Source organism: Rhodospirillum centenum SW (assembly GCF_000016185.1).
In the GTDB taxonomy this organism is placed as follows: domain Bacteria; phylum Pseudomonadota; class Alphaproteobacteria; order Azospirillales; family Azospirillaceae; genus Rhodocista; species Rhodocista centena.
Window position 1 is genome coordinate 2248913 of the sequence record NC_011420.2, and the last position, 55849, is coordinate 2304761.

The window sequence follows — 55849 nt, forward strand, 5'->3', positions numbered from 1 at the left end:
CTCGGCACCCGCACCGTGACCGCCACGGTGGACACCATCCGGCACGGCATCGACGTGAACAGCGGCACCCTGCGCCCGGCCGCCACGCTGGAGCTGAACGGCATCGGCCTGTGCGAGCTGTCGCTCGACCAGCCGGTCGCCTTCGACCCCTATACGCGCAACCGCACCACCGGCGGCTTCATCCTGATCGACCGCTTCAGCAACGACACGGTGGGGGTGGGCCTGCTGCGCGCGCCGCTGGGCCGGACGGCGCATGTCCGCTGGCAGGCGCACGACGTCACCCGCGAGGGCCGCGCCGCGCTGAAGGGCCAGCGGCCCTGCGTGCTCTGGTTCACCGGCCTGTCGGGCGCGGGCAAGTCCACCATCGCCAATCTGGTGGAGAAGAAGCTGCATGCCGACGGCCGCCACACCTTCCTGCTGGACGGCGACAATCTGCGCCACGGCCTGACCCGCGACCTGGGCTTCGGCGCCGCCGACCGGACGGAGAACATCCGCCGCGTGGCGGAGGTGGCGAAGCTGATGGCCGATGCGGGCCTGATCGTGCTGGTCTCGCTGATCTCCCCCTTCCGGGCCGACCGGCGGATGGCGCGGGACCTGCTGCCGCCGGGCGGCTTCCTGGAGGTGTTCGTGGATACGCCGCTGGAGGTGGCGGAAGGCCGCGACGTGAAGGGCCTGTACCGCCGCGCACGCCGCGGCGAGATCGCGCAGTTCACCGGCATCGACAGCCCCTACGAAGCGCCCGAGACCCCCGACATCCGGATCGACACGCTGGCCCTGTCGCCCGAGGAGGCGGCGCTGGAGATCGTCCGCCGGCTGGACCGCCTGGGCGTGACGGGCGAGGACCCGCTGACCGACGGTGCTGCCATCTGACGTCCAGGTCGCCCGCTGGCCAGGCCGCCCGCTGGACGGACGGGCAGCGTAGCTGTTCCCGTTGCGCCGCTGACCGGAACCCTCTTACAGTTGTCCGCAAAACCGGCCCGACCAATCGGGCCCTGGGGGAACCGCCGGTATCGCGCGCCGGTGCAGGAGAACTGTCTGAATGAACTTCGATCCGGCGAGCCTGACCGACAGCCGAATTCACCAGGCCTTCACGTATTGGGACTCGCTCCGGAATGGCCGGGAAATTCCGGCAAGAGCGGATATTGATCCCTCTGAAATAATCAGAATACTGCCCTTCGTGCTGCTTGTGGACGTTTGCTACGACCCGATGGATTTCCGCATCCGGCTTGCCGGGACCGACATCGTTGAACGGTTCGGACAGGAGATCACAGGTTGCAGACTTCAGGATATCGACCTCGACGGCAAGCACGAACAGGTCTTCCGCGAATACTGCCTGACGGTGGAGCAGCGCCAGCCGCTGCTGTTCACGGAGGAATTCCGCCGCCATGACGGCAAGTACATGAACTATGTGAGGTTGCTCTGCCCCCTGTCGCGGAACGGCGACCGGATCGACATGCTGTTCGGGGTCCAGGTGCCGCAGCCGGGCCTCCCGGATACGCGGACGCCGGCCGCCCCCTGAGCCCGGCGGCGGCGCGGTCCGCGCCGGGCAGCCCGGACCCGGCTGCGCCGGCGATGCTGCACATGCACGACGGGCTGCAAAGGCCCGATAAAACGTGTAAGCATGGGGTTCTGGAATGGCCGTCCCCTGGTGACGGCGCACTACGTGGTCCAAGATGGCCGTTCTCGACGTCAGGCCGATCCTCTATGTGATCGGTTACCTTCTCATCGTCCTTGCCGGCGCCATGCTGGTTCCCATGTCGGCGGACCTCGCCGCGGGCAGCCCCGACTGGCAGGTCTTCGCCGTCTCGGGCGCGCTGACCCTGTTCTTCGCGGTCCTGCTGGTGCTGACCAACCGCACCCACGGGATCAGCCTGAACCTGCGGCAGACCTTCGTCCTGACCAGTCTGGCCTGGATCATCGTCTGCCTGTTCTCCTCGCTGCCCTTCATGCTGTCGTCGCTGCGGCTGGGCTTCGCCGATGCCTTCTTCGAGGCCATGTCGGGCCTGACGACGACGGGATCGACGGTGATCACGGGGCTGGGCGACCTGCCGCCGGGGATCCTGCTGTGGCGGGCGCTGCTGCAATGGCTGGGCGGCATCGGCATCGTCGGCATGGGCATCGTCATCCTGCCGTTCCTGCGCGTCGGCGGCATGCAGCTCTTCCGCTCCGAATCCTCGGACAAGTCGGACAAGGTGGTGCCGCGGGCCAGCGATCTGGCGCTCGCCTTCTGCTGGATCTATCTGGCCCTCACCTGCATCTGCACCGCCGCCCTGATGGTCTCGGGGATGGATGCCTTCGATTCCATCTGCCACGCCATGGCCGCGCTCTCGACCGGGGGCTTCTCGACCGAGGATGCCAGCGTCGGCTACTGGCGCGAACCGGCGATCCACTGGACGCTGATCGTTTTCATGATCCTGGGGTCCCTGCCCTTCGTCCGCTATGTCAGCCTTGTCCGCGGCGATGCCCGTCCGCTGCTGCGGGACACGCAGGTGCGCGCCTTCCTGGGGCTGCTGGCGGTCTCCTCGCTGGGCCTCGCCCTCTATCTCGGGATCGTCCAGCACATGCCGGCCGAGGAGGCGCTGCGTCAGGCCACCTTCAACGTCGTCTCGGTGGTGACGACGACGGGGTTCGCCTCGGCGGACTACACGCTCTGGGGCTCGCCGGCGGTGGCGCTGTTCTTCGTGCTGCTGTTCACCGGCGGCTGCACCGGATCGACGGCGGGCGGCGTGAAGATCATGCGCTTCGAGATCCTGTGGCTGACCCTGTGGGCCCAGATGACCCGCCTGATCAGCCCGAACCGGGTGATCCCGCTCTCCTACAACGGCAAGCCGGTGGACAGCGACATCATCCTGTCGGTGATGAGCTTCATCTCCATCTACATCGGCACGATGTTCGTGTTCACCCAGCTCCTGGCGGCCACCGGGCTGGACCTTGTCACCTCGGTCACGGGCGTGGCCCAGGCGCTGGGCAATATCGGCCCCGGCCTGGGCACCATCATCGGCCCGGCGGGCAACTTCAAGCCGCTGGAGGACGAGGCCAAGTGGATCCTGTCGCTCGCCATGCTGATGGGCCGGCTGGAGCTGTTCACCCTGCTGGTGATGCTGAGCCCGTCCTTCTGGCGCACCTGATTCCGGCCCGACCGGCCCGCGGTCGGGGGCAAGCGGCCCCATCGGCCTGTGCCAAAAAGGGTCTTGAACTGGTCCTCCCGACCGCGCAGGTTCGAGCCTCCGCGCCGGGGGCCCCGACCCTGGTCATCTGTCCCGGGCGCATCCGATACACTATGTAATGGGCAGGGAATCCTGATGAGGAAAGCGCTCGTGAACGGCATCAGCGTGGTCGCCCTGATGGCGGCCTTCGGCGGGGCGGGGGCGATGGTCCTGGCGGCGGCACCGGCCGCGGCGGCGACCCAGACCAAGGGAACCGAGAAGGCCGGGACGAACCCCTTCTTCACCGAGTGGAAGACGCCGTTCGGCATCCCGCCGTTCGACAAGATCAAGCCGGAGCACTTCACCCCCGCCTTCGAGCGCGGGATGGAGCAGCACAAGGCCGAGATCAAGGCGATCGCCGAGAACCCGGAGAAGCCGACCTTCGCCAACACCTTCGAGGCGATGGAGCGCAGCGGCGTTCTGCTGACCGATGTCGCCAACGTCTTCTTCAACCTGTCCTCGTCGAACACGAACGACGAACTGGAGAAGATCCAGCTTGAGCTGGCGCCGGTGCTGGCGAAGCACAACAGCGAAATCTCGCTGAACCCGAAGCTGTTCGCCCGCATCGACGCGATCTACCAGAAGCGCGACTCCCTGAACCTGACGGCGGAGCAGAAGCGGCTGGTGGAGCGCATCCACCTGAACTTCGTGCGCGCCGGCGCCCAGCTTCCGGAGGAGAAGAAGCAGCGTCTGGCCGCGATCACCCAGAAGCTGGCCACCCTCTCCACCCAGTTCAGCCAGAACGTGCTGGCCGACGAGAAGTCGTTCAAGCTGGAACTGGACGGCGAGCGCGACCTTGCCGGCCTGCCGGAGTTCGTGCGTCAGGCCGCAGCCCAGGCGGCGGCCGACCGGGGCATGCCGGGCAAGTACGTCGTCACCCTGTCGCGCTCCTCGATCGAGCCGTTCCTCACCTTCTCCGACCGCCGCGACCTGCGCGAGAAGGCCTTCAAGGCCTGGATCTCCCGCGGCGACAACGGCGACGAGCATGACAACAAGGGCCTGATCAAGGAGATCGTCCAGCTCCGCATCGAGCGGGCGAACCTGATGGGCTATCCCACCTTCGCGGACTACAAGCTGGCCGATACCATGGCGAAGACGCCGGCCGCCGCGGAGGAGCTGCTGCTGAAGGTGTGGGAGCCGGCCAAGGCCCGCGCCGCGCAGGAGCGCGACATGCTGCAGGAGATGGCCCGCCAGGAAGGCCAGAACATCGAGATCCAGCCCTGGGACTGGCGCTACTACGCCGAGAAGGTCCGCAAGGCCAAGTTCGACCTGGACGAGTCGGAAGTGAAGCCGTACTTCCAGCTCGACAAGATGGTCGAGGCGATGTTCTACACCGCCAACCAGCTCTTCGGCGTGACCTTCACCGAGCTGAAGGACGTCCCGCTCTACAGCCCGGATGTCCGCGCCTACGAGGTGAAGGACAAGAACGGCAAGCATGTCGCCGTCTTCCTGTCCGACAATTTCGCGCGCCCGTCCAAGCGCAGCGGCGCCTGGATGTCCAGCTACCGCGACCAGGAGAAGCTGCGCGGCGACATCCGTCCGATCGTCGTCAACAACAACAACTTCAACAAGGGTGCACCCGGCGCGCCGGTGCTGCTGTCCTTCGACGACGCCAACACGCTGTTCCACGAGTTCGGCCACGGCCTGCACGGCATGCTGTCCGACGTGACCTACCCGTACCTCTCGGGCACCAGCGTGTTGCGCGATTTCGTGGAGTTCCCCAGCCAGGTGCTTGAGCACTGGGTGGAGCAGCCGGAAATCCTGCAGAAGTTCGCCGTCCACTACCAGACCGGCAAGCCGATCCCGAAGGAACTGCTGGACAAGATCCTGGCCGCGCGCAACTTCAACCAGGGATTCGCCACGGTCGAATACCTGGCCTCGGCGCTGGTGGACCTGGAGTTCCATGCCCTGAAGGACGCCAAGGACCTGGATGTTTCCAGGTTCGAGGCCGACACGCTGAAGAAGCTCGGCATGCCGAAGGAGATCGTGATGCGGCACCGCTCGCCGGCCTTCAGCCACGTCTTCTCCGGCGATGGCTACTCGGCCGGCTACTACAGCTACATGTGGGCCGAGGTGCTGGACGCGGACGGCTTCGACGCCTTCAAGGAGAAGGGCAACATCTTCGACCCCGAACTGTCGAAGAAGCTGTACGACAACGTCTTCAGCGCCGGCGGCACCAAGGAGCCGATGGACGCCTACATCAACTTCCGCGGCCGGGAGCCGAAGGTGGACGCGCTGCTGCGCAACCGCGGCCTGACCCCGCCGGAGCCGAATGCCGGCGTGAACTGAGGCACAAGCCCGGCCCCGTCCCGCGGGGCCGGTCTTCCCGGGCGAAGGCGCGGTCGGCAACGGCCGCGCCTTTCGTCTGTCTGCGGCCCTTTCTGCCGGTCTCCCGCTGCCCGTCCCGGGCACGCCCCGCCCGCCCGCGCAACCATCCTTCAGGAGAGGGGCGCTGGGTTGTTGAAGATGACGCACACGGTGTTAAAGTGCGCCCGCGCGGGGGTCCCCCGCGCGCGGCCGACCTTGCGGGCCCGTCCCGGGCGGCGCTGGGAAGGCCGGATCGTCCCACTCCACAGAAGCCGGCGATCCCGCATGAACATCCATGAGTATCAGGCCAAAAGCCTGCTGAAGAAGTATGGCGTCGCGGTGCCCCGGGGCGGCGTCGCCTACACGCTCGAAGAGGCCCGCGCGGTGGCCAAGGAGCTTGGCGGTCCGGTCTGGGTGGTGAAGTCCCAGATCCATGCCGGCGGACGCGGAGCGGGACGCTTCAAGGATGATCCGAACGGCAAGGGCGGCGTCCGCGTCGTCAAGTCGATCGACGACGTCGTCGCCAGCACCGACGCCATGCTGGGCAAGGTGCTGGTGACCAAGCAGACCGGCCCGGAGGGCAAGGAGGTCAAGCGCATCTACGTGGAGGAAGGGGCCGACATCAAGCGCGAGCTGTACCTCTCCATGCTGCTGGACCGCGCCACCTCCCGCATCACCATCGTCGCCTCCACCGAGGGCGGCATGGAGATCGAGGAGGTCGCCCACACCAGCCCCGAGAAGATCGTCAAGGTCGCCATCGACCCGGTGCAGGGCCTGCAGGGCTACCACGCCCGCAAGGTCGCCTTCGCCCTGGGTCTTGAGGGCAAGCAGGTCGGCGCCTGCACGAAGTTCCTGCTGGGCATGTACAAGGCCTTCACCGACCTGGACATGAGCCTGGTCGAGGTGAACCCGCTGGTCGTCACCGGCAGCGGCGAGGTGCTGGCCCTGGATGCCAAGGTCAACTTCGACGACAACGCGCTCTACCGCCATCACGAGATCGAGGAGCTGCGCGACGAGTCCGAGGAGGAGGCGTCGGAGACCGAGGCCACCCGCCACGGCCTGAACTACGTCAAGCTGGACGGCAACATCGGCTGCATGGTGAACGGCGCCGGCCTCGCCATGGCGACGATGGACATCATCAAGCTCTATGGCGGCGAGCCGGCCAACTTCCTGGATGTCGGCGGCGGCGCCACCAAGGAGCGCGTCACCACCGCCTTCAAGCTGATCCTCTCCGACCCGCATGTCGAGGGCATCCTGGTCAACATCTTCGGCGGCATCATGCGCTGCGACGTGATCGCGGACGGCGTGGTGGCGGCGGCCCGCGAGGTGTCCTTGCACGTCCCGCTGGTCGTCCGGCTGGAGGGCACCAACGTCGATCTGGGCAAGAAGATCCTGGCCGAGAGCGGTCTGCCGATCCTGTCCGCCGACAATCTGGCCGACGCCGCCGAGAAGATCGTCAAGGCCGTGAAGGAGGCCGCGTAACCATGGCCGTTCTCGTCAACAAGGACACCAAGGTCATCTGCCAGGGCTTCACCGGCGCGCAGGGGACCTTCCATTCCGAGCAGGCCATCGCCTACGGCACCCGCATGGTCGGCGGCGTGACCCCCGGCAAGGGCGGCACCACGCACCTGGACCTGCCGGTGTTCGACACGGTGGCCGACGCCGTGGCGAAGACCGGCGCCAACGCCAGCGTCATCTACGTGCCGCCGCCGTTCGCGGCCGACGCCATCCTGGAGGCGATCGACGCCGGCATCCCGCTGGTCGTCTGCATCACCGAGGGCATCCCGGTCCTGGACATGGTCAAGGTCAAGCGCGCGCTGCAGGACAGCGGCACCCGCCTGATCGGTCCGAACTGCCCGGGCGTCATCACCCCGGACGAGTGCAAGATCGGCATCATGCCGGGCCACATCCACCGCCGCGGCAAGATCGGCATCGTCAGCCGCTCCGGCACGCTGACCTATGAGGCGGTGGCGCAGACCACGGCGGCCGGGCTGGGGCAGAGCACCTGCATCGGCATCGGCGGCGATCCGGTCAACGGCACCAGCTTCGTCGATGCGCTCCAGATGTTCGCCGAGGACCCGGAGACCCAAGGCATCATCATGATCGGTGAGATCGGGGGCGATGCCGAGGTCAAGGGCGCCGAGTTCATCAAGGAAAGCGGCCTGAAGAAGCCGGTCGTCGGCTTCATCGCCGGCCGCACCGCCCCGCCGGGCCGCCGCATGGGCCATGCCGGCGCGGTGATCTCCGGCGGCAACGACACGGCCGACTTCAAGGTCGATGCCCTGCGCGCCGCCGGCGTGCATGTCGCCGACAGCCCGGCCAGCCTGGGCAGCACCATGCTGAAGGCCATGGGCTGAGACCTGCGGGCTGAAGCCTGCGGGCTGACGGCGAGAGCCTGAAGCCGGACAGGGACGGTCCCGACCCGAAGGCCGCCGGAGCGATCCGGCGGCCTTCTGCTTTCCGGGCGCCGCGATCTGCCTGCCCTGCGATCTGCCTGCGCCGCGACGCCGCGCACCCGTTCTGCAATTAAAAACGATTTGCAGAGACGCCGGAGGCTGTGGCATGCAGCGGGTGCCGTTCCCCGCCGGCCCCCTGCCCGTCGCCTCCCGCCGTCCTGCATGCGCCATCCGCCCATCGCCAAGATCGACCCCCGCCCGCACCCCGTGGCGGCCGACCCGCGGGCCGGGCGGGCCGGCTTCTGGAAGCGGCAGGCCCGCACCTGGCACTGGATCTCCGGCGCGATCTGCCTGCTGGGCATGCTGGGATTCGCCGTCACCGGCATCACCCTGAACCACGCCGCCGACATCCCGGCCGAGCCCGTCGTCAGCGAACGGCAGGCGCAGCTTCCGGAGCCGCTGCTGGCCGAACTGGCGGCCGGGCCGGAGAAGGGCCGCAGCGACGCCCTGCCCCCCGCGGTCGCGGCCTTCGTTGAGGAGGCGCTGGACATCGGCCTGTCCGGCCGCCCCGCGGAGTGGAGCCCGGACGAGGTCTATGTCGGCCTGCCGCGGCCGGGCGGGGACGCCTGGCTGTCCATCGAGCGCGAGAGCGGCGCCGTCGTCTACGAGCTGACCACCCGCGGCGCCATCGCCTATCTGAACGACCTGCACAAGGGCCGCCACACCGGCAAGGCCTGGTCCTGGTTCCTCGACATCTTCTCGGCGGCCTGCATCGTCTTCTGCCTGACCGGGCTGTGGCTGTTGCAGATCCACGCCGGCAAGCGCCCCTCCACCTGGCCGCTGGCCGTGGCCGGCCTCGCGCTGCCGGTGCTTCTTCTCGTCTTCTTCGTCCATGCGTGAGGACCCGATGCGTGCCCTTCTGATGATCGCCGGACTCGGCCTGCTGGGCGGCCCCGCCCTGGCCGACGAGATGGTGGTGGAGGTCGAGCTTCCCCAGCTCAAGGTGGCCGAGTACCACCGCCCCTATGTCGCCGTCTGGGTCGCCCGGCCCGACCAGTCCGTCGCCGCCACGCTGGAGGTCTGGTACGCCCAGGAGGACGGCCCCGAGGGCGAGGGCGAGAGCTGGCTGAAGGACCTGCGCCAGTGGTGGCGCCGCATCGGCCGCACGCTGGAGATGCCGGTGGACGGCGTCTCCGGGCCGACCCGCGCCCCCGGCGCCCATGTCCTGACCTATGCCGGCGACGCCGGCCCGCTGAAGGCGCTGCCGCCGGGCGAGTATGTCCTGCAGGTGGAAGCGGCGCGCGAGGTCGGCGGCCGCGAGCTGGTCAGCATCCCCTTCACCTGGCCCGGCACGGCCAAGGCCGAAGCCAGGGGCGAGACCGAGCTGGGCGGCATCCGCCTGACCCTGGTGCAGGCACCCTGAGCGGGCACGGCGGCCCGCGCTCCCACGACCGACGCTGAACAAGAAAAGGGGTTTGGAACAATGACGCGCACCGCGACACGGGCGACGCTGCTGGCGGCCCTGCTTCTGGCCACCGCGACCGGCACCGCCCAGGCCCATCGCATGTGGCTGGAGCCCTCCACCTTCACCCTGTCCGGCACCGACCAGTGGATCACGGTGGACGGGGCGATCTCCAACGACCTGTTCGTGCCCAACCATGTGCCGCTGCCCTTGAACGGGCTGTCCGTCACCGGGCCGGACGGTGCCCCCGTGGCGCTGGAGAACGCCCACCGGGGCAAGCTGCGCTCCGTCTTCGACCTGAAGCTGGAGAAGGACGGCACCTACCGCATCGCCGAGGAGGGAGCCGTCTTCATCGCGCTCTGGAAGGAGGACGGCGAGCAGAAGCGCCGCCGCGGCACCCTGGAGGAACTGCGCAAGGCCGGGCTGGAGTCCAAGCCGGAGGCGAAGTTCATCCAGTCCATGCGGCGGGTGGAGACCTTCGTCACCCTGGGCGCGCCGAACGACACCGCCCTGAAGCCGACGGGCAGAGGGCTGGAACTGCTGCCCGTCACCCACCCCAACGACATCGTCGCCGGGGAGAAGGCCACCCTGAAGCTGCTGCTGAACGGCGAACCGGCGGCGGGCCTCAAGGTCACCATCGTGAAGGCCGGCGACCAGTACCGCGACAAGCCCGCCACGCAGGAGCTGGAGACGGGGGCCGACGGCGCCGTCGCCTTCACCGTGGCGGAGCCCGGCCGCTACTGGCTGAACGCCCAGTCGCGCGGCCGGACGACGGTCGAGGGGCTGGAGATGGACCGCATGATGTCCTACGTGGCGACCGTCGAGGCCGCCGCCCCGTGATGACAGGGGGCCGCGCCGTGACCGGGGGCCGCGCCGTGGCCGGGGACCTCCTGGCGACCGAGGCCCGCCCCCTGATCCCGGTGGCGCTGGCGCGCGGGGAAGCCCGCCGCCCGCCGCCGGACAGCATCCGGCTGGCGCTGGCCGGCCGGACCATGGGGACGGACTGGTCGCTGCGCTGCCACGCCCCGGCCGGAACCGACCCGGCGGGGGTGGAGGCGGCGGTGCAGGCGGTCTTCGCCGGCACCATCGCGGAGATGAGCACCTGGGAGCCGTCCTCCTTCATCTGCCGCTTCAACGGGGCACCGGCCGGCACGACGCTGGAGATGCCGGCCGGGTTCCGGCAGGTGCTGGCGGCGGCCCTGGAGGTGGCGGCGGCAACGGACGGCGCCTTCGATCCCTGTCTGGCCGCGGAGGTCAACCGCCGCGGCTTCACCCCGGCGCCCTGGGTTCCGCCCGGCGCTCCCGGACCACAACCGCCCCCGCACGCACCGGGCGGCTGGCGGGCGCTGGCCGCCGTGACCGGAACGGGGGGTGGAGCCGGGGCCGGAGCCGAGCGCATCACCCAGCCGGGCGGACTCTGGCTCGACCTGTCCGCGATCGCCAAGGGCCATGCCGTGGACGGCATGGGCCACGCCCTGCGCGCGCTGGGCATCGAGTGCTTCCTGGTGGAGATCGGCGGCGAGTTCGTCGGCGCCGGGATCAAGCCCGACCTGACCCCCTGGTGGGTCGCCCTGGAGAACCCCGACGGCACGCCCGGCGGCTGGCGGGTTGCCCTGTGCGGCTGCGCGCTCGCCAGTTCGGGCGACTATCGCCGCCGCCATGTGCGGGACGGCCGTCCGGTCAGCCACATCGTCCGCCGGCCGGGGGCGGCCGACCGCTACGGCGACCTTGCCAGTGTCAGCGTCGTGGCGGCGGACTGCATGCGCGCCGACGCCTGGGCGACGGCGCTGTTCGCCGCCGGCGACGCGGACGGGCTGGCGCTGGCCGACACCCACGGCATCGCCGCCCTGTTCCAGTACCGCGACGCCCCGCCCCGCTGGTCCGCGGCCCTTGGGGTCATGCTGGAGTAAGGCGCCGCGCCTACACCTCCACGAGGTTGTCCACTTCCTTGAAGGCCTGGAGCAGGCGCACCGCCCGGTGCGGGGCGCCTGTCCAGTGCGCCGGATCGAAATCGTCCTGGAGGAAAGAGCTGAAGCCGGCCCGGTCCGACTCCGGGATGCGGTCCACATGGGCGAAACCCATGCTCCAGCCGGCGAAGGCCCGTCCCTCCGGCCGGAACTTGATCAGGGTCGTCACGTCGGTATGGCGCGGGTCCAGGCAGATACGGGAATAGAGCCCGTGGACCGCATGGTTCGGGCCTTCCAGGGCCTGCATGAAGCGGCCATGACGAAACAGCAGCAGTCCCGTGATGCCGACCCGGCTGTTGGCGGCGCGCGCCTGGCGCAGCAGCGACAACAGCTCGGCATCGCCCATCGGGACCACCGCCCGACTGACATAGACAAGGCAGAGCAGCGCGTCGTCGGTCATGGAATACGTCCCCGGGAACCAAGGGACCCACAGTAGCCAAACATCCGCCGCACGCCAACAGCCGCTCCGCACGGGGCGTCGCAGCGATGCCACGGCCAAAGAAAAGCCCCGCGCGGAAGCGCGGGGCCAAGGGGGCGACCGGCGGGGCAGTGCGCCGGCGCCAAGGGCGGAACGGGGAACGGGGAACGGATCAGAAGATCTGGACCAGACAGGCGATCTGCACCACCGCGACGGCCAGCACGGGAAGCACCTCCACGCCCGGCACCCACTCGCCGATCCGGGCCAGCAGGCCCGCGGGGCGCTCGCCCGCCACCGGCAGCGTCTGCACGGCCCGCAGCGGAGCGGCCATCCGCGCCGGCCGGGTCGCCGCCGTGGTCCGGCGCCGGGTGAGCCGGCTGCGCAGCGTGCGGGCGCGGGTGGCGACGGGCGTCGGGGTCGGGATGGCGGCGGCGAAGGCGGTGATGGTGGCCATGGTCTCTTCCTCCAGGGTTGGGCGTCTTCCTTGCCCAGGGAGAATTGCAACCGCTGTGCCAAGGCCCGGAAGGCCCGGATTCCGTCGGCTTCCGGGCATCGCCCCGCGGGAGCGCCTGCCGGTGTGGCGAAAGAGTGGCAAGGACGGCGAACGGGTGGCGGTTTCCACCCTTGACCCTCAAGAAGAAGGCCCGGAACGGCGTTCCGGGCCTCAGCGCACGACCGCCGGCGGCCCCGGCGGCGGGGAGATCAACCCTCCAACCCGACCAGGGCGCGGGCGAACTGGCGGGCGTCGAACGGGCGCAGGTCGTAGACCCCCTCGCCCACGCCGATGGCATGCACCGGCAGGCCGAACTTCTCGGCCAGCGCCACCAGCACGCCGCCGCGGGCGCTGCCGTCCAGCTTGGTCAGGACCAGGCCGTTGATGGCGACCATCTCCTTGAACACCTCCACCTGGCTGTGGGCGTTCTGGCCGGTGGTGGCGTCCAGCGTCAGCAGCGTCGTGTGCGGCGCCTCGGGGTCCAGCTTCTTGATGACGCGGACGATCTTGCGCAGTTCCTCCATCAGGCCGGTCTTGTTCTGGAGCCGGCCCGCGGTGTCGATCAGCAGCACGTCGGCACCGGCGGCGCGGGCCTTCTCCAGCGCCTCGAAGGCAAGGCCGGCCGCGTCGGCGCCGGTATCCTTGGCGACCACCGGACAGCCGGTGCGCTCGCCCCAGACCTTGAGCTGGCTGACGGCCGCGGCGCGGAAGGTATCGCCCGCCGCCATCCAGACGGTCTTGCCCTCTTCGCGCAACTGGCGGGCCAGCTTGCCGATGGTGGTCGTCTTGCCGGTGCCGTTGACGCCGACCAGCAGGATGACATGCGGCCGCCGTTCGGGCTCGATCACCAGCGGCCGGGCCACGGGCTCGACCAGCTTCTGCACCTCGCCCGCCAGATACTCGCGCACCTCCTGCGGCGAGACCTCCTTGCCGAAGCGCGTCCGGGCCAGCCCCGCCGTCATCCGGGCCGCCGTGGTCGGGCCCAGGTCGGCCCGGATCAGCAGCTCCTCCAGCTCCTCCAGCGCCTCGTCATCCAGCTTGCGCTTGGTGAAGATGCCGGAGATGCCCTCGGTCAGCCGGGAGGTGGACTTGGACAGGCCGTCCTTCAGCCGGGCGAACCAGCCCTTGCGCTCGGGCCGGTCGTCCATGCCGGGCTCGACGGCCGCGGCGGCAGGGGCCACGGCAGCAGGGGCGACAGCCGCAGGAGCCGCGTCGTCGCCGTCGGCGGCGTCCGACGCAGCGGCGGGCTCCCCGGCGGCGGGGAGGGTCTCCTGCTCCGCCTCGGGCGGCAGCGCAGCGTCCGCGTCGGGAACCGGCGCGGTCTCCTCCGGCATCGGCTGCGCCTGGGGCAGCGGCTGCGCCTGGGGCTCCGGCGTCGTCTGCGCCTCGGGCTTCTTCTTCTTGAACCAGTCGAACATCAGTCCTCGACCACAGCGGTGAGCATGGTGCCGTCAACACCGGTCAGGCGGCAGCGGATCAGGCTGCCGGGCGCGTGCGTCCCGTCCAGCCGGACCTCGGCGAAGCCGGGGGTGCGCCCCAGCCCCGCCCGTTCCACCAGCACCCCGGCGGTGCGCCCGACCTGGGCGGCCAGATAGCGGTCCACCGCCACCTGCCCCGCAGCGCGCAGCCGGGCGGCGCGCTCCTTGCGGACGGGGACGGGGACCTGGGGCATCTTCGCGGCGGGCGTTCCGGGCCGGGCGCTGTAGGGGAAGACGTGCAGCCAGGTGAGGCCGCACTCTTCCACGATGCGCAGGCTGTTCTCGAACATCGCGTCGGTCTCCGTCGGGAAACCGGCGATGATATCGGCGCCGAACACGATGTCGGGGCGCAGGCCGCGGGCCTTCTCGCAGAAGCGGATGGCGTCGTCGCGCGTGTGGCGCCGCTTCATCCGCTTCAGCACCATGTCGTCGCCGGCCTGGAGCGACAGGTGCAGGTGCGGCATCAGCCGCTCCTCCTCCGCCACCAGCCGCCAGAGATCGTCGTCCATCTCCACCGCGTCCAGGGAGGAGAGCCGCAGGCGCGGCAGTTCCGGCACAGCCGCCAGCAGCCGGCGCACCATCTGCCCCAGCGCGGGGGTGCCCGGCAGGTCGGCGCCGTAGCTGGTGATGTCCACCCCGGTCAGCACCACCTCGCGGTAGCCGGACTCGAGCAGGGTGCGGACCTGGGCCACCACCTCCCCCATCGGGACGGAGCGGGAATTGCCGCGGCCGAAGGGGATGATGCAGAAGGTGCAGCGGTGGTCGCAGCCGTTCTGGACCTGCACGAAGGCGCGCGCCCGCCCCTCCATCCCCTGGATCAGGTGGGAGGCGGTCTCGCGCACGCTCATGATGTCGTTGACGCGGACGCGCTCGCTGGCGCCGACGCCGAACTCCGTCCAGGCGCTCTCGGTCAGCTTGGCGTCGTTGCCCAGCACATGGTCCACCTCGCCCATGGCGGCGAAACCATCCGGGTTGACCTGGGCGGCGCAGCCGGTGACGACGATCTTCGCCCCCGGCCGGTCGCGGCGCAGCCGGCGGATCGCCTGGCGTGCCTGCCGCTCGGCCTCCGCCGTGACGGCGCAGGTGTTGACGATCACAACGTCGTCCAGCCCGGCCGTGCGGGCGTGGGCGCGCATCACCTCGGATTCGTAGCTGTTCAGCCGGCAGCCGAAGGTGACGACGGTCAGCCCGTCGCCGCCGCTGACGGCGGGCGCGGCATCCTCGCCGGCATGGCCGTGGTCATGGTCATGGCCGTGGCCGTGGCCGTGGCCGTGCTCATGGTCGTGACCGCAGTCCTTGTGCGGAACCCCGCTCATGCCGGCACCGTCTCGGGAAGCGGGGTCTCTGAGGGCAGGGACCCGGGCAGCAGCGTCTCCGACAGCTCGCCGGTGAAGGCGGTGGCGACCGGGCCGGTCATCAGCACATGGCCGTCGCCGTGCCATTCGATCCAGAGCCGGCCGCCGTCCAGCTCGATCCAGGCGGCCCGGCCGGTCAGGCCGCGGCGGGCGGCGGCGACCAGGGTGGCGCAGGAGCCGCTGCCGCAGGCGCGGGTGATGCCGGCGCCGCGCTCCCACACCCGCATGCGGATATGGTCGGGGGCCAGCACCTGCGCCACCTCGATGTTGCAGCGCTGCGGGAACAGGGAGTGATGCTCCAGCACGGGACCCAGGGTCGCCAGATCCACGGCCTCGGCATCGTCCACGAAGAAGACGGCGTGCGGGTTGCCCATGCCGACGCAGCAGGCGTCCTGCAACGGGCCGGCGCCCGCGGGGACGCGCAGCGTGTCGTGCGCCGCGGCGAGCGGGATCTGCGTCCAGTCCAGCCGGGCCGGCCCCATGTCCACCGTGACCGAGCCGTCGGCGCGCAGGCGGCAGCGCAGAAGGCCCGTCGCCGTCTCGACCGTCACCTCGGCCCGGCCGGACCCGTCGGCCACCAGCGAGGCGACGCAGCGGGTGGCGTTGCCACAGGCCCCGCTCTCGCTGCCGTCAGGGTTCAGGATGCGCATGAACAGGTCGGCCGCGGGATGCCGCGGCGGCTCCAGCAGGACGATCTGGTCGCAGCCGACGCCCGTGTGCCGGTCGGCAATGGCACGGGCCGCCGCCGTCGTCAGCGGCAGCGGGTCGCGGCGGGCGTCGAGCACGACGAAGTCGTTGCCCAGCCCGTGCATCTTCAGGAAGCGGCGCACCATGGCATCAGGTCCGGAAAGTCAGGCCCCTTATATGGTCAAGCGCCCCGGCGCGTAAACCAGCGGCGCGGGAGGAGCGGGAATGCGCCGCGGCCATTCTGTAGGCGCGGCTGTTGGGACAAGGACGTGACGGAACGCACAGCGCCGGTGGTCGGGAAAGAATGTGCTCGCACGGCACCCCTGCGGCATGCGCACCCTGCGACATGAAATGACATGGACCTGTGCTAGATGATCTGCCGTGGGCGGCCCGCCGGGCCGGCCCGGCGGATCGACAAGGACTCCGGCAAGCACCGGAAACGACCGGGAGAGGGACGATGACGGCCTGCACTGCGATGGCCCGCGCCGAAAGCATGCCCCGTACCGCGAACATGGACTCCGCCCGCCGGGAGCGGCCGGGCGCCGCCGCGACCGTGTGGGACGCGCTGCGGCGGGAGGCTGCCTGTCTGGTGGGGGCCGAGCCCTCCATGGCGCGGCCGCTGGACCGCTCGGTGCTGCGCCACGCGGACATGGCGGGGGCACTGGCCGCACTGCTCTCCGGCAAGCTGGCCGGGGAGATGGAGGTGGCGACCCTGGCCGACCTGATCGACCGGGCGCTGGCGGACGACCCCGACATCGTGGAGGCGGCGGCCGAGGACCTGGTCGCCGTGCGCGACCGCGACCCGGCCGCGGCGGGGCTTGCGCACCCCTTCCTGCACTTCAAGGGCTATCAGGCGCTGCAGGCGCACCGGGTGGCGCGGCACTACTGGCATGCCGGCCGCAGGCTGGTCGCCTTCCATATCCAGTCCGTCGTGTCCGAACGGTTCGGGGTGGACATCCATCCCAACGCCCGCATCGGCCGACGCGTGCTGATCGACCACGGCACGGGCGTCGTGATCGGGGAGACGGCGGTGGTGGGGGACGATGTCTCCATCCTCCAGGGCGTCACCCTGGGCGGCACCGGCAAGGAGGCCGGGGACCGGCATCCGAAGGTGCGCAACGGCGTGCTGATCGGTGCCGGGGCGAAGATCCTGGGCAACATCCAGGTCGGCATGTGCGCGCGCATCGGCGCCGGCAGCGTCGTGCTGCATCCGGTCCCGGCCTTCGCCACGGTGGCAGGCGTGCCGGCCCGCCTGGTCGGGCGCCGGTCGGACGAGGTGCCGGCCCGGACCATGGACCATTCGCTGCCGGAGTCGGTGTTCGTGGAGCAGGGCGCCGGGATCTGACGCCGCCCCTCCGCCCTGCCCTGCCTGACCTCCCGGCCCGGTTCAGCGGTGCCGGAACACCAGCCACTTGCTGGCGACGAAGTTGAAGGTCATGCCGGCCAGCGAACCGGCCGCCACGGCGGCGTAGGGCAGCAGCGGCAGCAGCGGCGACAGGGCGGCGGGCAGCAGGAACGGCCCCCCCGCCACGACCGCCGAGGAGGTGCCGTAGTTCACCGCCCCGCCCACCCCGTTGGCCGCCAGGAAGGACAGCCACTGCCAGACGGCACCGGGCTTGCCGCGGCTGCGGAAGGTGAAGACCCGGTTCATGTACCAGGTGAAGGTGGCGGCGCAGAAATAGGAGACGAGGCGGCCGACATAGAAGTTCGCCCCCGCCCCCTCCATCGCCAGGGCCAGTGCTGCCATGTCCACCGCGGCCCCGCCCACGCCGATGGCGGCGAAGGTCAGCATCTCGCGGTGAAGATGGCCGCCCCGGGCCGGCGGGACCTGTCCGGGGGCGGAACCGGCGTCGGGCCGGACCACGGCCGGACCGCTCACCGCGGCATCCCGATCCCGGCGGGATCGAAGGCGGGCGCCGGGATCTCCAGATACTTCAGCCGCTTCATCTCGCGCCGGCCGCGGGTCACCGTCTCCAGGATCAGGCCGGCGGTGAGGGACAGGAAGGACAGGAGCCCCAGGCCCGTGGCCAGCACCGCCGTGGGGAAGCGCGGCACCAGCCCGGTGGCGAAGTACTCCGTGAACAGCGGCACGGCGATGCCGACCGAGAGCATGGCCAGCAGCAGCGAGGCGATCCCGAAGAACTGCATCGGCCGCTCCTCCTTGATCAGCTTGCCGATCATCCAGAGAATGCGGAAGCCGTCGCGGAAGGTGGACAGCTTGGAGACGCTGCCGGGCGCGCGGTCCTTGTACGGCGTTTCCACCTCGCCGATCGGCATGCGCATCTCCAGCGCATGCACCACCAGCTCCGTCTCGATCTCGAAGCCGCCGGCCAGGACCGGGAAGCTCTTCACGAAGCGGCGGGAGAAGACGCGGTAGCCGGACAGCATGTCCTGGGTGCGCTTGCCGAACACCATGGTGACCAGCGTGGTCAGCAGCACGTTGCCGAAGCGGTGGCCGCGCCGGTAGGTCTCCCAGTCGGCGACGCGGGCGCCGTTCACCATGTCGAGCTGTTCGTCCACCAGCTTGCGCACCAGCTCCGGCGCCTTGCCGGCATCATAGGTGTCGTCCCCGTCCACCATCACGTAGATGTCCGCCTCCACGTCGGCGAACATGCGGCGGACGACGTTGCCCTTGCCCTGGAGCGTCTCGCAGCGGACGACGGCGCCGGCGGCGCGCGCCTGCTCGATGGTCCGGTCCTTGGAGTTGTTGTCGTAGACATAGACGACGCACCCCGGCAGGGCCGCCCGGAAGTCGCGCACCACCTTGGCGATGGACGCCTCCTCGTTGTAGCAGGGCACCAGCACGGCAATGGCCGGGGTCGCCTGCGCCAGCGGGCGCGGCGCGGGGGCAAGGTCGGTGGCGGTCACGGCATCCGGCAGGGAACCGGCCATCTGGGAGCCGGCCATCTGGGAGCCGGCCATCTGGGAGCCGGGCTGCGGGGCATCGGAAGCGGGGGCGGCGGTCGCGGGGATGGACATGGGGGTCTGGTCCGGTAGGGCGGGCTGGCGTTGCAGGCTGGCGTCGATAGATAGCATGGAATCGGGCGGAAGCACGGCCTCCGCGGGGGCCGGGCGGGCGCGCCGTCAGCCCGGCTGGGCTGCACCCGGCGCGGGGGCCGCGGGGGCCGCTGCGTCCTTGTAGACACGGCAGAGCATCATCGGTTCATCCAGGTTGGAGGTGACGGGGCGGCAGTCGTCCATGTCGGCCCGCAGGCCGTAGCGCGGCAGGATGCTGCTGGCGGTCCAGGTCTCCCAGTGCGCGACCAGCAGGTAGAAGTCGCCCTGGTGCGCGGCGATGCGCTCGGCCATGCGGCGGTTCAGCAGGATGTCGCCGTGGTCGGGGTGGATGAAATAGCTCTGGAGGCGCAGGAAGGGCACCTGCGGCGGGAACCCGTAGCTGAGGAAACTGGTCGGGGCATAGCCGGCCTGGAGCACGATGGTGTCGTCGGGGTGCGGCAGGTCCGGGGCCTGCACCTCCACGAAGCGGTCGGTCCAGGCGATGCGGCTCCAGTTGCCCGGCCGCGCCGTCACCGTCACCAGCACCAGCAGCGCCGCCGCCAGCGCGGCCCGCGCCCGTGGCGGCACCGGCCACAGCGCAACCGCCGCCACGATCAGCACCGGCGCCAGCATCTCCAGCGGCACCAGATAGCGGTAGATGCCGAACAGCTTCAGCCAGACCAGATAGCCCAGCGCTGCCGCGACCAGCAGATAGGAGGCGGCCCAGGGCACGCCCGCCCGCGCCGCGCCGCCCGCCCCGGCCCGGCCGGCCCGCGCCGCGAGCGCCCGGCCCGCCAGCAGCAGCCCGGTCAGCGGCAGCAGCACATAGGCGACGGGGATGCGCAGGTCGCGGAACAGGATCTCTCCCACCTCCTCGGGATCGGCGACCCAGAGGAAGGGAAAGGCCAGCGCCTCGGCCGCCGATTTCGGCACGAACTTGTCGTCGCGGTAGGGCTCGGCCACGCCCCAGGGCGACTGGAAGATGTCGTTGAAATAGGGGAACAGCGGGTTCCGGTACTCGGTCCAGAGATGCAGCATCCAGTGCCCGGAGAACAGCGCCATCCCCGCCAGCACGCCCAGCCCGAAGACGAAGGACAGCAGGAACCGGCGCGGGAAGCTCCGCAGCCACGGCCCCTCGGCCACGAACAGGAAGGCGAAGCAGAGCCCGACCGCGAAGGGCAGCGTCGGCTGCTTCAGCCCGACGGCGCTGCCGACCAGGAAGCCGGCCGCCGCCACCAGGGCGAAGGCGCGGGCCCCGGACGCCCCGAACAGGGTGCCGGGGCCGGCCGCGACGATCCAGGCCGAGCCCAGCACCAGCAGGCTGATGACATTGTCGTAGAAGGTGGTGCCGATCAGCCCCACCTGCCCGCCGCCCAGAAACCCGGCCAGCGCCACCAGCCCCGCGGCCAGCGCCCGCGCCCGGCCGCCGGTGGCGGGAAAGGCCGCGGCCAGCACGGTCCAGGCAAGGCCGGCCAGCGGCACCAGGTTCAGCCCCTGCACCGCCCCCATGATGAAACCGACGACCCGCGCCGGCAGCGCCTGCGCCAGCCAGAAGAAGGGCAGGTCCAGGGTGGGGTTGTAGAAGGTGGCCACCTGCGCCGGGGCGACGTCCATGTCGCCCCGCCCGGTCATGAACGCATAGGCGTTGTACCAGTGGTAGTTCCGCAGATCCCAGTTGGAGTCCTGCCCCAGCCAGAGGGACAGGGTGCCGCCCAGGAGCGGCCCCAGGACGAGGAGCAGAAGCAGGCCGCCGCGCTGGGCGGCGAGATCGGATCGGCTGGGCATGGGGCTGACGCTGCTGGGGGTCCGCACGGGTGGTATCCGCCCGGAACGTCCGGATCAAGGCCCCGGTTCGGCGGAATTCGGGCAGGCACGCGGAATCGCCGGCCGGCAGCCCGTACAGGCGGGGATCAGACCCGGCCGGGCGCCAGCCCCAGCGCCGTCACCGCCCGCACGTCGGTCAGGTCGGCGCCGGTCAGGTCGGCGCCGACGAAGCTCGCCTCCGACAGGTCGGACCCGGCCAGCTTGGCATCCTGGAGCCGGGCATCCGTCAGGGTGGCGCCGGTCAGGACCGACTGGATCATGACGCAGCGGCGCAGGTCGGCCCCGGTCAGGTCCGCCTCGTCCAGGCGGATGCGGGTCAGGTTCGCGCTCCACAGCCGGCCGCTGCTGCTCTGGATGTGGACCGGCCCGATCTCCGCCTGCCGCAGCACGGCGCCCGTGGCGGTCGCCCGTTCCAGCGTGGCGCCGCGCAGGTCCGCCCCGGTCAGGTCGGCGCCGCGCAGGTCCGCCAGCGACAGGTCGGCCATGGCGAGCGACGCCCCGGCGAGGCTGGCCTTCCCCAGGCAGGCACAGTGCAGCAGAGCGGCGGACAGGTTGCTGCCGGACAGGTCGTAGCCGGAGAGGTCCAGGCCGGAGAAGTCGGCCCGCGCGCCTTCCTTCCCGCCGCTGTCCACCCAGGCCGCGTGCGAGGCGAGCGCCCCCGCCACGTCCAGCCCGATCTCGTCGGGCGTGCGGGCCAGGATGGCATCGTCCAGGTTGGCCGACCGCCGCGTCATCTCATCCATGATGACGCCCAGCATGATGGTGTTGGTGAAGCGGGTCTGGTTCAGCTCCGCCCCGGTCAGGACCGCCCCCGACAGCTTGGCGCCGCTGAGATTGGCTTCCCGCAGGTCGGCGCCCTGGAGATCGCAGCCGGTGAGGTTGGAGTTGGACAGGTTGGCGCGCACGAACTTGGTGCCGCGCATCACCGCGTCCGTCAGGTCCGTCTGGATGACGAAGGCGTTGGACACCCGCGCCCGCGACAGGTCCGCGGCCCGGACCGTCGCCACCGACAGTTCGGAATGGACGGGGACCGCCTCGAACTCGTGCATGGCGATGTCGCCGTTCTTGCGCACATGCATGATGGTGCCGTCGCGCAGGTCGCTCTCGACCAGCACGGCCTCGCTCAGCACCGCGCCGCGCAGGCAGGCGCCGCGCATGTCCGCCCGGCGCAGGTCCGCCCGCTCCATCTGGGCGAGGCGCAGATCGGCGGCGTAGAGATTGGCGCCCGTCAGCACCGCCCCCGTGAGGCGCGTGCTGAACAGCTTCGCCCCCGACAGGTCGGCATCGCTGAGGTCGAAGCCGGAGAGGTCCAGATGCGACAGGTCCCGCAGCTTCAGGTTGGCGCGCACCCCGCCGGGCATCCGGCGCAGGAACGCCGTGTGCTTGCCGATGATGGCCTGCAACTCGGCCGGGCTGATCCGAACCCGCTCCGACCCGCCGTCCAGGCCAGCCTCAACCCCCATTGCGCCGCCCCCACGTGCCCACACGAGACGATCACGCCCCCGCGGTCCTGCACGCGCGGACCGGGACGCATACCCGACCGGGTGCCCCGGCACCCCGCCTGGACCCAGCCATACCAGGAGAGTTATAATAACCCCTTATCGATGCCCTCTGGATAAATTTTCCGCGAACGCGGCCTTGCGTCCCGGTCGGGTAGGGCCGGACGCCGCAGGGCAGCCTTTGTTGACAGGCGCCCTCGCCGGGGCTAAACAACGGTAACCGTCCAGGGGATGACCCCACGCGCCACGGCGCGCCGCCAGTCCGCGAGTTTCGCGCACTGGCGCTTTTCCGTTTGGCACTTCCGTATCCGGGCGAGCCCGGATGCAGCGGCGCCGGAAGGCAAGGCTGGAATGCAAGGCGAGGCTGGAAGGCTCCGTGGGGGAGCGCACCGTGGACGGGACGGTGCTTCGAAGGGATCGGGTGCATGTTCGAAGGATTGACCGGACGGCTTGGCGACATCTTCGACCGCCTGCGCAGGCGCGGGGCGTTGTCGGAGGAGGATGTCGGCGCCGCCCTGCGCGAGGTCCGCATCGCGCTGCTGGAGGCCGACGTGGCCCTGCCGGCGGTCAAGGCCTTCGTCGCCGGCGTCAAGGAGAAGGCGGTCGGGCAGGAGGTGCTGCGCGGCATCAACCCCGGCCACATGGTCATCAAGATCGTCCACGACCATCTGGTCGAGCTGCTGGGCGAGACGTCGGAGGAGATCAACCTCTCCGCCACCCCGCCGGTGCCGGTGCTGATGCTGGGCCTCCAGGGCTCGGGCAAGACGACGACCTCGGCCAAGATCGCCCTGCGCCTGAAGACGCGGGAGAAGAAGAAGGTCCTGCTGGCCTCGCTGGACACCCGGCGCCCGGCCGCGCAGGAACAGCTCAAGGTGCTGGCCGATCAGGTCGGTGTCGCCAGCCTGCCGATCATCCCCGGCCAGACGCCGGTGCAGATCGCCCGCCGCGCCATGGAGACGGGCCGGCTGGAAGGCTTCGACGTCGTCATGCTGGACACCGCCGGCCGGCTCGCCATCGACGACGAGCTGATGGCCGAGGTGGTGGAGATCCGCGACGCCACGAAGCCGGTGGAAAGCCTGCTGGTGGTGGACGCCATGACCGGCCAGGACGCCGTCACCGTCGCCACCAACTTCAACGAGCGGGTCGGCATCACCGGCATCGTGATGACCCGCATCGACGGCGACGCCCGCGGCGGCGCCGCGCTGTCCATGCGCTACGTCACCGGCAAGCCGATCAAGCTGCTGGGCGTGGGCGAGAAGGTGGACGCGCTGGAGTCCTTCCACCCCGACCGCATCGCCGGCCGCATCCTGGGCATGGGCGACGTCGTCAGCCTGGTCGAGAAGGCGGCCGAGACGATCGACCGCGAGGAAGCGGAGAAGCTCGCCCGCAAGATGGAGAAGGGCGGCTTCGACCTCGACGACATGCTGTCCCACCTGCACCAGATCAAGCGGATGGGCGGCATGGGCGGCATGCTGGGCCTGCTCCCCGGCCTGGGCAAGGTCAAGGAGCAGATCAAGAACGCCAACCTGGACGAGACCGTGCTGAAGCGGCAGGAGGCGATCATCCTGTCGATGACCAAGCAGGAGCGGAAGAAGCCCGACGTGCTGAACGCCTCGCGCCGCCGCCGCATCGCGCAGGGCTCCGGCACCACCGTCGCGGACGTGAACCGGCTGATCAAGCAGTACCAGGACATGTCCGAGATGATGAAGAAGATGAAGAAGCTGGGCCGCAAGGGCCTGATGCGGCAGGGCCTCTCGGCGCTGCTGCCGAAGGGCCGGCACTGATCCCATGGACTGCGCCCCCCTCCCCGCCCCGGCCGCACAGCAGGGCCCTGCGCACCGTCCCATCGGGACGGACCGGCTGGTGCTCCGCCCGCTGACGGTGGACGACGCCGAAGACCTGTTCCCGGTCTTCAGCGACGGGGAGAGCATGCGCTTCTGGTCCTGCCTGCCCCACCGCGCCCCGCGGGAGACGCGCACCATGCTGGACGGCATGCTGGCGCGCGACGACGGCAGCTCGCGCATGTGGGCGGTCACGCTGGACGGGGGCCGCTGCCTGGGCTGGACCTCGCTCTACGGCGCCGACGGCCGGCTGGTCTGGCTGGGCTATATCCTGGCGCCGGAGGCGCGCGGCCGCGGCCTCGCCACGGAGGCGGTGGCGGCGACCCTGCGCTACGCCTTCGAGGAGTGGGACATGCACCGGATCGAGGCGAACCTCGATCCCCGCAACGACCGCTCGGCCCGCCTGCTGGAACGGCTGGGTTTCTGCCGTGAAGGCGTGCGCCGGGAGGATTTCCTGATCGGCGACCGCTACCACGACACCCTGATCTACGGCCTGCTGGCCGCCGAATGGCGCCAGAGCCGGGTGCCGGCGTGAGGGAGACGACGACCATGCTCGACCATGTCTCGATCCCCGTCGCCGACCTCGGGCGCGCGATCCGGTTCTACGATCCGGTGCTCGGGGCACTCGGCTACCGGCGACAGATGGAATCCCCCCAGGGTGTGGGGTACGGCCAGGCGGGCAAGCCCTGGTTCTGGATCGGCCGGCCGTCGGACTTCGGCGGCTGCATCGGTCCGCTGACCGGCTTCCACCTGGCCTTCGCAGCCCCGGACCGCGCCGCGGTCGATGCTTTCCACGCCGCGGCCCTGGCCGCCGGCGGGCGCGACAACGGCGGGCCCGGCCTGCGGCTGCATTACCACCCGTCCTACTACGCCGCCTTTGTGTTCGACCCGGACGGACACAGGATCGAAGCGGTTTGTCATCGTCCGGAACCTGCCTCTGAAGGAAACTGAGTCCCATGTCCGTCAAGATCCGCCTGTCCCGCGGCGGCGCCAAGAAGCGCCCGTTCTACTCCATCGTCGTCGCCAACAGCCGCGCCCCGCGCGACGGCGATTTCATCGAGAAGGTCGGCACCTACAACCCGATGGTCCCGCACGACCATCCGGAGCGCGTGGTGCTCCAGGAAGACCGGATCAAGGAGTGGCTGGCCAAGGGTGCCCAGCCGACCGACCGCGTCGCCCGCTTCCTGGGCAAGGCGAACCTGATCCCGATGCCCGCCCTGCGGGAGACCCCGAAGAAGTCCGCTCCGAAGGCGAAGGCCCAGGAGCGCGCGAAGGCCGCCGGCTGATCCAGCCGACCCTTTCCGGGCCGACGGCCCGGCGGGACGTGGGACCGGGGGAGGGCGGCACGGGCCGCCCTCCCCGCCCCGCCGGCCGGGGCCGTGCCGCGCCGTGCCCAGACGGAATTCTGATCCATGACCACCCGCATCGTCGTCGCCCAGATCCTCGGCGCCCATGGCGTCCACGGCCGGGTGAAGCTGAAGAGCTTCACCGCGGACGAGACGGCCGTGTTCGGCTATGCCCCGCTGACGGACGAGTCCGGACGGCGGGAGTTCAAGCTGCGCCGCACCGGCACCGGCAAGGACCACTTCCTGGCGGAAGTGGACGGCATCACCGGCAAGGAGGCCGCCGACGCCCTGCGCGGCACCCGCCTCTACATTGAGCGTGACCGCCTGCCCGCGCCGGAGGACGAGGACGAGTTCTACCATGCCGACCTGATCGGCCTGGACACCGTGACCGCCGACGACCAGCCCTTCGGCACCATCAAGGCGATCTACGACTTCGGCGCCGGCGACATGCTGGAGATCCGGCACGTCTCCGAGAAGACGGTCTTCCTGCCCTTCACGAAGGCCTGCGTGCCCGTGATCGAGATCGCGGCCGGCCGCGTCGTGGTCGAACCGCCGGCCAACTTCTTCGCCCCGGCCGGGCCGCAGCCCGCGGAGGGCGAGGAGATGCCCGACGGCGCCCTGGAGGCGCTGGAGGGCGAAGAGGCGGGCGCAGGGACGGCGCCGCAGCCGTGACCAGCGATCCGCCGCCCCCGGCCGTCCCGATGGCGCCCTGGCGGGTGACCGTGCTGACCCTGTTCCCGGAGATGTTCCCCGGGCCGCTGGGCCACAGCCTCGCGGGGAAGGCGCTGGAAAACGGCATCTGGTCGCTGGAAACGGTGGACATCCGTGCCTTCGCGCGCGATAAGCATCGCTCCGTGGACGACACCCCGTTCGGCGGCGGCCCCGGCATGGTCATGCGGCCCGACGTCCTGGACGCGGCGCTGACCGACATCCGGGAACGGCGCCTCCGGTCGCTGTCCGGCACCCCTGTCGAGGGGGCTGCCGGGGAGCAGGGCCAGGGGGAGACGGGTCTGGAGTTACGGGGCCCGGAAGAACGGGGCCCGGAAGAACGGGGCCGGTCGATCTACCTCAGCCCACGCGGCCGTGTGCTGACCCAGGACATGGTGCGGGACCTTGCCCGCGCTCCCTGGGTGACACTGTTGTGCGGCCGCTACGAGGGGGTGGACGAGCGCGTCCTGGAGGAACATTCCCTGGAGGAGGTCTCCCTGGGGGATTTCGTGCTGTCCGGCGGCGAGCCGGCGGCGCTCTGCCTGATCGACGCCGTGGTCCGGCTGCTGCCGGGGGTCATGGGCAACGTCGAGACGGCGGGGGAAGAGAGCTTCGAGCGGGGACTCCTGGAGTACCCGCACTATACGCGGCCCGCTCTCTGGAAGGGTCGTGTGGTGCCGGAGGTTCTGCTTTCCGGTCACCATGAGAAGGTCCGGGCCTGGCGGCTGGACCAGGCGGAGAGGATCACGGCGGAGCGACGCCCCGACCTGTGGTCCAGCTACCTGGACAGCCGACCGGCCCCAAAGGTGAAACAACGCCGACACCGGAAACGGGAAGCGGCACAGCCAACCAATGTCGCCGACCACCAGGAGCGTGGCGCCGACAGCATCGAAGGATAGAGTGCGATGAACATCCTCCAGCAGCTTGAGCAGGAGCAGGTCGCCAAGCTCACCGCCGGCAAGACCATTCCGGCCTTCTCCCCGGGCGACACCGTCCGCGTGAACGTGAAGGTCGTCGAAGGCACCCGCGAGCGCGTGCAGGCCTATGAGGGCGTCGTGATCGCCCGCAAGAATGCCGGCCTGAACAGCTCCTTCACCGTCCGCAAGATCTCCTACGGCGAAGGCGTGGAGCGCGTGTTCCCGCTGTACAGCCCGCGCATCGACTCCGTCGAGCTGGTCCGCAAGGGCGATGTCCGCCGCGCCAAGCTCTATTACCTGCGCGGCCGCACCGGCAAGTCCGCCCGCATCGCCGAGCGCACCACCGGCCACGGCATCACCAAGAAGGACACCGGCAGCGAGGGCTGATCCCTCCCCGTTCCTTCCGGGACCGAGAATCGGAACGCCCGCCGGGACCCATCCCGGCGGGCGTTTCCGCATTCCGGTCCCGCTTTCCGCTTTACATCCGACATCGGATGTAATTCAATGGACCTCCCTTTCCGCCGGAGCCCGCACGCCATGGATCACGCTCTCTTCCGCTGACCGCCTTCCCGCGATCCCGGACGGAGCCTGTCCATGCCTGCCCCCGGCCCTGTGGCCGCCCGCCTCGTGGCGGAACATGTCGATTTCGCCTTCTCCCCCGACCGCCCCCTTTTCAGCGGCCTGTCCCTCAGCCTCGGTGCGGAGCGCGTCGGGCTCGTCGGCGCTAACGGGACGGGCAAGAGCACGCTGCTGCGCCTGTTGCGGGGTGAGCTGCGGCCCACGGCCGGCGGCATCGGCCGGCATGGCCGGTTACTGTACCTGGCCCAGCGGCCCGATCCCGACGCTACCGTGGCGGAGGCGCTGGGCGTCGCCGGACGGCTGGCCGCCCTGTCCCGGATCGAGGCCGGCGGAACGGACCCGGCCGACTTCGAAACGGTCGGCACGGACGGCTGGGACCTGCCGTCGCGGATGCGGGAGGCGCTGACCCGGGCCGGGGTGCCCGGCCTGGAGGCGGGGCGCCGCCTCGGCAGCCTGAGCGGCGGACAGGCGACGCGGGTGCGGCTGGCCCGGATCGGGCTGGAAGCGCCGGACCTGCTGCTCCTGGACGAACCGAGCAACGACCTGGACGCCGACGGCCGCTCGGCGCTGTACGATCTGGTGCGCGGCTGGTCGGGCGGTCTTCTGGTGGTCAGCCATGACCGGACCCTGCTGGCGCTGATGGACCGTATCCTGGAGCTGTCGTCCCTGGGGCTGCGCAGCTATGGCGGCAATCACGCCGCCTACCGGGCGGCCAAGGCGGCGGAGGTCGCGGTGGCCGAGCGGCGCCTGTCCGATGCGGAGAAGGAGGCGGGGCGGACCGCCCGCGCGGCCCAGGAGGCGCGGGAGCGCGCCGCCCGCCGCGCCCGGACCGGAAAGGCCCGGGCGGACGGTTCCCAGGCGCCGATGGAACTGGCGAAGATGCGCCGGGACGCCGATGCCAGCCACAGCCGACGCCAGCGTCTGGCCGACCGTCAGGCGGCCGACACGGCGGAGGCGCTGGACGCCGCCCGGGCGGATCTGGAGCGCCGCCGGACGCTGGCCTTGACCCTGCCCCCCACCGGCCTGCCGGCGGGCAAGCTGGTGCTGCGGCTGGAGGAGGTCCGGGCCGGCTGGAGCGGCCGGCCGGTGCTGCGGGGCGTGTCGCTGACCCTGACGGGGCCGGAGCGGGTGGCGGTGACCGGCCCCAACGGCGCCGGCAAGAGCACGCTGCTGGCCGTGGCCGCCGGCCGGCTGTCACCGCAGGGGGGAACGGTGCAGCGGGGCGTGGCGGACATCGCCCTGCTGGACCAGCGGCTCGGCGACCTGCGCAGCGGGGAGACCGTGTTGCAGGCGTTCCGCCGCCTGAACCCGGACCTGACGGAGCACGAGGCCCGGGCCGCGCTGGCCACGTTCCAGTTCCGGAACGATGCCGCCCTGGCGCTGGTGGAGGACCTTTCCGGCGGACAGCGGCTGCGGGCGGCGCTGGCCGCCGTGCTGGGCGCCCGTCATCCGCCGCGCCTCCTGCTGCTGGACGAGCCCACGAACCACCTGGACCTGGAGAGCCTGGACGCCCTGGAACAGGCCCTGCGCGGCTATGACGGTGCCTTGCTGGTCGTCAGCCACGACGCGGAGTTTCTGCGCGCCATCGGCACGACGCGGGAACTGCGTCTGCCGCCCCCTATTCCACCCGCAGATAGCGGGTCAGGTGCAGGTTGCGGAGATTGTCCTCCCAGCCCTTGACCCGCCGGCTGACCATGTTCTGGGTGGCGTGGTAGAAGATCGGGACGATCGGGATGTCGTCCAGCAGCAGGGCTTCGGCCTGCCGCATCAGGTCCTGCCGCGTCTCCGGGTCGCGCTCCCGCCCCGCCGCGTCCATCAGCCGGTCGAAGGCCGGGTTGGCGTAGCCGGACGGGTTCTGCCGGCCGATGTCGGAGCGGAACAGCTTCAGGAAGGTCACCGCATCGTCGAAATCCGCGACCCAGCCGTGCCGGGCCACGTCCTTGAAGGTGCGGTTGTTGCGGGTGTCGATGAAGACCTTCCATTCCTGGTTCGTCAGGACGACCTTCGCCCCCAGCTTCTGCTGCCACATGGCGGCGATGGCGATGGCGATCTTGCGGTGGTTCTCGGAGGTGTTGAAGAGGATCTCCACCTCCAGCGGCTTGCCGCCCTTGCCGTAGCCGGCGGCGGCGACCAGCCGCTGCGCCTCGGCATCGCGTTCGGCCTGGGTCCAGCCGGCATAGTCGGGCTGCGGCGCCGTGTAGCCCGCGGTCCGCGGCGGCACGAAGGTGAAGGCCGGTTCCTCCCCGCCCTTGGTCAGCAGGGTCGCCAGCGCCGTGCGATCCACCGCCAGCACCAGGGCCTTGCGCAGGTCGCGGTTCGAGGCCCAGGGCTGGCGGGTCAGGTTGAAGGCGTAGAAATAGTTGCCGAGATAAGGCGCGATGTGCAGCTCGTCCGCCATGTTGGCCTTCAGCCAGTCGAGCTGCGAGTCCGGCACGTCGTAGGTCAGGTCAAGCTCGCCGGCGCGGAAGCGGCGCAGCTCCGTCTCCCGGTTCTCCGTCGGGTAGAAGTAGACGGTATCGACGGCCACCGTGTCGGCGGCATGGAAATGCGGGTTGCGCACCAGCTTGACATGCCCCTGCGGCACCGCCTCGGCCAGCTTGTAGGCACCGCTGGACACCAGGATGCCGGGCCTGATGAAGTCCTCCCCGTGGCGCTCGTAGCTGGCCTTGGAGATGGCGCTGGTCGAGGTGTGCTGCAGCGAGGAGACGAACCAGGCGGCCGGTTCCTCCAGCGTGACGCGGAAGGTGCGGTCGTCCACCGCCTCCACCCCCAGCGCGGACGGCGGCATCCGGCCCAGATTGATGGCGCGGCCGTTCTTCACCGGCCAGAGGAAGTAGGCGTAGTCGGACAGGGTTTCCGGGTCCAGCAGCCGCCGCCAGGAAAAGGCGAAGTCCTCCGCCGTCACCGGGCTGCCGTCGGACCATCTGGCGTTCCGGCGCAGGATGAAGGTGTAGACCAGCCCGTCGTCGCTGACCGTCCAGCTTTCGGCCAGACCGGGGATCGGGTGCCCCTTGGCATCGACCGTCAACAGCCCCTCGAACAGGTCCATGGCGATCCAGCCGGCCGCCTCCCCGCGCAGGCGCTGCGGGTCCAGCGTCTCCGGCTCGGTGCCGTTGCCCCGGTGCAGCACCATCTCCGCCGCAGCCGGAGCGATGCTCCCGACCCCCAGCAGCGCCGCCACCGCCAGCCGTATCAGCCACATCAGGCGTCCCGCAGGCCGCATGCCGTCCCCTCCCCCTGTCCCGAACCGGTCCATCCCCCGACGCTAGGGGGCGGGGCCGCCTTTGTCCATAAGGGGGAGGGCATCCCGCCGGCACCAGGCGGCGGGACAACCCCACGCCCCGGACCGGGGCGCGGGGCCGGCCGGATCAGGCCTTGAGGTCGAGCCAGCGGGTCGGGTGGTTGTCCAGCAGGTCGTCGCCCCAGTTCAGCACCCGCTTGGCGACCATGTGCTGGGCCGCATAGGTGTAGATCGGGAAGACCGCGGCATCCTCCAGCGCGATGGACTCGGCTTGGCGCATCAGGGCGGCGCGCGTCTCCGGGTCCTGCGTCCGGTTCGCCTCCATCATCAGGCGGTCGTACTCCGGGTTGGCGTAGCCCGACGGGTTCTGCTTGCCGATGTCGGAACGCAGCAGTTCCAGGAAGGTGTTGGGATCGACGAAGTCGCCGATCCAGCCGTGGCGGGTGACGTCCTTGAACTTCTTCTCGTCGCGGCTGTCCAGGAAGACCTTCCACTCCTGGTTGTTGAGCGTGACCTTGATCCCCAGCTTCTGCTGCCACATGGAGGCGACGGCGATGGCCACCTTCCGGTGGTTCTCGGAGGTGTTGTAGAGCACCTCCAGGTCCAGCGGCTTGCCGCCCTTGCCGTAGCCCGCCTTCTGCATCAGCTCGCGCGCCTTGGCGTCGCGCTGTTCCTGCGTCCAGGCCGCATGGTCGGGCAGCGGCAGCGGATAGCCCTCCACCCCCGGCGGGGTGAAGGCATAGGCCGGCTGCTCGCCCTGCCGGGTGATCTTCTCGCAGATGCTGGCCCGGTCAATGGCGAGGTTGAGCGCCATGCGCAGATCGCGGTTCGACTTCCACGGCTCCTTCGTCATGTTGGGGGCGAAGAAGTAGGTGCCGAAATAGGGCGTCTCCCGGTATTCGTCGGGCAGGTTCGCCTTCACCCAGTCCGTCTGGGTCAGCGGCACCTCATAGGTGAAATCCAGCTCGCCCGAGCGGAAGCGGCGCAGTTCGGCGTCCAGATTCTCGGTCGGCAGGAACATGACCGTGTCGATCCGGACATTCTCCGCGTCCCAGTAGTGCGGATTCTTCACCAGCTTGACATGGCTCTGCGGCACCGCCTCGACCAGCATGTAGGCGCCGTTGGAGACAAGGTTGCCGGGCCGGATGAAGGTGTCGCCGTGCTGCTCCAGGTTCGCCTTGCTCAGCGCATAGGCGGCGTGGTGGTGCAGCATCTTGAGGAAGTAGGGCGTCGGCCCGCGCAGGGTGACCTGGAAGGTGTGGGTGTCGGGGGCCGCCAGCCCCACGCTGTCCATCGGCTTGCGCCCCAGCGAGGCGTCCTCGGCATTCAGCACCGGCCAGAGATAATAGGCGTACTTGGCCGCGGTGCGCGGATCGAGCAGGCGCTTCCAGGAGAACACCCAGTCCTCCGCCGTCACCGGCGTGCCGTCCGACCACCTGGCGTTCCGGCGCAGGTGGAAGGTGTAGACGGTGCCGTCCTCGCTCACCTCCCAGCGCTCGGCCGCGCCGGGGACGAGCCCGCCCTTGCCGTCGGGGATCAGCAGCCCGTCGAACAGGTCGAACTGGATGAAGCTCTCCGGCACGCCGGAGGATTTGTGCGGGTCCAGGGTCTCCGGCTCGGAGCCGTTGCCGCGGTACATCACCTTGCCGCCGGCGGTCTGGGCGATGGCGAAGCGGGGCACGACCCCCGTCATCAGGGCCACGCCGGAAGCGGCGGTGCCCCCGGCGATGCCCGCAAGTACCGAACGGCGGCTGAGGCTCTGATCCATCTCGACTGGTCTCCCTGTTCTTGTCGCGTGCTGACGGCGGAACCGCCGGGCGGTGCCAGGACCGCCCGGACGGCTCCTACGGCTTCATGGAAAGGTAGCGGGTGAGCTGAAAGCCCATCGTGTTCGGGGTCCAGCCCTGGACCTTCGGGCTGACGACGGTGCGGTAGCTGCCGGTGAACAGCGGGATGACCGGCAGGTCGGCCAGCAGCACGGCCTCCGCCTCGGCCATCCGGGCGGCGCGCCGCTCGGGATCGAGGATCAGGTTCGCCTCGTCCAGCAGCCGGTCGAAATCGGCGCTGGCATAGCCCGTGCGGTTCATCCGGCCGATGTCGCTGCGCATCAGCTTGAGGAAGGTGTAGGCGTCCGGATAGTCGCCGATCCAGCCGAGATGCGTCAGCCCGACATAGTTCTTGTCGGCCGCGGTCTGGAGCTGGACCTTGAATTCCTGGTTGTTCAGCCGCGTGTCCACGTTCAGCTTCTGCTTCCACATGCCGGCGACGGCGACCATCACCCGGCGGGAACTTTCGCTGGTGGCATGCAGGATCTCCAGCTCCGGCAGCGGCTTGCCGCCGGGGCCGTAGCCGGCCTCCTTCAGCAGCCGGCGAGCGCGCTCGTCACGCTGGGCCTGGGTCAGGGCGGCCGTCTCCGGCACCGGCGGGCGGTAGCCGGAGGTGCCGGCCGGCACGAAGCTGTAGCTGGCCTGCTCGCCCGCCCGGGTGATGCGCTCGACCAGCGCCTCGCGGTCGATGGCGAGGAAGAGCGCCTCGCGCAGCTTCGCGTTCGAGGCCCAGGGCTCCTTCGTCATGTTGAAGCCCAGATACCAGATGGAGAAGACGGGATAGAACTTCTCCACCTCCGGCATGTTCTGCCGCACCCAGTCCACCTGGGTGTAGGGGATCTGCATCACGGCATCCAGTTCGCCGGCGCGGAAGCGCCGCAGCTCGGTGTCCTGGCTGTCGGAGTGGTGGAAGTAGACGGTGTCGATCTTCACCTGGTCGGCGCTGTGGTAGTGCGGGTTCTTCACCACCTTCACATAGCTCTGCGGCTTGTAGTCCGCGAGCTGGTAGGCGCCGTTCGACACCAGCTTGCCCGGCTGCATGAAGGACTTGCCGTCGCGCTCCACGTTCGCCTTCTGCACCGGATGCGTGATGCGGTGCATCAGGGAAGCGAGGAAGTAGCCCGTCGGCCGTTCCAGCGTGACGCGGAAGGTGTGCGGGTCCACCGCCTCCACCCCCAGGGCGTCGCCCGGCATCTCGCCCTTGTTGATGGCCTCGGCGTTCTTCACCGGCCAGAGGAAATAGGCGTACTGCGAGGCCAGCGCCGGATCGAGCAGGCGCCGCCAGGAGAAGGCGAAGTCCTCCGCCGTCACCGGCGTGCCGTCCGACCATTTCGCGTCCCGGCGCAGGCGGAAGGTGTAGACCAGCCCGTCGGGGCTGATCTCCCAGGAGTCTGCCACGGCCGGCACGGGCTCGCCGTTGATGCCGATGGTGAACAGCCCCTCGAACAGGTCGTACATGATCCGACCCTCGGTCACCGTGGTGCCGAGCTGGGGGTCCATGGAGCTGGGCTCCGGACCGTTGCCCCGGTTCAGCACCACCTCGGCGGCGGCCGGCTGCCCCAGGGCGGCCCCAGCCAGGACCAGGGTCAGCGCCAGCCCGGCGCGGCGAAGGAAGTCACGCATGTCGTCTCCCGCGTTCGTCTATGCCCCTGCCCGCTTTTGCGGGCGTTGGCTCCTATGTGCGGACTCGGGGCGGCAGAGTCCAGACTGCGCATGTAACCATCCCGTTTCCCGGCGCCGGCCGTCACGGCCGGAGGGCGAGGAACCGGGTCGGATGCGCGTTCAGGGGGTTGTCGATCCAGCCCGTCACCCGCGGGCTGACCAGCCGGGCGTCGGCATAGGTGAAGACCGGGATCACGGGCTGGTCGGCCAGGACCAGCCGCTCCGCCTCGGCCAGCAGGGCACGGCGGCGGTCGGGGTCGCGCGCCTCCCCGGCCGCGTCCAGCAGGGCGTCGAAGGCGGGGTTGGCATAGGCCGAGGCGTTCTCCGGGCCGACGTCGGCGCGCAGGAACTCCAGGAAGACGTTGGGATCGGCATAGGCCCCGACATAGGAATTGCGGGCCAGATCGCGGTACGCCTTGGTCCGGCGCGAAGCCAGGAAGACCTTCCATTCCTGGTTCGTCAGGGTCGCCTGGATGCCCAGGCGCTGCTGCCACATCCCGGCCAGGGCCACGGCGATGCGGCGGTGGTTCTCCGCTGTGTTGAACATCAGCTCGACCGAGAGCGGGCGGCCGTCCGTCCCCTTGCCGCCGGGATAGCCGGCCTCGGCCAGCAGGCGCTGCGCCTCCGCCACCCGGCGCTGCATCGGCCAGCCGGCCCAGTCGGGCACCTGCGGGTCGTAGCCGGCCGCCCCCGGCGGCACGTAGGAGACGGACGGCACCTCCCCCGCCCGGGTGATCTTCTCCACGATGATGTCGCGGTCCACGGTCATGGCCAGGGCACGGCGCAGGCCGGGGCTGGACTTCCAGGGCTCGTGGGTCAGGTTGACGGAGTAGTAGTAGGTGCCGAACAGCGGCGTCGTCCGCAGGTCCTGCGGCAGGGTCTCCCGCGCCCAGGGCACCTGCCCCGGCGGCAGGGTGAAGGTGATGTCCAGTTCCCCCGCCCGGTAGCGCTTCAGCTCCGTCTCCTGGTTCTCCGTCGGGTAGAAGTAGACGGTGTCGATGGCGGTCGTCGCGGCGTCGCGGTGGTAGGGGTTGCGCTCCAGCCGGACATGGCCCTGGGGCACCTGCTCCACCAGCCGGTAGCCGCCGGAGGAGACGAGGTTGCCGGCGCGGAAGAACTCCCGCCCCAGCGCCTCCACCTTCGCCTTCGGCAGCGGCACCAGGAACGGGAAACTGAGCATGGAGACGAAGTAGGGCGTCCGCCGCGCCAGCCGGAACTCCACCGTCAGGGGATCGGGCGCCCGGATGCCGACCCGGTCCGGGTCGGTCAGCCGGCCTTCGTAGAAGTCCTTGGCATTCTCGATCACCCACAGATACTGGGCGTTGTGGGTGCCCGACGCGGGATCGACCAGCCGGCGGAAGGACCAGACCACGTCGTCGGCCGTGATCGGGCTGCCGTCGGACCAGCGTCCGTCGGGGCGCAGGTGGAAGGTGACCGTCCGCCCGTCCTCGGACTCCTCCCACCGTTCCGCAAGCCCGGGGCCGTAGCGTCCGTCCGGCCCGCGGGCGACCAGCCCCTCATACAGGTCATAGAACAGGTGCGCCTCGGGGAACCCGGTGGCGGCGTGGGGGTCGAGCGTCTCCGGATCGGCCCCGTTGCCCCGGTGCAGCACCCCCGCCGCCCCGGCCGGCGGCCCCCAGCAGAGGAGGGCTGCCAGGAGCGGCAGCAGCCGCAGGGTCTTCGCACACCATTCCATCCGCCGCTCCCCCCTTCAGCCCGCCGTCAGCCCGCGGCCGGGTCCCGCGCCCGTGCTACTTCGCAATGTCCAGATAGCGGGTGGGGTAATAGTCCCGCGGATTCGGGTTCCAGTTCAACACCCGGGGGGCGACGAGGCGGCGCCGGGTCAGGTGGTGGGTCATGATCATCGGCACGTCCCGGAGCGCCAGGGCCTCGGCCTGGGCCAGCAGGGCGAGGCGCTTCGCCGGGTCCGTCTCGACGTTGGAAAGGTCCACCAGCCGGTCGAACTCGGGATTCCGGTAGCCCGCATAGTTCTGCTTGGCGACGTCGCTGCGCAGCAGCTTGAGGAAGGTGACCGGGTCCAGATAGTCGCCGTTCCAGCCGAAGAACAGCATGTCCTTGTAGGCCTTGTCGTCCGCGGTGGAGGCGACGACGCGGCCTTCCTGGTTGTTCAGCACGGCCTCCACGCCCAGCTTCTGCTTCCACATGGCGGCGATGGCGATGGCGATGCGGCGGTTGTTCTCGTTCGTGGAGAACAGCAGCTCGGGCTTCGGCAGCGGCTTGCCGCCGGGGCCGTAGCCGGCCTCCGCGATCAGCTTCTTCGCCATCGCGTCACGCTCGGCGCTGCTCAAGGACGCCCAGTCCGGCACCGGGGAGGTGTAGCCCGGCACGCTGTCCGGCGGCACGAAGGTGAAGGCCGGACGGGTGCCGGCGCCGACCACCTTCTCGGCCAGGACCGTGGTGTCCGCCGCCAGCAGCAGGGCAAGCCGCAGCTTCGGCTCGGACTTCCACGGCTCCTTCGTCATGTTGATCCAGAACTGGTAGGTCGAGAACACCTCCGTCGGGCGGAACGCCTCGGGCAGGTTCTTCTGGGCGAACTCGTGCTGGGTCACCGGCAGGGTGTAGGTCGCGTCAAGCTCGCCGGCACGGAACTGCTTGAACTCGGTGTCGGCGCTCTCCGTCACCACATGGTAGACGGTGTCGATGCGGACCTGGGCGGCATCGTAGTAGTGCGGGTTCTTCGCCAGCTTGAAGTGCCCCTGCGGCACCGCCTCGACCAGCACATAGGGGCCGCTGGCGACCATCTTGCCGGGCTGGATGAAGGCGTCGCCGTACTGCTCGACATTGGCCTTCTTCACCACCGACATGGAGGAGTGGCTGAGCTGACCCGCGAAATAGCCGGTCGGCTCGATCAGGGTGATCCGCACGGTGCGCGGGTCAACCGCCTCGATCCCCAGGGACGAAGGCGGCTTCTCGCCGGCCGTGATCTCGCGGCCGTTCACGATCGGCCAGGCGAAGTAGGCGTAGGGCGACAGGGTCTTCGGATCGGCCAGCCGCTGGAAGGAGAAGACCACGTCCCCGGCCGTCACCGGGCTGCCGTCGGAGAACTTCGCATCCTCGCGCAGGGTGAAGGTATAGACCGTGCCGTCGGGGGAGATGTCCATGGCCGCCGCCAGCGCCAGCCGGGTCTGGCCCTTCGCGTCCAGGCTCAGCAGCCCCTCGAACATGTCGATGTCGATCCAGCCCTCCTGCACCAGATCGGAGCGGTGCGGATCGATCGTCCGCGGAGCGGAGCCGATGCCGCGGCGGATCGTGGTCTCGGCCAGGGCCGGGAGCGCCGCCGCGGTGAAGCCGGCGGTCAGGGTCACCGCCAGGGCAAGGCGGCGGAAGAACGGGGTCATGCGCGGTCGTCCTCCGATAGCTCGGGGCCGCCCCGTCCGGGCGGGACGGACGGCCGGATCGCGGCAACGGTAGGCGCGGCACCCGTCGGCCGCAAGCCGGTCCGCACGGAAGCGCCGCGCCCGACGATGCCGCGGCTGGCGCCGGCCCGGCCGGAGCGGGTAGAGTGCCGGCCAGTTCCGGCCCGCCGGAGACAACCGCAGCCGAGCCATGACCCGCCTGACCCTGCGCCTGGATTTCGCCCCCGGCAGCCGCCTCGGCCCCGGCAAGGTGCGGCTGCTGGAGGAGATCGGGCGGCACGGCTCCATCTCCGCCGCCGGGCGCGCACTGGGCATGTCCTACCGCCGCGCCTGGCTGCTGGTGGACGAGGTGAACCGCAGCTTCCGCGACCCGGCGGTGGCGACCCAGCTCGGCGGGCCGGGCGGCGGCGGGGCCGCCCTGACCGACTGGGGCCGCACCCTGGTCGCCCTCTACCGCGAGGTCGAGCGGGCCGCGGCCGGTGCCGCCGCCGGACCGCTGCGCACGCTGGAGGCACAGCTCGCGCCGCCGGTCGCGCCACAGGTCGCGCCAGGGGGGCCGGAGGGCGCGGCGCCTGCCGCCCCGCCGGAACCGGAAGCCTAGCACTCCAGCTCCGCCGGCAGGGCGGGGACGATGCTGCGCCGCTCCACCGCCACCGTCTTGACGATGATCCAGACCGGCAGGCCGGGAGCGAGGCCCAGCTCCGCCGCGGCCTGCCGGGTGACGCGGGCCAGCAGCGGCTCGCCGCCGGCGCGCAGGGCGACATCCACGATGGCCCCGGCCGCGGCGTCGCCGCCCGCCACCCCGCCGGCATCCTCCCCCGGCTCCCCGGACTCGCCGCCGACCGCCACCACCTCCCCCGCCAGGGTGTTGCGGGCGGAGAGCCCCTGCGGCGGGGCGGTCGCCAGGATCAGGTCGCGCGCCCGCACCCGCACCCGCAGCCGGGTGCCCGGCGCCGCCTCCAGCCGCGGCACCATCAGCGGTCCCGCGGCGGTCGCCAGCCGGGTCAGGCCCCAGTCCCCGTCATGTCCCTCCACCACCGCGCGCAGCATCGTTCCGGCTTCGAAACGACCAAGCAGCGGGAACAGGTCCGGCTGTGCCATGAGCGCCGTCACCGGCCCGGCGGCCGCGACCCGGCCGGCGTCCAGCAGCACCAGGGTGGTGGCCAGCCGCGCCACCTCCTCGATCTGGTGGCTGACCTGGACCATGGGCAGCCGCAGCTCGTCGCGCAGCCGTTCCAGATAGGGCAGGATCTCCGCCTTGCGCGCCGCGTCCAGCGAGGCCAGCGGCTCGTCCAGCAGGAGCAGCCGGGGCGCGGACAGCAGCGCCCGGCCGATCGCCACGCGCTGCCGCTCCCCGCCCGAGAGATGCCGCGGCCGCCGGTCCAGCAGGGCGCCGATGCCGAGCAGGTCCACGATCCGCTCCAACGGTTCGCGGGCGGCGTCGCGGGGCGCGAACAGGCGGCCATAGAGCAGGTTCTGGCGCACCGTGAGATGCGGGAACAGCCGCGCCTCCTGGAAGACGTAGCCGATGCGGCGGCGGTGCGGCGGCACCCGGACCCCCGCCGCCGTGTCCAGCAGCGGCACGCCGTCCAACACGATCCGGCCCCGGCGCGGCCAGGCCAGCCCGGCGATCAGGTTGACCAAGGTGGTCTTTCCGGCACCGGAACGACCGAACAGGGCTGTCACCCCCTGCCCCGCCGTGAAACACGCCTCCAGCGTGAAGTCCCCCTGCGTCAGGCTGACATCGACCTCAAGCACCGGACGCCCCTCCGCCATCAGACGCCCTCCAGCCGGCGCTGCGCCCGGCGCGACAGCCATTCCGAGGCAACCAGCGCCAGGATGGCGATGACCGCCGCGATCAGGCTGAGCCGCAGGGCGTTGGCGTCGCCGCCGGGGACCTGGGTGTAGGTGTAGATGGCGGACGGCAGGGTCTGGGTCACGCCGGGGATGTTGGAGACGAAGGTGATGGTGGCGCCGAACTCCCCCAGCGCCTTGGCGAAGCAGAGGATGGCCCCGGCCAGCACGCCGGGCAGCATCAGCGGCAGGGTCACGGTCAGGAACACCAGCGGCGGCGGCGCGCCCAGGGTGGCGGCGGCGTCCTCCAGCCGCCGGTCCACCGCCTCCAGCGACAGGCGCATGGCGCGCACCATCAGCGGAAAGCCCATGACCCCGCAGGCCAGCGCGGCGCCGGTCCAGTCGAACGCGAAGACGATGCCGAAATCGGCCAGGAAGGCGCCGACCGGCCCCTTCCGCCCGAACAGCAGCAGCAGCACGTAGCCCGTCACCACCGGGGGCAGCACCAGCGGCAGATGCACCAGCCCGTCCAGCAGCAGACGGCCGGGGAAGCGCCGCCGGGCCAGCAGCCACGCCACCAGCAGGCCCGGCGGCAGGGCCGCGAGCGTGGCCCAGACGGCCACGCGCAGGCTGATGCGGATGGCCGTCAGTTCCTCGGGCGTCAGCCAGCCGTCCATGCCGCTCCCGTTCACCCTTTAGCGTTTACCGTTCCGCGGCCGCCCCTCAGCCCTGCGGCGGGGCGAAGCCGTGGCGGCGGAAGACCTGCTGCGCCCGCTCCGAGGCAAGATACGCCACGAAGCCGCGGGCGTCCTCCGACCGCGCCCCGGCGACGACCGCCGCCGGGTACAGGATGGCCGGATGCGTGTCCGCGGGGAAGGTGCCGATCACCGCCACCTTCGGTTCGGCGCGGGCGTCGGTGGCATAGACGATCCCGGCCGGCGCCTCGCCGCGGGCCACCAGCGCGAGGGCGGCCCGCACGCTCTCCGCCTGGGCCAGCCGGTCCTTCACCCCGTCCCAGAGGCCCAGGGACTGCAACGCGGCCTTCGCATACCGCCCGGCCGGCACCGAGTCGATGTTGCCCACGGCCAGCCGGCCGCCGCCGAGCAGCCCGGCCAGATCGAAGCCCGGCGCGATGGCGGCGGGCGCCGCCGTCCCGGCCGGCGCGATCAGCACCAGACTGTTGCCCAGCAGGGTGCGCCGCGTGCCGGGGGCCAGCAGGCCGCGCTGCTCCATGTAATCCATCCAGTCGAGGTCGGCGGAGATGAAGATGTCGGCCGGCGCCCCCGATTCGATCTGCTTCGCCAGGGCGGAACTGGCGGCATAGGAGATCACCAGGGTCGGCCCGCCCTCCGCCGCCTGCATGCCCGCGATCTCGTCCAGGGCGTTCTTCAGGCTGGCGGCGGCGAAGATGCGCACCTCCCGGGCCGCGGCCGGGGCAGCCGGCAGGGCGCCGGCCAGGAGCAGGACCGCCGCCACGAGGGCGAGCAGCCGGCGACGAAACGGAACCATCGGGACCTCCGCTCGGAACGATGTATCCATGAGAATACATCGAAGCCACCCGGACGTCACCCGCCACCGCACCCTGCCGGTGCGGAAAAACCTTGTGGAACCGCAGCTTGCGGAACCGGACCCGGCGGATTCAGAGCCTGCGGAAGACCACGGTCAGGTTGTTGGCCGGCATCTCCACCACCCGGTCGGGGCGCAGGCCCGCGGCCACCGCGGCCTCGGTCACCGCCTCCAGGTCGCGCACGCCCCAGGCGGGGTCCTGCGCCCGCAGGCCGGCGTCGAAGGACTCGTTGCCGGGGGCCGTGTGGGCGCCGCCGCGGCGGTAGGGACCGTAGAGGCAGAGCGGCCCGCCGGGCGGCAGCAGCCGCGCCGCGCCGCGCATCAGCCCCAGGCAGGCGGACCAGGGGGCGATGTGGATCATGTTGATGCAGACGACCGCGTCCGCCGCGTCCACCGGCCAGGAATCGGCCGCGGCGTCGAGGTCCAGCGGCGGCCGCACCGACACGGCATCGGCGGTCCAGGCCTCGATGCTGGCGCGGTTGCCGGGATCGGGGTCGCTGGGCTGCCAGACGAGGTGCGGCAGCGCGGCCGAGAGGAAGACCGCATGCTCCCCGGTGCCGCTCGCCACCTCCAGCACGGTGCCGCGCTGCGGCAGGACGGTGCGCAGCACCTCCAGGATCGGTTCGCGGTTGCGCTGCGTGGCGGGGGCGTGGCGGCGGGGATCGGTCGTCATGGCCGGAGCATAGTGCCGCAGGGCCCCGAAGGCACGCGGGAAGCCGCCGCGGAACGCCCGGACCCGTCCCGGCGTTGCCCTCCCGGGGCGCCGGGGGGGCGCCCGCGACCGCCCACCCGTCAGGCGCAGACAGGGGGCGTACCGCATGCCCCCACGCCGCGCCGGGTTGCCCTCCGTCCCGATCCCGACCATGCTGGAGCCATGCTGAACCGAATCCGACGCCTGTTCGAGCAGCCCGACCGCGCCCTGGAGAGCCTGCCCGGCCCGGACCGGCTGCACCTTGCCGCCGCCTGCCTGCTGGTGGAGGCCGCCCGCCTGGACGACACCATTGCGCCGGAGGAGCGCGCCCGCATCCTCGCACTCGTGCGCAGCCGCTTCGAGCTGAGCGCGGAAGAAGCCGAGGAACTCGTCACCTCGGCCGAGCAGGTGACCGAAGGACCGGCCCAATGGTACGCCTTCACCTCCCGCCTGAAGGACAGCTTCGACTACGAGGAGCGGGTCGGCCTGATCGAGATGCTGTGGGAGGTCGTCTACGCGGACGGGGAACTGCACCACCTCGAATCAAGCCTGTTGCGCCGGGTGGGGGGATTGCTCTACGTCTCCGACCGAGACCGCGGAGAGGCCCGGCGGCGGGTCATGGCACGGCTCGGGCTGCCCGTGGGGCCTGGCGTACCCGACCCGTGAGGTGACCGGGGGCCGACCCGTGCCGACGGGGATTATTGGAGATCAATGGCATGCCGTACGTCGTCACCGAGCTGTGCATCAAGTGCAAGTACATGGACTGTGTCGAAGTCTGCCCCGTGGACTGCTTCTACGAGGGTGAGAACATGCTCGTCATCCATCCGGATGAGTGCATCGACTGCGGCGTGTGCGAGCCGGAATGCCCGGCCGAGGCCATCGTGCCCGACACCGATCCGAAGGCCGAGCCCTGGCTGGAGCTGAACCGCGAATACTCCACCAACTGGCCGAACCTGAACCGGAAGAAGCCGGCCCCGGCCGACGCGGACGAGTACAAGGGCATGCCCGACAAGTATGCCAAGTTCTTCAGCCCGAAGCCGGGCGAGTCCTGATCCGGCGCAAGCCATCGGGGCCTTGACAAGGGCCGGCGCCTGTGAACGAGGGCGCCGGCCCTTTTGCCATGCAGCAATCGCATGGCGGTCATCCCCCGTTTTCCATGAACGCTGTGCGAACAATGCGACTCAGCCCCTGTAACGGGCCTGTCATTTCCCATATATTCGCACGTCGAGGATTGGCGCGACGACCCGGAAAACACGGTCGTGCGCCCTGCCCTTAACACCGACGCAGCACAGTTCCCGGTTCCGGCCGCCCGCGCGGCTGTCGGGCGCTTTTTTCCTGCCATCGTCTTCCAGGGTGCGCGGGCCCTCACGGAAAGCGAGAGCCGACCGAAGATGTCCGAAAACCTCGAATTCGCCGCGGGCGATCACGTCGTGTATCCGGCCCACGGCGTGGGCAAGATCATCGGGATCGAGACGCACAGCATCGCCGAACAGACCGTCACCCTCTATGCGATCCAGTTCGAAAAGGAACGCATGACCCTGAAGGTGCCGGTGGCGAAGGCGCGCGCCGCGGGGCTGCGCCGGCTCTCCTCCAAGGACCGGATCAAGGCGGCGCTGGAGACCCTGCAGGGTCCCTCGCGCATCAAGCGCATCATGTGGAGCCGCCGGGCGCAGGAGTACGAGGCCAAGATCAATTCCGGCGATCCCGTCTCCATCGCGGAGGTCGTGCGCGATCTCTACCGCGGCGAGGACCAGTCCGACCAGTCCTACAGCGAGCGGCAGATCTACCACGCCGCCCTGGAACGTCTGGCCCGCGAACTGGCGGTGGTCGAGAAGATCGACGAGCGCAAGGCGACGGAGCGGCTGGAAGCGGTGCTGAGCAAGGCCGCCTGACGGCCCGGCGGACCGCCGCATCCCGCGATCGCGGCGACGCAGACGGATTAAGGGGGCGTCCCGGCGTGGACGCCCCTTTTTTCGTGGCCGCGGCCCCACTAGACTTGATCGGCGGAAGCCCCGACCGGCGCCCCCTTCCGGGGGGATGCCGGCACGGGGACCTCCGCCGAACCTTCCTGGCCGCCCCCCGGCCGAACCGCTCGTGGTTGAACCCTCTCAGGACCCGGTCGCGCCCGGATGCCCGATTCAGAGAAATTCACCCAGCTCGGCCGCCCCCGGCGCCTCTGGGCCGTGGGCGCCGTCCACGGCGAGGCGGACCGGCTGGCCGCCCTGCATGACGATATCGGCGGCCGCTTCCGGCCCGGCGACCGGCTGATCTATCTCGGCAACATGATCGGCCGCGGCCCCGCCGTGCGCGCCGTGATCGACGAGCTGCTGGCCTTCCGCCGCGCCGTCCTGGCGCTCCGTGGCGTCATCGCCACCGATATCGTCTATCTGCGCGGCGGGCAGGAGGAGATGTGGCAGAAGCTGCTGCAGCTCCAGTTCGCGCCCAACCCGGCCGAGGTGCTGCACTGGATGCTGCAGCAGGGTGTGGACACGACGCTCCTGGCCTATGGCGGCGATGCCGCCCTGGGGCTGTCGGCGGCGCGCGACGGGGCGGTGTCGCTGTCGCGCTGGACGGGCCAGCTCCGCAGCGCCCAGCGCACGGCCCCCGGGCACGACAATCTGTTCAGCGCGCTCCGCCGCGCCGCCTATCTGGACGGCGACGGGGCGGCGACGCCCGGACTGCTGTTCGTCAGCGCAGGTCTCGACACCTCCCGCCCGCTGGGGGCGCAGGGCGACAGCTTCTGGTGGGGCGGGGCCGCCTTCAACCGGATCGAGGCGCCCTACGGCCGCTTCTGCCGGATCGTGCGCGGCTACGATCCCGGCCATGGCGGCCCGCATGTCGGCGCCCACGCGGTGACGCTGGACGGCGGCTGCGGCTTCGGCGGCCGTCTGGTCTGCGGCTGCTTCGCCCCGGACGGCGCGCTGCTCGAACTGGTTGAAGTCTGACGCAGCCGCGGTTTTTTCAAGTCCATGGAGATTTTTTGCAGCCGGGTGTGATCCGACCCCGGCCGGGCCCCGTACTCAGGGGTGACAGAACAGTCGGGCGGCCGGACCCTCAGGGTCGGACCGCCCCCGGCAGGAGAGAGCGGAGCCATGGCGCACATCGACGACCCGGAAACCCAGCGGGCCAACCTCACCTTCATCAAGGCCTCGATGAAGGAGCCGCTGCTCTCCCGCGATCATGAGTTCGACCTCGCCAAGCGCTGGCGTGAGCGCGGCGACGAGGCGGCCCTGCACGAGCTGGTGCGCAGCTACACCCGCCTGGTCGTCGCCACCGCCGCCCGCTTCCGGAATTACGGGTTGCCGATGGGCGATCTGGTGCAGGAAGGCAATGTCGGCCTGATGCAGGCCGCCGCCCGCTTCGAGCCGGACCGCGAGGTGCGCTTCTCCACCTACGCCGCGTGGTGGATCCGGTCGGCCATGCAGGACTACATCCTGCGCAACTGGTCGATCGTCCGCACCGGCACGACGGCGGCCCAGAAAGCCCTGTTCTTCAACCTCCGCCGCCTGCGCGCCAAGATCGAGGACTCGCCCTCGGCAAGCGCCCTCTCCCCCGACGGCCGCCGCCGCATCGCGGAGGAGCTGAACGTGGATGAGAGCGACGTCGAGTCGATGGAGATGCGCCTTGCCGCCGCCGACCAGTCGCTGAACAGCCCGGTGGCCGAGGGCGGTGACGACGAATGGCAGGACTTCCTGTCCGACCAGCGCCCCTCGCCCGAGGACGTGGTGATCGGCATGCGCGACGGCCGCATGCGCTCCCGCTGGCTGGCGGAGGCGCTGGGCGAACTGAGCCCGCGGGAGCGCACCATCATCGCCCAGCGCCGGCTGCGCGACGACGGCGCCACGCTGGAGGAGCTGGGCCGGGTCCTGGGCGTCAGCAAGGAACGGGTGCGCCAGTTGGAGCACCGCGCCCTGATGAAGCTCCGCGCCTCCATGATCCGGCGGGTCGAGGACTGCCAGGACCTGCTGCTGGAGGCCTGATCCGCCCTCCGCTCCGGGGACCGTCCGGAACCGGACGTGTCCCCGCGTCCCGGACCGGGCTGCCCGGCCGGGGAGCGATCCGCTGGCCCCACATGCCGGCCTGGAAGACCTCTCCACCGACAGAGACGCTTCGCCGGCAGATCGACCGTGCGCTCAGCCGGTGGTCTTGAGCCCTGCCGGAGATGCCGGGCCAATGTCCCCGGAAGCGCCCTGCGCCGGGGCGTCTTCGGCCAGGGCCCAGACCTTGACGGAGCCGGCCCGGCCGCGCAGGGAGAAGCGCCCCAGTTCGCGCAACGGCACGCCCGAGTCGCCGGCGGCCCGGACCGTCTCGTCGCTGGCCAGGACGACGCAGTCGCAGCCCGCGATCAGCCCGTCGCCCAGCGCCTCCAGCCGGGCCGCGGTGTTCACCGTATCGCCGACGATGGTGTAGTTGATCCGGCTTTCGGCGCCGATGTTGCCCACCACGACCCGCCCGGAATGGATGCCGATGCGCAGGCAGACCGGCGGCCGCCCGAGGGTGCGGGCCTCGGCCGCCTCCTCCGCCATGGCCAGGGCGATGGCGCGGGCGGCGCGCAGGGCCCGGACGGCATGGTCGGGCTGTTCCTCCGGCGCCCCCCAGAAGGCCATGACGGCATCGCCGATGAACTTGTCCACGGTGCCGCCCTCCGCCTCGATGCAGGCGGCGATGCGGGTGAAGTGGGCGTTCAGCAGCGCCGCCGTCTGCTGCGGCGACATGGTCTCGGCGATGGTGGAGAAGCCCTTGATGTCGGTGAACATCACCGTCACCTCGCGCTCCTCGGAGATGACGCCCTCATGGCCGTCGCCGCGGCGGATCAGGCGCAGCACCAGGGCCTTGGGCACGTAGGTCTCGAACCAGCGCAGGCCGGCGACCATGGTATTGAAGGCCTGGGCCGCGTCGGAGATCTCGCGGAACCGGCTGTCGGGCAGGGTCGGCACGGCGCGGAACTCCAGGTCCCGCAGGGCCACGGCGGCGCCGGCCAGACGCTTGATCTGCCGGCTGATGGCCCGGCCCAGCAGGAGCGCCAGCACGACCGAGACGATCAGGATGGCGAATCCGCCCAGGCTCATCCGCGCCAGCCGCTGCAACTCCTGATCCACGTCGTCGGCGCGGAAGGCGATGGCCAGGGTCCAGGGCTTCACCCCGAACGCGGTGATCCGGCGCAGAAGATAGACATAGCGCACATCGTCCACGCGGCTTTCGCGGATTTCCAGATCCCGGCCCTGGGTTCCCCGGTCGATCCGGGTTTCGACATGGGCACCGGCCTTCAGCTCGCCGCGGCCGGTAGCGACTCCGGCGGGATCGACATCGTACCAGATGGCCCGGGCCACGGGGTCCGCCAGATCCTCCAGCCGCGGCAGCGGCGGCAGTCCCTTGGCGGTGGCGAGCGTGAAATCGGCGCTGCGCCCGGTCAGTGACGGATGCGCAAGAACATAGGAATCGTCATAGAGGATGAAGGCCCGCTGGCCCGTCGCTATCCCCATGTCGGCCAGGAAGCGGGACAGATCCTGGAAGCTGACGCCTGTGGCCACCAGCCCGATGACCTTGCCGTCGCGGCGCACGGGCACCCGCACGCTGAGGAAGCTGACCTTCAGGTCGGGCACCCATTCCGGGTCCATCCAGGCCGTGCCCTGTTCCGGGCTGATTTCCGACACTTCCCGGCCATAGCTGGGGTCGGGATAGACACCGAAGGAGGTCGAGCCGTCCGCCTCCCGCTTCGCGGTCAGCCAGAGGCCGCGGGGATCGAGGAATCCCACCCCCGTGATCTGCGGCGCGGCGGCGAGGGCCGAGCGCAGCACGTCGCGCATGCGGCCGTGATCCTTCGGATCGACCTCGCCGCGCCCGATCATGGCGGCCAGATATTCCGCCTGCCAGCGGGCCGGTTCCATCTGGGCACGGACCCAGGCCTGCAACCCGCCCATGGCCAGTTCGGACTTGTCCAGCAGAAGCGCGAAGGTGTTCCGGCTGGAGGTGGTGATGCCGATGGCCAGCACGCTGGCGACCGCCAGCAGCATCAGGGTCCCGAACCCCAGCGTCAGAACAGCCGCGATCGACAGGTGGAAACGCTTTCGCTTCCACCCGGTCGGGCAGGCCGGATCAGCCGCATCCTGTCGGCGCCATCGGATCATGCCCGGACGGTAATCGTCCTGCCCGCCGGCGGCAACGGCGAAGCTGTCACCCCTCCGTGACGATCTTGACCAGTTGACCCGGCTGCAACGGTGCCCCGGCGGGCAGATTGTTGAGGACCCGGAACCGTTCCTCCGCATGGTCGATGTCGGGCATCCTGCGGACGAAGTCCGCCACCGTCTGGCCCGGCGCCACCGTCACCACCCGGAGTCGGCGTGGCCTGATCTGCGCCCGTTCGTCGGCCCCCAGGGCACGGAAGCTGTAGGCCGTGCGCCGGTAGTCTGCCGACAGGCGCGCGGTGGCGTCCGGGGCGGAGACGAAGAGGAAGCGGTAGTAGGTCCGGGGATCGAAGCGGAGGGCGACGAAGCGCACGTCCACCGGCCCGGCATCGGTGTCCGCCCGGGCCACGGCCGTGGCCGCCGGGCGGCCGTCGATGCTGAGGCTCTCCAGCCCCGAAAGCGGCACCCGCGGCGCCCATACGCCGGTCAGATAGGCGGCCGGGTCCGGTGCCCCCTGCGCCGGCGCACCGTCGAAGGTGATCAGGGAGCGCTGGTCCGGGCCGACGGCGGTGACCTGGGTCTGGCCGTTCAGCAGCCGGAATCCCTCCGGCACCTCGAAGCGGAAGCCCAGGGCGGGGTGCAGGAAGACCCGGCCGCGCACGACACCGTTCTTCGGGCTGTCGCCGTAGACGATACCGTCGATCCGGCGCAGATAGGCGTCGCGGTCCGTCGTCCAGCCTGCGGGCGGACGGGATCCGGCGGCTTCGGTCGCGCGCTCCACCCGCTGGCCCGTGGGCGGGTGGGTCTGGAGATAGCTGAAGCTGTCCGCGGCCCCCGGCCGGCCGGCCAGTGTCGCCTCCAGCCGCGCATGGGCGCCCATGGCGTCCAGGAAGGCGGCCATCTCCAGCGGGTCATATCCGGTCGCCGCCATGTAGCGGATGCCCAGCCCGTCCGCCTCCAGCTCCTGGTCGCGGCTCCAGCCGGCCATGACGAGCTGCGCCCCGGCCGCGGCCGCCTGCCCGAGCTGCTGCCCGCCCAGCGCCCCGGCCAGGACAGCGCCCACCTGGGCCAGCGTTCCCTGGCTGTAACGCTCGGCCGTGTGGCGGGCAGTGACATGGCCGATCTCGTGCCCCAGCACGCCGGCAAGCTGCGCCTCGTTGTTCGCCAGCGCCATCAGCCCCCGGGTGACATAGACATAGCCGCCCGGCAGGGCGAAGGCGTTCACCACCTCGCTGTCCAGCACGGTGAAGGTGTAGCGCGTGCCCGGCAGCCCGGTGCTGGCGGCCAGCCGCTGGCCCAGCCCCTCGACATAGGCCTGGACCGACGTGTCCTCGTAGGCGCCGCCCATCTCGGCCAGGATCTGCGGATGCTGCTCGGCGCCGAGCTGGCGCTCCTGGTCGGGGGAGAGCAGGCCGGTGAACTGGCGCTGCCCGGTGGCCGGATTGACGGCGCAGCCCGCGAGCAGCAGCAGTGCTGTCAGCAGGCCGGCGATCCGGGCGCGCCCCGCCCTTCTCTTCCCAGCGGTTCCGGCGACAGTCGCGGCAGCGGAAGTGGCGGCGGGCGTGGCGGCAGGCATGGCGGCAATGGGTGTCATGGCGCCCCTGGTGCGGCGGAATTCCGGGCTGCGGCGGAATGCTGGGCTAACGCCGGGGTCCCGGGACGGTTCCGCGGGCGATGGCCTGATCCCCGGGAGACTCTCCGCGGAACGGGCCCGCCGCACAAGACTTCCGGTCGGGTAAGCCCAGGGATTTGCACCATGCAATGCCTTGCGCACCGCACCAATGCGGGAAGCCCGAACGGAGTATTGCATATGGCAATGCCTTGCGCAGCCACTGCCCGCCCGGCATCCCGGCCGTTTCAGGCGCCCGGCCTCAACTCCTTGGAATTCTTGAAAAGAGAATCCCGGCGCCGGACCACCCCCGTCCTGGCACCGGCTTTGCGAAGTGATGGTCAGACGGAAACGAGGCCAAGAGGCCCGCCCAGAACCGAATGGAGATGACCATGAAGACCTTCGCCCGCCTCGCCCTCGCCGCCACCGCCCTGGTCGCCACCGCTGCCGCCTTCACCACCGGCGCGTCCGCCCAGCAGGCTTCCGGTACGATCCAGCTCCGCGGCACCGTGGCCGTGAACTGCACGATCGCCGTGACGGACCTGAACCAGCCGCTGAACCTGACCGGCGGCGAGTCGAACAAGCAGGTCGGCACGGTCACCGAGAACTGCAACCGCGGCAACGGCTACAAGATCTCCGTCGCCTCGGCCAATGCGGGCAAGCTGGTCTCCGGCGCCGCGGGCACCACGCCGATCAGCTACGCCACGCAGTATGACGGCCAGTCGGGCAACTCCGGCACGCTGGAGGTCATCCGCAACCAGGCCCAGTTCAACAAGGTGTCGTCCGTCAATGTGACGATCCCGGCGTCGGCCCAGTACATCGCCGGCGACTATGCCGACACCCTGACGATCACCATCGCCGCCCGCTGAGGGGCGGACGGACGGCCGCGAAGGTCTCCCTTCCCTTCCAGCCAATCCGATGGAACCGGGACCGGCCCAGCCGGCCCCGGTTTCCGTGCGTCCGGGGCCGGCCGGCCCCGCGCCGGGCTACAGCCGCCCCTCCTCGCCGGTGTTGGCGAAGACGCCGTGCAGGAACCAGCTCAGCAGGGCCAGCAGCAGCACAAGGCCGCCCCAGCGCCCCTCGACGAGCGAGAGGGCGAGGCCGGCCAGCATCAGGGCGGCGTAGACGAGGAACATGCGCTTCATGGTCGGAAACTCCGTCGAACGGGTGCCGGCGCCCCGCCTTCCCCGGCGGGCCGGCACACGGACCCGGGCGCTGCCGGTCGGAGGACCGGCGTGCCTGGGCGGATGATCGGTGGGGATCGGCCCGGCCGGACCCGGTCAGACGGGATCGGCCCGGACAGGCCCGGTCAGACAGACGGGCCCGGTCGGACGGGGGGCGGCCCGGTCGGCTGCCGCGGCCCGGTGCGCAGGGACCGGGCCGGAACCGTGGCCGGCAGGACGGCGACCGCTCCCGCCCGCGGCGGCAGCGGCAGGACGGCAGAAGACGGGACGGTGGCAGCGGGGGCATCGCCGCTCCCCGAGGACGGCAGCGCCGGCGGGATTTCCGCTTCCGGCGTCGCCAGGGTGGCGGCAGCACCGCCGGCCGGGCGCAGCGCGTCCGACAGCAGCTTCTGGCCGGCGCGGGATGCCCCTGCCGCGCCTCCCGCCCCGTCCGCCCAGCCCCCGAACAGGGCGAACAGCAGCGCGACCAGACCCGCGACCCAGCGGCCCGGCAGGGGCCGGTCGGGGCGGAGCTGCGGCTGCGGCCCGGCGGGCGGCAGGACGGGAACGGAAGGTCGGGTCGTCACGCTGTCAGCGGAGCGGTATCGTCGGGAGAAGCGGTCAGGGCGGCACGATGCCGCACACCATCAAGAGCACGGGCGCAGGGTCGCCGTCAAATGCCGGAACGGACGAGGTCGGTCACGGCGGCAGGGTTCCCCTGGCGACGACGATGCCCTGCTGCAACGCCGCCGCCATGCGGCCGGCCCGGGCGGCGAACTGGGCGGCGGGGCCGGGCTCGAACAGTTCCTCCGCCGTCGCCACGAACAGGTCGAGCCACTGCCGGAAATGCGCGGCACCGACACCGGGCAGTTCGGCATGCACCTGCATCGGCCGGCCGAGATAGCGGCCGCTGGCCAGCAGGACGCTGGACCAGAAGGCGCGCACCCGGGCCAGATGCGCGGTCCACACCGCGTCGTCGTCGCCGAGGGCGCGGATGAACACCGGCCCCAGCACGGGGTCATGGCGGGCGCGCAGATAGAAGACGTCCACCAGGATGCCGATGCTCTGTTCGTCGATCCCGGCGAAGCGGGGCGGCCGCCCGGCGGGCGCGCTCCCCGCCTCGGCGACTTCCGGGGTCCTGCTGGTCTCTACGTGTCCGTCCAAGGTTCAGGGTCCCAGATAGGCGGCCGGATCCGGCCCCAGAATGAAAGGGTGCGCCCACAGCAGGAGCCCCCAGCTCAGCAGCGCCGCGGCCATCCGCCAGAGGCCGATACCGCGCCAGTCCACCGGGCCGGCGCCGGCGAAGGGCATCCAGCCGACGGCCCGGACGGCGGGCGGCGCGTCGCGCAGGTTGCGCCAGAGCGACACCGCCGCGATCAGGGCGAAACCGGCGAACACCACCGCGGCCCGGCCGTCCGAGGCAGCGCCCAGATGCAGCAGCGACCACAGCATCACGCCCAGGCTACCCGGGGTCGCCGTCATCGTGTAGATGCCATGCGGGCCGTCCGCCCGCCGCGTGGTCAGCCGCGCCACCACCAGGAACAGGGCCAGCGGCATCAGCCAGGCCGCCAGGGTCTTCGCCGCCGCTCCGCCGTCCAGCGGTGACGGCACCGGGTCCGTCTGCCGCCAGACCAGCACCAGCAGGGCCAGGGCGAGCAGGGACAGGGTCCCGTGCAGCGCACCGTAGAGGCCGGCCCCCAGCCGGCGCCGCAATCCGTCGCGCAGGCCCGGCAGGGCCGGGGCCAGATGCGTGGCCGCCATCAGGGACGTCGCCAGGATCAGTCCACCCATGCCGTGCTCCGTCGGTCGGCAGGAGTCCTATTCCCGTATGCAACCGATGGGAAGCCCTGCCGTCGCATGGCGCCCCTGCACGGGAAGGGCGGACGCCCCGCCCCGGGGCCGGAGGGGCCGTTGAAGACCCGGGTCCGGCCCTTTATCTACCCGTGCAGAAGCGTGAGGAGAGCGTGCATGACAGGGGAACGGACCCGGGGACGGCCGCGCGCCTTCGACCCGGAGGCCGCCCTGGACCGGGCGCTGGAGGTGTTCTGGGCCAAGGGCTACGAGGGCGCGTCGCTGGCCGAGCTGACGGCCGCCATGGGGATCAACCGTCCCAGCCTCTATGCCGCCTTCGGCGACAAGCAGGCGCTGTTCCGCCGGGTGCTGGAACGCTACCGGCAGGGGCCGGGGGCCTGCGTCACGGCCGCGCTGGCCGCCGCCCCCACGGCGCGGGAGGCGGTCGCCGCCCTGCTGCACGGCTCCGCCGACAGGCTGGCCGCCCCCGGGCAGCCGGCCGGCTGCCTGCTGGTCCACGGCGCGCTGGGCTGTTCCGACGGGGCCGCCCCGGCCGAGGCCGATGCCGCCCGCCACCGCGCCGCCACCGAGCTGGCGATCCGCGAGCGGCTGGACCGCGCGGCGGCGGAGGGAGAGCTGCCCCCCGGCACGGACACGGCGGCGCTGGCCCGCTACGTGGCCGCCGTGCAGCAGGGCATGGCGGTGCAGGCCCGCACCGGGGCGGCACCCGCGGAACCTGCACGCCATCGCGGAACCTGGCCCCTGCGCGCCTGGCCCCGTGGCCTGACGGGAGGGACGCCGACCCGCAGCCGGCGGGTGCGGAAGCGGCGAATCGGGTTTACGCACCCCCCTTCCGCCTCCTATGCTCATCGCCCAATGGCACTCAGCGGACGAGACCATGCCGCGCGGCGAGCTATTCCCTCCCATCGAGCCCTACCAGACCGGACGCCTCAGGGTCAGCGACCTCCACACCCTCTACTGGGAGCAGTGCGGCAACCCGACCGGGGTGCCGGTGGTGTTCCTGCACGGGGGTCCCGGGGCGGGCGCTTCACCCACGCACCGGCGGTTCTTCGACCCGGCCTTCTACCGCATCGTCATCTTCGACCAGCGCGGCGCCGGCCGCTCCTCCCCCCTGGGCGAGGTGCGGGAGAACGACCTGGACTCCCTGATCGGGGACATCGAGGCCCTGCGCGAGCATCTCGGCATCCCACGCTGGCTGGTGTTCGGCGGTTCCTGGGGTTCCACCCTGGCGCTGGCCTACGGCCAGACCCATCCGGCCCGGCTGCTGGGCCTGATCCTGCGCGGCATCTTCCTGATGCAGCGCCAGGAGATCGACTGGTTCCTCTACCAGATGGGAACGGTCTTCCCCGAGGCGTGGTCCGCCTTCGTCGGCCATATCCCGGAGGCGGAGAGGGGCGACCTGCTGGAAGCCTACTGGCGCCGGCTGACCGACCCGGACCCGCAGATCCACATGCCCGCGGCACGCGCCTGGAGCGTGTACGAAGGCGCCTGTTCCACGCTGCTGCCCAGCCCGGAACTGGTTTCGGCCTCGGGTGAGGACAACCATGCCCTCGGCCTCGCCCGGATCGAGGCACATTATTTCCGCAACAACCGGCTGACGCCGGAGACGCGGCTGCTGGACGGGGTGGCCCGCCTGCGGCATCTGCCGGCGGTGATCGTGCAGGGGCGCTACGACATCGTCTGCCCCATCCGCACCGCCGACGCGCTGCACCGGGCCTGGCCGGAAGCCGACTACGTGGTCGTGCCCGATGCCGGACACAGCGCCATGGAGCCGGGCATCCGGGCGGCGCTGGTCAACGCGACGGAGCGGTTCAGGACGCTGGTGTGAGGTCGCGCACGGGCTGCTGCGGGGAGCGCGGGCGGCGCAGCCCCGCCCGCAGCCGCCACCAGGGGCGCTCCACCGGAGTCAGGTCGATACCGACCGTGGTGACGCTCTCCCCCTCCATGGCGCAGACGATCAGGTCCACCGATCCTGCCCGCACCCGGTCACCCGGCGACGGCCGGCGGCCCAGCACCGTCTCCAGGAAGGCGGCGATGCTGCCCTCGGCCTGCGTGGCCGCCTCGATGGCGTAGAGCCGGCCGACGGTCGCCGCCGGGGTCATTCCCTGCACCTGGAAATCGCCGATGGCGGCCCCCCTCCTGCGGCCGGGGGCGCGGCGCTGACCGAACAGGCGGTCGAGCACGGCCAGAGCCCGTGCCTCCCCCAGCACCAGGATGGAGTCGCCGGGCTGCAGGGCGCGCACCTCCTCCGGGGGGACGGGGCGCCCCTCGCGCAGCATGGCGAGCACCCGCACCGACTCCGGAATGACCAGCCGGCCCAGCCCGCGCGACACGGCCTCGCTGTCCGGTGCCGCGGTGAACATGGCGAGCTGCTCCTCCCCCATGGGCAGGTCGATGTCGATGCGCGGCGGCGGCGCCGGATCGGGCGGCACCTCCACCCGCAACAGCCGGGCCGCCGGACCGATGGTCCAGCCCTGCACCACCAGGGAGACCAGCACGACGACGAAGGCGATGCCGAAATAGGCCTGCGCCCCCTCCACCCCTGCCAGCACGGGGATGGTGCCCAGCACGATGGGCACCGCGCCGCGCAGGCCGACCCAGCCGACGAAGGCGATCTCGTTCCAGGCGAAGCGGAAGGGCAGCAGGCAGAGGGCGACCGCCAGAGGCCGCGCCAGCAGCACCAGCACCAGCGCGATCATCAGCCCCGGCAGGGCCAGCGGCTCCAGGGCCGACGGCGTGACCAGCAGGCCCAGCATGACGAACAGGGCGATCTGCGCCAGCCAGGCCAGCCCGTCGTGGAAGCGCCGGATCAGCAGGTCTGCCCGGTGCCGGCGGTTGCCCAGCACGAAGCCCGTGACAAAGACCGCCATGAAGCCGGAGGATCCCAGCCACTGCGCCACGCCGAAGATGAACAGGGCCCCCGACAGGGCCAGGATCGGATAGAGCCCGTCCGCCGCCTGGATCCGGTTGACCGCCCAGGCCAGCGCGTGCCCGGCCACGATCCCCAGCGCCACCCCGCCCATCAGTTGCAGGGCGAAATCGTGGGCGAAGACCCAGGGCGACAGGGGAGCGGTGGCCGTGACGAGCTGGATGCCCAGCAGCGTCAGGAAGATCGCCATCGGGTCGTTGAGGCCGGACTCCACCTCCAGCGTGGCGCTGAGCCGGGGCCGCAGCCCCAGCCCGTGGGTGTTCAGCAGGAAGAAGACGGCCGCCGCGTCGGTGGAGCCGACGATGGCCCCGATCAGCAGCCCCTCCTCCCAGCCCGTCCCCAGGAACCAGACCGCGGCCGCGCCGGTCGCGGCCGCCGTCAGCAGCACGCCGACGGTCGCCAGGACCAGGGCCGGCCAGCGCGCCTGCCGGAACGTCTCCCGCCGGGTGCGCAGGCCGCCGTCGAACAGGATCACGGCCAGCGCCACGCTGCCGACCAGATAGGCGACCTGATAGTCGCCGAAGGGGATTCCGCCCGGACCGTCCTCGCCCGCCAGCATGCCCAGTCCCAGGAA

General features: G+C 71.0%; 52 protein-coding genes and 1 pseudogene (2 of these 53 cut by a window edge). 28 read left to right on the plus strand and 25 right to left on the minus strand.

The genetic code is table 11. From position 1 onward, the window contains the following. The 10 genes from cysN to RC1_RS10515 form a co-directional block, all read left to right on the plus strand. On the plus strand, positions 1-870 hold the final stretch of the coding sequence (gene cysN, locus RC1_RS10470) for a sulfate adenylyltransferase subunit CysN (protein WP_012567355.1). It extends 1098 nt beyond the left edge of the window; the window shows 870 of its 1968 coding nt (coding positions 1099-1968); its start codon lies beyond the left edge, outside the window; its stop codon occupies positions 868-870. Between the two features lie 169 nt (positions 871-1039). Then, the gene (locus RC1_RS10475) at positions 1040-1519 is read left to right on the plus strand and encodes a PAS domain-containing protein (protein WP_012567356.1); all 480 of its coding nucleotides are present in this window, start codon (positions 1040-1042) and stop codon (positions 1517-1519) included. Positions 1520-1673: 154 nt separating this feature from the next. Further along, complete coding sequence (locus tag RC1_RS10480; protein ID WP_012567357.1) at positions 1674-3128, plus strand: TrkH family potassium uptake protein; 1455 nt, start codon at positions 1674-1676, stop codon at positions 3126-3128. Positions 3129-3302: 174 nt separating this feature from the next. Further along, positions 3303-5495, plus strand: coding sequence for a M3 family metallopeptidase (locus RC1_RS10485; protein ID WP_234703766.1), 2193 nt, complete (start codon positions 3303-3305; stop codon positions 5493-5495). A gap of 303 nt (positions 5496-5798) precedes the next feature. After that, complete coding sequence (gene sucC / locus RC1_RS10490) at positions 5799-6995, plus strand: ADP-forming succinate--CoA ligase subunit beta (protein WP_012567359.1); 1197 nt, start codon at positions 5799-5801, stop codon at positions 6993-6995. A 2-nt stretch (positions 6996-6997) separates the two neighbouring features. Then, on the plus strand, positions 6998-7870 hold the full coding sequence (sucD, locus tag RC1_RS10495) for a succinate--CoA ligase subunit alpha (protein WP_012567360.1): 873 nt from the start codon (positions 6998-7000) through the stop codon (positions 7868-7870). Positions 7871-8131: 261 nt separating this feature from the next. Further along, positions 8132-8809: a PepSY-associated TM helix domain-containing protein gene (locus tag RC1_RS10500; protein WP_012567361.1), complete on the plus strand. Its 678-nt coding sequence runs from the start codon at positions 8132-8134 to the stop codon at positions 8807-8809. A 7-nt stretch (positions 8810-8816) separates the two neighbouring features. Continuing rightward, complete coding sequence (locus RC1_RS10505; protein ID WP_012567362.1) at positions 8817-9332, plus strand: DUF2271 domain-containing protein; 516 nt, start codon at positions 8817-8819, stop codon at positions 9330-9332. 60 nt (positions 9333-9392) lie between these two features. Then, a complete protein-coding gene (locus tag RC1_RS10510) occupies positions 9393-10211 on the plus strand; it encodes a DUF4198 domain-containing protein (RefSeq protein WP_012567363.1) in 819 nt (272 codons plus the stop codon). 35 nt (positions 10212-10246) lie between these two features. Then, positions 10247-11281, plus strand: a complete 1035-nt coding sequence (locus RC1_RS10515; protein ID WP_012567364.1) for an FAD:protein FMN transferase — start codon at positions 10247-10249, stop codon at positions 11279-11281. A gap of 10 nt (positions 11282-11291) precedes the next feature. Here RC1_RS10515 and RC1_RS10520 read toward each other — a convergent pair whose 3' ends face one another. The 5 genes from RC1_RS10520 to dapF all read right to left on the minus strand — a co-directional run bounded on the left by RC1_RS10520 (position 11292) and on the right by dapF (position 15915). Continuing rightward, positions 11292-11738 carry a BLUF domain-containing protein gene (locus RC1_RS10520; protein WP_012567365.1) on the minus strand — a complete coding sequence of 149 codons (447 nt, stop codon included), beginning with the start codon at positions 11736-11738 and terminating at the stop codon, positions 11292-11294. Positions 11739-11928: 190 nt separating this feature from the next. Next, a complete protein-coding gene (locus RC1_RS10525; protein WP_012567366.1) occupies positions 11929-12210 on the minus strand; it encodes a hypothetical protein in 282 nt (93 codons plus the stop codon). Positions 12211-12458: 248 nt separating this feature from the next. Beyond that, on the minus strand, positions 12459-13667 hold the full coding sequence (ftsY, locus tag RC1_RS10530) for a signal recognition particle-docking protein FtsY (protein WP_012567367.1): 1209 nt from the start codon (positions 13665-13667) through the stop codon (positions 12459-12461). Further along, positions 13667-15043, minus strand: coding sequence for a tRNA (N(6)-L-threonylcarbamoyladenosine(37)-C(2))-methylthiotransferase MtaB (mtaB, locus tag RC1_RS10535; protein WP_012567368.1), 1377 nt, complete (start codon positions 15041-15043; stop codon positions 13667-13669). The genes ftsY and mtaB overlap by 1 nt, the downstream gene beginning before the upstream one ends. Then, entirely contained in the window at positions 15040-15915 is an 876-nt protein-coding gene (dapF, locus tag RC1_RS10540) for a diaminopimelate epimerase (protein WP_012567369.1), read from the minus strand. The genes mtaB and dapF overlap by 4 nt, the downstream gene beginning before the upstream one ends. A gap of 311 nt (positions 15916-16226) precedes the next feature. On the opposite strand from dapF, the gene cysE reads away from it, so the two are divergent. After that, the gene (gene cysE, locus RC1_RS10545; RefSeq protein WP_234703767.1) at positions 16227-17114 is read left to right on the plus strand and encodes a serine O-acetyltransferase; all 888 of its coding nucleotides are present in this window, start codon (positions 16227-16229) and stop codon (positions 17112-17114) included. 42 nt (positions 17115-17156) lie between these two features. Here the strand turns inward: cysE and RC1_RS10550 are convergent, their stop codons facing one another. The 4 genes from RC1_RS10550 to RC1_RS10565 form a co-directional block, all read right to left on the minus strand. Continuing rightward, the gene (locus RC1_RS10550; protein ID WP_012567371.1) at positions 17157-17648 is read right to left on the minus strand and encodes a GtrA family protein; all 492 of its coding nucleotides are present in this window, start codon (positions 17646-17648) and stop codon (positions 17157-17159) included. Next, positions 17645-18661 (minus strand): glycosyltransferase family 2 protein, encoded by a 1017-nt coding sequence (locus RC1_RS10555; protein WP_085979035.1) that lies wholly within the window; start codon positions 18659-18661, stop codon positions 17645-17647. The genes RC1_RS10550 and RC1_RS10555 overlap by 4 nt, the downstream gene beginning before the upstream one ends. Before the next feature lie 192 nt (positions 18662-18853). After that, positions 18854-20551: a hypothetical protein gene (locus RC1_RS10560; protein ID WP_083759296.1), complete on the minus strand. Its 1698-nt coding sequence runs from the start codon at positions 20549-20551 to the stop codon at positions 18854-18856. 125 nt (positions 20552-20676) lie between these two features. Next, positions 20677-22053, minus strand: a complete 1377-nt coding sequence (locus tag RC1_RS10565; RefSeq protein WP_012567374.1) for a pentapeptide repeat-containing protein — start codon at positions 22051-22053, stop codon at positions 20677-20679. Positions 22054-22514: 461 nt separating this feature from the next. Here RC1_RS10565 and ffh point away from each other — a divergent pair, with 461 nt between their 5' ends. The 8 genes from ffh (at position 22515) to RC1_RS10605 (ending at position 29160) form a co-directional block, all read left to right on the plus strand. Further along, complete coding sequence (ffh, locus tag RC1_RS10570) at positions 22515-23873, plus strand: signal recognition particle protein (RefSeq protein WP_012567376.1); 1359 nt, start codon at positions 22515-22517, stop codon at positions 23871-23873. A 79-nt stretch (positions 23874-23952) separates the two neighbouring features. Further along, the gene (locus RC1_RS10575; protein ID WP_184446174.1) at positions 23953-24465 is read left to right on the plus strand and encodes a GNAT family N-acetyltransferase; all 513 of its coding nucleotides are present in this window, start codon (positions 23953-23955) and stop codon (positions 24463-24465) included. A gap of 14 nt (positions 24466-24479) precedes the next feature. After that, the gene (locus tag RC1_RS10580; protein WP_012567378.1) at positions 24480-24881 is read left to right on the plus strand and encodes a VOC family protein; all 402 of its coding nucleotides are present in this window, start codon (positions 24480-24482) and stop codon (positions 24879-24881) included. Between the two features lie 5 nt (positions 24882-24886). Next, on the plus strand, positions 24887-25216 hold the full coding sequence (gene rpsP / locus RC1_RS10585; protein ID WP_012567379.1) for a 30S ribosomal protein S16: 330 nt from the start codon (positions 24887-24889) through the stop codon (positions 25214-25216). Positions 25217-25342: 126 nt separating this feature from the next. After that, positions 25343-25948 carry a ribosome maturation factor RimM gene (rimM, locus tag RC1_RS10590; protein ID WP_012567380.1) on the plus strand — a complete coding sequence of 202 codons (606 nt, stop codon included), beginning with the start codon at positions 25343-25345 and terminating at the stop codon, positions 25946-25948. A 29-nt stretch (positions 25949-25977) separates the two neighbouring features. Then, positions 25978-26883, plus strand: coding sequence for a tRNA (guanosine(37)-N1)-methyltransferase TrmD (gene trmD / locus RC1_RS10595; protein WP_012567381.1), 906 nt, complete (start codon positions 25978-25980; stop codon positions 26881-26883). A 6-nt stretch (positions 26884-26889) separates the two neighbouring features. After that, positions 26890-27288: a 50S ribosomal protein L19 gene (gene rplS, locus RC1_RS10600; RefSeq protein ID WP_012567382.1), complete on the plus strand. Its 399-nt coding sequence runs from the start codon at positions 26890-26892 to the stop codon at positions 27286-27288. A 207-nt stretch (positions 27289-27495) separates the two neighbouring features. Next, positions 27496-29160: an ABC-F family ATP-binding cassette domain-containing protein gene (locus RC1_RS10605; protein ID WP_083759297.1), complete on the plus strand. Its 1665-nt coding sequence runs from the start codon at positions 27496-27498 to the stop codon at positions 29158-29160. Here the strand turns inward: RC1_RS10605 and RC1_RS10610 are convergent. The 5 genes from RC1_RS10610 to RC1_RS10630 all read right to left on the minus strand — a co-directional run bounded on the left by RC1_RS10610 (position 29099) and on the right by RC1_RS10630 (position 37568). Next, positions 29099-30703, minus strand: a complete 1605-nt coding sequence (locus tag RC1_RS10610; protein WP_012567383.1) for a peptide ABC transporter substrate-binding protein — start codon at positions 30701-30703, stop codon at positions 29099-29101. The two genes, RC1_RS10605 and RC1_RS10610, sit on opposite strands and share 62 nt — an antisense overlap. A gap of 145 nt (positions 30704-30848) precedes the next feature. Next, positions 30849-32489 (minus strand): peptide ABC transporter substrate-binding protein, encoded by a 1641-nt coding sequence (locus RC1_RS10615; protein WP_012567384.1) that lies wholly within the window; start codon positions 32487-32489, stop codon positions 30849-30851. Positions 32490-32565: 76 nt separating this feature from the next. Beyond that, positions 32566-34170, minus strand: a complete 1605-nt coding sequence (locus RC1_RS10620) for a peptide ABC transporter substrate-binding protein (RefSeq protein ID WP_012567385.1) — start codon at positions 34168-34170, stop codon at positions 32566-32568. Positions 34171-34291: 121 nt separating this feature from the next. Beyond that, positions 34292-35905 (minus strand): peptide ABC transporter substrate-binding protein, encoded by a 1614-nt coding sequence (locus tag RC1_RS10625; protein ID WP_012567386.1) that lies wholly within the window; start codon positions 35903-35905, stop codon positions 34292-34294. A gap of 55 nt (positions 35906-35960) precedes the next feature. Next, positions 35961-37568 carry a peptide ABC transporter substrate-binding protein gene (locus RC1_RS10630; protein WP_012567387.1) on the minus strand — a complete coding sequence of 536 codons (1608 nt, stop codon included), beginning with the start codon at positions 37566-37568 and terminating at the stop codon, positions 35961-35963. Positions 37569-37776: 208 nt separating this feature from the next. Between RC1_RS10630 and RC1_RS10635 the strand changes: the two genes are divergently transcribed. Continuing rightward, a complete protein-coding gene (locus tag RC1_RS10635) occupies positions 37777-38187 on the plus strand; it encodes a winged helix-turn-helix domain-containing protein (protein WP_012567388.1) in 411 nt (136 codons plus the stop codon). Here RC1_RS10635 and modC read toward each other — a convergent pair. From modC to RC1_RS10655, 4 genes are all read right to left on the minus strand, one after another. After that, positions 38184-39362: a molybdenum ABC transporter ATP-binding protein gene (gene modC, locus RC1_RS10640; protein ID WP_012567389.1), complete on the minus strand. Its 1179-nt coding sequence runs from the start codon at positions 39360-39362 to the stop codon at positions 38184-38186. The genes RC1_RS10635 and modC overlap by 4 nt on opposite strands. Continuing rightward, a complete protein-coding gene (gene modB / locus RC1_RS10645) occupies positions 39362-40057 on the minus strand; it encodes a molybdate ABC transporter permease subunit (RefSeq protein ID WP_012567390.1) in 696 nt (231 codons plus the stop codon). The genes modC and modB overlap by 1 nt, the downstream gene beginning before the upstream one ends. 46 nt (positions 40058-40103) lie before the next feature. Next, positions 40104-40889 carry a molybdate ABC transporter substrate-binding protein gene (gene modA / locus RC1_RS10650; RefSeq protein ID WP_012567391.1) on the minus strand — a complete coding sequence of 262 codons (786 nt, stop codon included), beginning with the start codon at positions 40887-40889 and terminating at the stop codon, positions 40104-40106. Between the two features lie 130 nt (positions 40890-41019). Beyond that, positions 41020-41619: a DUF938 domain-containing protein gene (locus tag RC1_RS10655; protein WP_012567392.1), complete on the minus strand. Its 600-nt coding sequence runs from the start codon at positions 41617-41619 to the stop codon at positions 41020-41022. Between the two features lie 201 nt (positions 41620-41820). Here RC1_RS10655 and RC1_RS10660 point away from each other — a divergent pair, with 201 nt between their 5' ends. From RC1_RS10660 to RC1_RS10680, 5 genes are all read left to right on the plus strand, one after another. Then, positions 41821-42303 carry a tellurite resistance TerB family protein gene (locus RC1_RS10660; RefSeq protein WP_012567393.1) on the plus strand — a complete coding sequence of 161 codons (483 nt, stop codon included), beginning with the start codon at positions 41821-41823 and terminating at the stop codon, positions 42301-42303. A 50-nt stretch (positions 42304-42353) separates the two neighbouring features. Next, positions 42354-42689 (plus strand): ferredoxin FdxA, encoded by a 336-nt coding sequence (gene fdxA / locus RC1_RS10665; RefSeq protein ID WP_012567394.1) that lies wholly within the window; start codon positions 42354-42356, stop codon positions 42687-42689. A gap of 339 nt (positions 42690-43028) precedes the next feature. Next, positions 43029-43529, plus strand: a complete 501-nt coding sequence (locus RC1_RS10670) for a CarD family transcriptional regulator (RefSeq protein WP_012567395.1) — start codon at positions 43029-43031, stop codon at positions 43527-43529. A gap of 237 nt (positions 43530-43766) precedes the next feature. Beyond that, a complete protein-coding gene (locus RC1_RS10675; protein ID WP_012567396.1) occupies positions 43767-44582 on the plus strand; it encodes a metallophosphoesterase family protein in 816 nt (271 codons plus the stop codon). Between the two features lie 147 nt (positions 44583-44729). Further along, on the plus strand, positions 44730-45617 hold the full coding sequence (locus tag RC1_RS10680) for an RNA polymerase factor sigma-32 (protein WP_012567397.1): 888 nt from the start codon (positions 44730-44732) through the stop codon (positions 45615-45617). 153 nt (positions 45618-45770) lie between these two features. Here RC1_RS10680 and RC1_RS10685 read toward each other — a convergent pair whose 3' ends face one another. Both RC1_RS10685 and RC1_RS10690 read right to left on the minus strand, forming a co-directional pair. Next, positions 45771-47765 (minus strand): adenylate/guanylate cyclase domain-containing protein, encoded by a 1995-nt coding sequence (locus RC1_RS10685; RefSeq protein WP_012567398.1) that lies wholly within the window; start codon positions 47763-47765, stop codon positions 45771-45773. A gap of 46 nt (positions 47766-47811) precedes the next feature. After that, positions 47812-49356, minus strand: a complete 1545-nt coding sequence (locus tag RC1_RS10690) for a M48 family metalloprotease (RefSeq protein WP_234703769.1) — start codon at positions 49354-49356, stop codon at positions 47812-47814. A gap of 401 nt (positions 49357-49757) precedes the next feature. On the opposite strand from RC1_RS10690, the gene RC1_RS10695 reads away from it, so the two are divergent. After that, the gene (locus tag RC1_RS10695) at positions 49758-50240 is read left to right on the plus strand and encodes a hypothetical protein (protein WP_234703770.1); all 483 of its coding nucleotides are present in this window, start codon (positions 49758-49760) and stop codon (positions 50238-50240) included. Between the two features lie 117 nt (positions 50241-50357). On the opposite strand, the gene RC1_RS21765 is transcribed toward RC1_RS10695, so the two are convergent. From RC1_RS21765 to RC1_RS10710, 4 genes are all read right to left on the minus strand, one after another. After that, positions 50358-50516 (minus strand): hypothetical protein, encoded by a 159-nt coding sequence (locus RC1_RS21765; RefSeq protein ID WP_012567402.1) that lies wholly within the window; start codon positions 50514-50516, stop codon positions 50358-50360. Between the two features lie 164 nt (positions 50517-50680). Further along, entirely contained in the window at positions 50681-51121 is a 441-nt protein-coding gene (locus tag RC1_RS10700) for a hypothetical protein (protein ID WP_012567403.1), read from the minus strand. A gap of 112 nt (positions 51122-51233) precedes the next feature. Beyond that, positions 51234-51698 carry a group III truncated hemoglobin gene (locus RC1_RS10705; protein ID WP_012567404.1) on the minus strand — a complete coding sequence of 155 codons (465 nt, stop codon included), beginning with the start codon at positions 51696-51698 and terminating at the stop codon, positions 51234-51236. 3 nt (positions 51699-51701) lie between these two features. Further along, positions 51702-52325 carry an NnrU family protein gene (locus RC1_RS10710; RefSeq protein ID WP_012567405.1) on the minus strand — a complete coding sequence of 208 codons (624 nt, stop codon included), beginning with the start codon at positions 52323-52325 and terminating at the stop codon, positions 51702-51704. A 177-nt stretch (positions 52326-52502) separates the two neighbouring features. Here RC1_RS10710 and RC1_RS22630 point away from each other — a divergent pair. Continuing rightward, a pseudogene (locus RC1_RS22630) lies at positions 52503-53057 on the plus strand (TetR/AcrR family transcriptional regulator); the annotation flags it as partial. A 166-nt stretch (positions 53058-53223) separates the two neighbouring features. After that, on the plus strand, positions 53224-54174 hold the full coding sequence (gene pip, locus RC1_RS10715; protein WP_012567407.1) for a prolyl aminopeptidase: 951 nt from the start codon (positions 53224-53226) through the stop codon (positions 54172-54174). Here pip and RC1_RS10720 read toward each other — a convergent pair. Next, positions 54158-55849, minus strand: partial view of a potassium/proton antiporter gene (locus RC1_RS10720; protein WP_012567408.1) — the 3' portion only. It continues 105 nt past the right edge of the window; the window shows 1692 of its 1797 coding nt (coding positions 106-1797); its start codon lies beyond the right edge, outside the window — the gene reads right to left on this strand; it ends in the stop codon at positions 54158-54160. The genes pip and RC1_RS10720 overlap by 17 nt on opposite strands.

Bases quoted from the DNA above. Each gene is read 5' to 3' on its own strand.
- RC1_RS10695 (WP_234703770.1), top strand. From the start codon at position 49,758: ATGACCATGAAGACCTTCGCCCGCCTCGCCCTCGCCGCCACCGCCCTG.
- RC1_RS21765 (WP_012567402.1), bottom strand. From the start codon at position 50,516: ATGAAGCGCATGTTCCTCGTCTACGCCGCCCTGATGCTGGCCGGCCTC.
- RC1_RS10485 (WP_234703766.1), top strand. From the start codon at position 3,303: ATGAGGAAAGCGCTCGTGAACGGCATCAGCGTGGTCGCCCTGATGGCG.
- RC1_RS10475 (WP_012567356.1), top strand. From the start codon at position 1,040: ATGAACTTCGATCCGGCGAGCCTGACCGACAGCCGAATTCACCAGGCC.
- sucD (WP_012567360.1), top strand. From the start codon at position 6,998: ATGGCCGTTCTCGTCAACAAGGACACCAAGGTCATCTGCCAGGGCTTC.
- RC1_RS10580 (WP_012567378.1), top strand. From the start codon at position 24,480: ATGCTCGACCATGTCTCGATCCCCGTCGCCGACCTCGGGCGCGCGATC.
- ftsY (WP_012567367.1), bottom strand. From the start codon at position 13,667: ATGTTCGACTGGTTCAAGAAGAAGAAGCCCGAGGCGCAGACGACGCCG.
- rplS (WP_012567382.1), top strand. From the start codon at position 26,890: ATGAACATCCTCCAGCAGCTTGAGCAGGAGCAGGTCGCCAAGCTCACC.
- RC1_RS10480 (WP_012567357.1), top strand. From the start codon at position 1,674: ATGGCCGTTCTCGACGTCAGGCCGATCCTCTATGTGATCGGTTACCTT.
- RC1_RS10615 (WP_012567384.1), bottom strand. From the start codon at position 32,489: ATGGATCAGAGCCTCAGCCGCCGTTCGGTACTTGCGGGCATCGCCGGG.
- RC1_RS10500 (WP_012567361.1), top strand. From the start codon at position 8,132: ATGCGCCATCCGCCCATCGCCAAGATCGACCCCCGCCCGCACCCCGTG.
- dapF (WP_012567369.1), bottom strand. From the start codon at position 15,915: ATGGTGCGCCGCTTCCTGAAGATGCACGGGCTGGGCAACGACTTCGTC.
- RC1_RS10610 (WP_012567383.1), bottom strand. From the start codon at position 30,703: ATGCGGCCTGCGGGACGCCTGATGTGGCTGATACGGCTGGCGGTGGCG.
- pip (WP_012567407.1), top strand. From the start codon at position 53,224: ATGCCGCGCGGCGAGCTATTCCCTCCCATCGAGCCCTACCAGACCGGA.
- RC1_RS10510 (WP_012567363.1), top strand. From the start codon at position 9,393: ATGACGCGCACCGCGACACGGGCGACGCTGCTGGCGGCCCTGCTTCTG.
- sucC (WP_012567359.1), top strand. From the start codon at position 5,799: ATGAACATCCATGAGTATCAGGCCAAAAGCCTGCTGAAGAAGTATGGC.
- rimM (WP_012567380.1), top strand. From the start codon at position 25,343: ATGACCACCCGCATCGTCGTCGCCCAGATCCTCGGCGCCCATGGCGTC.
- ffh (WP_012567376.1), top strand. From the start codon at position 22,515: ATGTTCGAAGGATTGACCGGACGGCTTGGCGACATCTTCGACCGCCTG.
- RC1_RS10525 (WP_012567366.1), bottom strand. From the start codon at position 12,210: ATGGCCACCATCACCGCCTTCGCCGCCGCCATCCCGACCCCGACGCCC.
- RC1_RS10690 (WP_234703769.1), bottom strand. From the start codon at position 49,356: ATGACACCCATTGCCGCCATGCCTGCCGCCACGCCCGCCGCCACTTCC.
- RC1_RS10685 (WP_012567398.1), bottom strand. From the start codon at position 47,765: ATGATCCGATGGCGCCGACAGGATGCGGCTGATCCGGCCTGCCCGACC.
- RC1_RS10565 (WP_012567374.1), bottom strand. From the start codon at position 22,053: ATGGGGGTTGAGGCTGGCCTGGACGGCGGGTCGGAGCGGGTTCGGATC.
- RC1_RS10670 (WP_012567395.1), top strand. From the start codon at position 43,029: ATGTCCGAAAACCTCGAATTCGCCGCGGGCGATCACGTCGTGTATCCG.
- RC1_RS10675 (WP_012567396.1), top strand. From the start codon at position 43,767: ATGCCCGATTCAGAGAAATTCACCCAGCTCGGCCGCCCCCGGCGCCTC.
- trmD (WP_012567381.1), top strand. From the start codon at position 25,978: ATGGCGCCCTGGCGGGTGACCGTGCTGACCCTGTTCCCGGAGATGTTC.
- fdxA (WP_012567394.1), top strand. From the start codon at position 42,354: ATGCCGTACGTCGTCACCGAGCTGTGCATCAAGTGCAAGTACATGGAC.
- modB (WP_012567390.1), bottom strand. From the start codon at position 40,057: ATGGACGGCTGGCTGACGCCCGAGGAACTGACGGCCATCCGCATCAGC.
- RC1_RS10505 (WP_012567362.1), top strand. From the start codon at position 8,817: ATGCGTGCCCTTCTGATGATCGCCGGACTCGGCCTGCTGGGCGGCCCC.
- RC1_RS10520 (WP_012567365.1), bottom strand. From the start codon at position 11,738: ATGACCGACGACGCGCTGCTCTGCCTTGTCTATGTCAGTCGGGCGGTG.
- RC1_RS10680 (WP_012567397.1), top strand. From the start codon at position 44,730: ATGGCGCACATCGACGACCCGGAAACCCAGCGGGCCAACCTCACCTTC.
- RC1_RS10635 (WP_012567388.1), top strand. From the start codon at position 37,777: ATGACCCGCCTGACCCTGCGCCTGGATTTCGCCCCCGGCAGCCGCCTC.
- RC1_RS10625 (WP_012567386.1), bottom strand. From the start codon at position 35,905: ATGGAATGGTGTGCGAAGACCCTGCGGCTGCTGCCGCTCCTGGCAGCC.
- RC1_RS10630 (WP_012567387.1), bottom strand. From the start codon at position 37,568: ATGACCCCGTTCTTCCGCCGCCTTGCCCTGGCGGTGACCCTGACCGCC.
- RC1_RS10560 (WP_083759296.1), bottom strand. From the start codon at position 20,551: ATGCCCAGCCGATCCGATCTCGCCGCCCAGCGCGGCGGCCTGCTTCTG.
- RC1_RS10620 (WP_012567385.1), bottom strand. From the start codon at position 34,170: ATGCGTGACTTCCTTCGCCGCGCCGGGCTGGCGCTGACCCTGGTCCTG.
- RC1_RS10555 (WP_085979035.1), bottom strand. From the start codon at position 18,661: ATGGCCGGTTCCCTGCCGGATGCCGTGACCGCCACCGACCTTGCCCCC.
- rpsP (WP_012567379.1), top strand. From the start codon at position 24,887: ATGTCCGTCAAGATCCGCCTGTCCCGCGGCGGCGCCAAGAAGCGCCCG.
- mtaB (WP_012567368.1), bottom strand. From the start codon at position 15,043: ATGAGCGGGGTTCCGCACAAGGACTGCGGTCACGACCATGAGCACGGC.
- modC (WP_012567389.1), bottom strand. From the start codon at position 39,362: ATGGCGGAGGGGCGTCCGGTGCTTGAGGTCGATGTCAGCCTGACGCAG.
- RC1_RS10605 (WP_083759297.1), top strand. From the start codon at position 27,496: ATGCCTGCCCCCGGCCCTGTGGCCGCCCGCCTCGTGGCGGAACATGTC.
- RC1_RS10660 (WP_012567393.1), top strand. From the start codon at position 41,821: ATGCTGAACCGAATCCGACGCCTGTTCGAGCAGCCCGACCGCGCCCTG.
- modA (WP_012567391.1), bottom strand. From the start codon at position 40,889: ATGGTTCCGTTTCGTCGCCGGCTGCTCGCCCTCGTGGCGGCGGTCCTG.
- RC1_RS10710 (WP_012567405.1), bottom strand. From the start codon at position 52,325: ATGGGTGGACTGATCCTGGCGACGTCCCTGATGGCGGCCACGCATCTG.
- cysE (WP_234703767.1), top strand. From the start codon at position 16,227: ATGACGGCCTGCACTGCGATGGCCCGCGCCGAAAGCATGCCCCGTACC.
- RC1_RS10655 (WP_012567392.1), bottom strand. From the start codon at position 41,619: ATGACGACCGATCCCCGCCGCCACGCCCCCGCCACGCAGCGCAACCGC.